Source organism: Sphingomonas bacterium (assembly GCF_028292945.1).
In the GTDB taxonomy this organism is placed as follows: Bacteria; Pseudomonadota; Alphaproteobacteria; order Sphingomonadales; family Sphingomonadaceae; genus Sphingomonas.
Genome location: NZ_JAQGLJ010000076.1, coordinates 1 through 41958, shown reverse-complemented (window position 1 = coordinate 41958; position 41958 = coordinate 1). Strand labels below are relative to the sequence as shown.

At 68.1% G+C, this 41958-nt stretch carries 42 protein-coding genes; 22 read left to right on the top strand and 20 right to left on the bottom strand.

The features are described from left to right. Positions 1-372 precede the first annotated feature (372 nt). From JWN21_RS09325 to JWN21_RS09305, 5 genes are read left to right on the top strand one after another with little or no spacing between them, the layout of a single operon-like run. Positions 373-1407 carry a fatty acid desaturase gene (locus tag JWN21_RS09325; protein WP_299648845.1) on the top strand — a complete coding sequence of 345 codons (1035 nt, stop codon included), beginning with the start codon at positions 373-375 and terminating at the stop codon, positions 1405-1407. 33 nt (positions 1408-1440) lie between these two features. Further along, positions 1441-3015, top strand: coding sequence for a lysine--tRNA ligase (locus JWN21_RS09320; protein WP_299648843.1), 1575 nt, complete (start codon positions 1441-1443; stop codon positions 3013-3015). Continuing rightward, positions 3008-3598: an SOS response-associated peptidase family protein gene (locus tag JWN21_RS09315; RefSeq protein ID WP_299648840.1), complete on the top strand. Its 591-nt coding sequence runs from the start codon at positions 3008-3010 to the stop codon at positions 3596-3598. Before JWN21_RS09320 ends, JWN21_RS09315 begins: the two co-directional genes overlap by 8 nt. Next, complete coding sequence (locus JWN21_RS09310; protein ID WP_299648837.1) at positions 3595-4599, top strand: histone deacetylase family protein; 1005 nt, start codon at positions 3595-3597, stop codon at positions 4597-4599. The genes JWN21_RS09315 and JWN21_RS09310 overlap by 4 nt, the downstream gene beginning before the upstream one ends. Next, positions 4589-5746 carry an MFS transporter gene (locus JWN21_RS09305; RefSeq protein WP_299648835.1) on the top strand — a complete coding sequence of 386 codons (1158 nt, stop codon included), beginning with the start codon at positions 4589-4591 and terminating at the stop codon, positions 5744-5746. Before JWN21_RS09310 ends, JWN21_RS09305 begins: the two co-directional genes overlap by 11 nt. Here JWN21_RS09305 and JWN21_RS09300 read toward each other — a convergent pair. Genes JWN21_RS09300 through glyA form a run of 4 tightly spaced genes read right to left on the bottom strand, consistent with a single transcriptional unit; the run spans position 5743 to position 8508 of the window. Then, the gene (locus tag JWN21_RS09300) at positions 5743-6489 is read right to left on the bottom strand and encodes an RNA methyltransferase (protein ID WP_299648832.1); all 747 of its coding nucleotides are present in this window, start codon (positions 6487-6489) and stop codon (positions 5743-5745) included. The genes JWN21_RS09305 and JWN21_RS09300 overlap by 4 nt on opposite strands. 1 nt (position 6490) lies before the next feature. Next, on the bottom strand, positions 6491-6964 hold the full coding sequence (nrdR, locus tag JWN21_RS09295; RefSeq protein WP_299648829.1) for a transcriptional regulator NrdR: 474 nt from the start codon (positions 6962-6964) through the stop codon (positions 6491-6493). Between the two features lie 52 nt (positions 6965-7016). Beyond that, positions 7017-7193: a hypothetical protein gene (locus JWN21_RS09290; protein ID WP_299648826.1), complete on the bottom strand. Its 177-nt coding sequence runs from the start codon at positions 7191-7193 to the stop codon at positions 7017-7019. 4 nt (positions 7194-7197) lie between these two features. Next, positions 7198-8508: a serine hydroxymethyltransferase gene (gene glyA, locus JWN21_RS09285; RefSeq protein WP_299648823.1), complete on the bottom strand. Its 1311-nt coding sequence runs from the start codon at positions 8506-8508 to the stop codon at positions 7198-7200. Positions 8509-8722: 214 nt separating this feature from the next. Between glyA and JWN21_RS09280 the strand changes: the two genes are divergently transcribed. After that, a complete protein-coding gene (locus JWN21_RS09280) occupies positions 8723-9184 on the top strand; it encodes a hypothetical protein (protein WP_299648821.1) in 462 nt (153 codons plus the stop codon). Here the strand turns inward: JWN21_RS09280 and hemA are convergent. Then, a complete protein-coding gene (hemA, locus tag JWN21_RS09275) occupies positions 9181-10437 on the bottom strand; it encodes a 5-aminolevulinate synthase (protein ID WP_299648818.1) in 1257 nt (418 codons plus the stop codon). The genes JWN21_RS09280 and hemA overlap by 4 nt on opposite strands. A 44-nt stretch (positions 10438-10481) precedes the next feature. Next, positions 10482-11276, bottom strand: coding sequence for a glutamate racemase (murI, locus tag JWN21_RS09270; RefSeq protein ID WP_299648815.1), 795 nt, complete (start codon positions 11274-11276; stop codon positions 10482-10484). A gap of 98 nt (positions 11277-11374) precedes the next feature. Between murI and plsY the strand changes: the two genes are divergently transcribed. Further along, positions 11375-11980: a glycerol-3-phosphate 1-O-acyltransferase PlsY gene (gene plsY, locus JWN21_RS09265; protein ID WP_299648812.1), complete on the top strand. Its 606-nt coding sequence runs from the start codon at positions 11375-11377 to the stop codon at positions 11978-11980. Positions 11981-11987: 7 nt separating this feature from the next. Then, positions 11988-13061 carry a DNA-processing protein DprA gene (gene dprA / locus JWN21_RS09260; RefSeq protein ID WP_299648809.1) on the top strand — a complete coding sequence of 358 codons (1074 nt, stop codon included), beginning with the start codon at positions 11988-11990 and terminating at the stop codon, positions 13059-13061. A 42-nt stretch (positions 13062-13103) separates the two neighbouring features. Here dprA and JWN21_RS09255 read toward each other — a convergent pair whose 3' ends face one another. Both JWN21_RS09255 and JWN21_RS09250 read right to left on the bottom strand, forming a co-directional pair. Further along, complete coding sequence (locus JWN21_RS09255; protein ID WP_299648806.1) at positions 13104-13748, bottom strand: hypothetical protein; 645 nt, start codon at positions 13746-13748, stop codon at positions 13104-13106. A gap of 1 nt (position 13749) precedes the next feature. After that, positions 13750-14100 carry a hypothetical protein gene (locus JWN21_RS09250; protein ID WP_299648803.1) on the bottom strand — a complete coding sequence of 117 codons (351 nt, stop codon included), beginning with the start codon at positions 14098-14100 and terminating at the stop codon, positions 13750-13752. A 203-nt stretch (positions 14101-14303) separates the two neighbouring features. Here JWN21_RS09250 and topA point away from each other — a divergent pair, with 203 nt between their 5' ends. After that, the gene (topA, locus tag JWN21_RS09245) at positions 14304-16856 is read left to right on the top strand and encodes a type I DNA topoisomerase (protein ID WP_299648800.1); all 2553 of its coding nucleotides are present in this window, start codon (positions 14304-14306) and stop codon (positions 16854-16856) included. On the opposite strand, the gene JWN21_RS09240 is transcribed toward topA, so the two are convergent. Together JWN21_RS09240 and panC are read right to left on the bottom strand one after the other, a co-directional pair. Next, positions 16853-17149, bottom strand: a complete 297-nt coding sequence (locus tag JWN21_RS09240; protein WP_299648797.1) for an SEL1-like repeat protein — start codon at positions 17147-17149, stop codon at positions 16853-16855. The two genes, topA and JWN21_RS09240, sit on opposite strands and share 4 nt — an antisense overlap. A gap of 71 nt (positions 17150-17220) precedes the next feature. Next, positions 17221-18063 (bottom strand): pantoate--beta-alanine ligase, encoded by an 843-nt coding sequence (gene panC, locus JWN21_RS09235; protein WP_299648794.1) that lies wholly within the window; start codon positions 18061-18063, stop codon positions 17221-17223. A gap of 96 nt (positions 18064-18159) precedes the next feature. Here panC and JWN21_RS09230 point away from each other — a divergent pair, with 96 nt between their 5' ends. The 6 genes from JWN21_RS09230 to JWN21_RS09205 all read left to right on the top strand — a co-directional run bounded on the left by JWN21_RS09230 (position 18160) and on the right by JWN21_RS09205 (position 22621). Beyond that, positions 18160-18975 (top strand): division plane positioning ATPase MipZ, encoded by an 816-nt coding sequence (locus JWN21_RS09230; protein ID WP_299648791.1) that lies wholly within the window; start codon positions 18160-18162, stop codon positions 18973-18975. Next, entirely contained in the window at positions 18972-19259 is a 288-nt protein-coding gene (locus JWN21_RS09225) for a J domain-containing protein (RefSeq protein ID WP_299648788.1), read from the top strand. The genes JWN21_RS09230 and JWN21_RS09225 overlap by 4 nt, the downstream gene beginning before the upstream one ends. A 107-nt stretch (positions 19260-19366) precedes the next feature. After that, a complete protein-coding gene (gene pgmG / locus JWN21_RS09220; protein WP_299648851.1) occupies positions 19367-20749 on the top strand; it encodes a phosphoglucomutase/phosphomannomutase PgmG in 1383 nt (460 codons plus the stop codon). Between the two features lie 173 nt (positions 20750-20922). Beyond that, on the top strand, positions 20923-21435 hold the full coding sequence (locus JWN21_RS09215; protein WP_299648785.1) for a PH domain-containing protein: 513 nt from the start codon (positions 20923-20925) through the stop codon (positions 21433-21435). A 30-nt stretch (positions 21436-21465) separates the two neighbouring features. Then, positions 21466-22227, top strand: a complete 762-nt coding sequence (locus JWN21_RS09210) for an exonuclease domain-containing protein (RefSeq protein WP_299648783.1) — start codon at positions 21466-21468, stop codon at positions 22225-22227. Positions 22228-22480: 253 nt separating this feature from the next. Next, on the top strand, positions 22481-22621 hold the full coding sequence (locus JWN21_RS09205) for a hypothetical protein (RefSeq protein ID WP_299648780.1): 141 nt from the start codon (positions 22481-22483) through the stop codon (positions 22619-22621). Here JWN21_RS09205 and gyrB read toward each other — a convergent pair. From gyrB to JWN21_RS09175, 6 genes are all read right to left on the bottom strand, one after another. Beyond that, the gene (gene gyrB, locus JWN21_RS09200; protein WP_299648777.1) at positions 22618-25167 is read right to left on the bottom strand and encodes a DNA topoisomerase (ATP-hydrolyzing) subunit B; all 2550 of its coding nucleotides are present in this window, start codon (positions 25165-25167) and stop codon (positions 22618-22620) included. The genes JWN21_RS09205 and gyrB overlap by 4 nt on opposite strands. A gap of 40 nt (positions 25168-25207) precedes the next feature. Continuing rightward, the gene (locus JWN21_RS09195; protein WP_299648774.1) at positions 25208-26440 is read right to left on the bottom strand and encodes an MFS transporter; all 1233 of its coding nucleotides are present in this window, start codon (positions 26438-26440) and stop codon (positions 25208-25210) included. A gap of 143 nt (positions 26441-26583) precedes the next feature. Beyond that, positions 26584-27330, bottom strand: coding sequence for an OmpA family protein (locus tag JWN21_RS09190; RefSeq protein ID WP_299648772.1), 747 nt, complete (start codon positions 27328-27330; stop codon positions 26584-26586). Positions 27331-27413: 83 nt separating this feature from the next. Beyond that, complete coding sequence (recF, locus tag JWN21_RS09185; RefSeq protein ID WP_299648769.1) at positions 27414-28457, bottom strand: DNA replication/repair protein RecF; 1044 nt, start codon at positions 28455-28457, stop codon at positions 27414-27416. A 299-nt stretch (positions 28458-28756) separates the two neighbouring features. Continuing rightward, positions 28757-29548 carry a Coq4 family protein gene (locus JWN21_RS09180; RefSeq protein WP_299648766.1) on the bottom strand — a complete coding sequence of 264 codons (792 nt, stop codon included), beginning with the start codon at positions 29546-29548 and terminating at the stop codon, positions 28757-28759. Positions 29549-29623: 75 nt separating this feature from the next. Beyond that, positions 29624-30217, bottom strand: a complete 594-nt coding sequence (locus JWN21_RS09175) for a methylamine utilization protein (RefSeq protein ID WP_299648763.1) — start codon at positions 30215-30217, stop codon at positions 29624-29626. Positions 30218-30303: 86 nt separating this feature from the next. On the opposite strand from JWN21_RS09175, the gene JWN21_RS09170 reads away from it, so the two are divergent. From JWN21_RS09170 to JWN21_RS09160, 3 genes are read left to right on the top strand one after another with little or no spacing between them, the layout of a single operon-like run. Continuing rightward, positions 30304-31164, top strand: coding sequence for a DUF3034 family protein (locus tag JWN21_RS09170; protein ID WP_299648761.1), 861 nt, complete (start codon positions 30304-30306; stop codon positions 31162-31164). A gap of 2 nt (positions 31165-31166) precedes the next feature. After that, on the top strand, positions 31167-31631 hold the full coding sequence (locus JWN21_RS09165; protein ID WP_299648758.1) for a group 1 truncated hemoglobin: 465 nt from the start codon (positions 31167-31169) through the stop codon (positions 31629-31631). Positions 31632-31668: 37 nt separating this feature from the next. Continuing rightward, complete coding sequence (locus tag JWN21_RS09160; protein WP_299648755.1) at positions 31669-33981, top strand: EAL domain-containing protein; 2313 nt, start codon at positions 31669-31671, stop codon at positions 33979-33981. 10 nt (positions 33982-33991) lie between these two features. Here the strand turns inward: JWN21_RS09160 and JWN21_RS09155 are convergent, their stop codons facing one another. Continuing rightward, on the bottom strand, positions 33992-34345 hold the full coding sequence (locus JWN21_RS09155) for a hypothetical protein (protein ID WP_299648752.1): 354 nt from the start codon (positions 34343-34345) through the stop codon (positions 33992-33994). Positions 34346-34379: 34 nt separating this feature from the next. Beyond that, positions 34380-35495 (bottom strand): DNA polymerase III subunit beta, encoded by a 1116-nt coding sequence (gene dnaN, locus JWN21_RS09150; RefSeq protein ID WP_299648749.1) that lies wholly within the window; start codon positions 35493-35495, stop codon positions 34380-34382. Between the two features lie 132 nt (positions 35496-35627). Between dnaN and JWN21_RS09145 the strand changes: the two genes are divergently transcribed. The 3 genes from JWN21_RS09145 to JWN21_RS09135 all read left to right on the top strand — a co-directional run bounded on the left by JWN21_RS09145 (position 35628) and on the right by JWN21_RS09135 (position 38032). Continuing rightward, positions 35628-36263, top strand: coding sequence for a histidine phosphatase family protein (locus JWN21_RS09145; RefSeq protein WP_299648746.1), 636 nt, complete (start codon positions 35628-35630; stop codon positions 36261-36263). After that, positions 36263-36721 (top strand): invasion associated locus B family protein, encoded by a 459-nt coding sequence (locus tag JWN21_RS09140; RefSeq protein WP_299648848.1) that lies wholly within the window; start codon positions 36263-36265, stop codon positions 36719-36721. Before JWN21_RS09145 ends, JWN21_RS09140 begins: the two co-directional genes overlap by 1 nt. 138 nt (positions 36722-36859) lie before the next feature. Beyond that, entirely contained in the window at positions 36860-38032 is a 1173-nt protein-coding gene (locus JWN21_RS09135; protein ID WP_299648743.1) for an NAD(P)/FAD-dependent oxidoreductase, read from the top strand. A gap of 1 nt (position 38033) precedes the next feature. Here the strand turns inward: JWN21_RS09135 and JWN21_RS09130 are convergent, their stop codons facing one another. Then, positions 38034-39710 carry a hypothetical protein gene (locus JWN21_RS09130; RefSeq protein ID WP_299648740.1) on the bottom strand — a complete coding sequence of 559 codons (1677 nt, stop codon included), beginning with the start codon at positions 39708-39710 and terminating at the stop codon, positions 38034-38036. Between the two features lie 38 nt (positions 39711-39748). Between JWN21_RS09130 and rlmN the strand changes: the two genes are divergently transcribed. Beyond that, the gene (rlmN, locus tag JWN21_RS09125; RefSeq protein ID WP_299648737.1) at positions 39749-40957 is read left to right on the top strand and encodes a 23S rRNA (adenine(2503)-C(2))-methyltransferase RlmN; all 1209 of its coding nucleotides are present in this window, start codon (positions 39749-39751) and stop codon (positions 40955-40957) included. On the opposite strand, the gene JWN21_RS09120 is transcribed toward rlmN, so the two are convergent. Next, complete coding sequence (locus JWN21_RS09120; protein ID WP_299648734.1) at positions 40949-41776, bottom strand: hypothetical protein; 828 nt, start codon at positions 41774-41776, stop codon at positions 40949-40951. The two genes, rlmN and JWN21_RS09120, sit on opposite strands and share 9 nt — an antisense overlap. Positions 41777-41958: the final 182 nt, after the last annotated feature.

The following is a 41958-nucleotide window of genomic DNA, read 5'->3' as shown; positions in this document are numbered from 1 at the left end:
GCCACGGCAGCCCATCGCGCGCCATGGTGACGTCGAGCGCCTGCGCGTCGCGATAATGCTTCACCATGTCCGCCTCGGGCATATGCCGCGTCTCGTGCAAAAGATCCTGCCCGCACCAGCCGAGATGGCCACATTCGAAGCCGGCCCGGAGCGGCGGACGAGGGTGGTAGTTGGACATCGGCGAGAGAGACAGCTGTTCGATCTATGTTCTTTAGCGGTCCTGTCCAGAGTCGCAATGTAGACATCGCACGCGTTGGAAGTCGCCTTGTTTGCGGCCTTTCGCGGTCGCAGCGCGTTGATTAATCGGTCGCCATGCACCAACTTGGCGTCACTGCGCCGCAGCTCCCCTTCACGACAGGCTCTCTTCCGCGCATGACCCTTCCCTACTCCCGACCGAACAGCCGTGCCGAGACGCTCGACCTGCGCGTGGTCGCCCGGCGGCTTGCGCAGCATCGCAGTACCGACACGGCGCGCGGTGTGGTGGAATTGGCGATCACGGTCGCGCCGTTCGTCGTCACTTGGCTGTTGATGTGGCTGGTGATCGATATCAGCTATCTGCTGACGCTGGCACTAGCGGTACCGGCGGCGGGCTTTCTGCTGCGATTGTTCCTGATCCAGCATGATTGCGGACACGGCGCGTTCTTCCGCCACCGACATGCGAACGATTGGGTCGGCCGGTGCATTGGCGTGCTGACGCTGAGCCCCTACGACTTTTGGCGGCGCACCCATGCGATGCATCATGCCGGCACGGGTAATCTCGACAAACGCGGTATCGGCGACGTCGATACGTTGACGGTGGCCGAGTACGCCGCACTGCCCTGGGCGGGGCGCGCACGATACTGGCTGTACCGCCATCCGCTTGTCCTCTTCGGACTTGGACCCGCCTATCTCTTCTTCTTGCGCTACCGCCTGCCTCTAGGTCTGGCGAAGGAAGGATGGCGCCCTTGGCTCAGCACCATGGGGACCAATCTGGGCATCGTGGCGCTGAGTGTCGGCCTGATCCTGCTGGTCGGGTGGAAGACGTTCCTGCTGATCCAGCTGCCGGTCACGTTGATGGCCGCATCTGCAGGTGTCTGGCTGTTCTATGTCCAGCATCAATTCGAACACACGCACTGGGCGCCCAAGCAGGACTGGACGTATCACGAGGCGGCGGTGTTCGGCAGCTCGCATCTGGTGATGCCGGCGGTGCTGCGTTGGTTCACCGCCAACATCGGCATGCACCATCTGCACCACCTGTGCAGCACCGTGCCCTTCTACCGTCTGCCCGCCGCGCTGAAGGCGCTGCCGGAACTGGCGCAGGTCAACCGGCTGACGCTGCTGGACAGCGTGCGCTCGGCGCGGCTGGTGCTGTGGGACGAGCGGGCAAAGCGGCTGGTCTCGTTCCGCGAGGCGCGGGCGGCAGCCTAGCGTCGGTTGTCAGGGGGCGCTAACCGCGCGCCTATGACAGATCTTCGCACCGCCGCGCTCGAGTCCAAGGCCTGGCCCTTCGAAGAAGCGCGCAAGCTGCTCGCACGCTGGCCGGAGGGCAAGCCCGGCGGTGCGCCGATACTGTTCGAGACCGGCTACGGTCCCTCGGGCCTGCCGCATATCGGCACTTTCATGGAAGTAATGCGCACGACGCTGGTGCGGCGCGCGTTCGCGACGCTGTCGGATGCGCCGACGCGGCTGGTGGCGTTCTCCGACGACATGGACGGCATGCGCAAGGTGCCGGATAACGTTCCGAACGGCGCAATGCTTGCCGAACATCTGGGCAAACCGCTCAGCCGCGTGCCAGACCCGTTCGGGACGCACGACAGCTTCGCCGCGCACAACAACGCGCGGCTGCGGGCCTTTCTTGATCGATTCGAATTCGAATACGAGTTCGTCTCGGCGGCAGATCAGTACAGCGGCGGCCGGTTCGACGACGCGCTGAAAGTCGTCTTGCGCAACTTCGACGCGATCCAGGGCGTGATGCTGCCGACGCTGCGGGCGGAACGGCGCGCCACCTATTCGCCGGTGCTGCCGATCTCGCCTACCACCGGCGTCGTGCTGCAGGTGCCGGTCGAGGTGGTCGATGCTGATGCCGGAAGGATCGCGTTCGTCGACGAGAGCGGCGAGCGCGTGGTGCAATCGGCGCTGGGCGGGCTCGCCAAGCTGCAGTGGAAGGTCGACTGGGCGATGCGCTGGGTGGCGCTGGGCGTCGATTACGAGATGTACGGCAAGGATCTGATCGACTCAGGCGTCCAGAGCGGCCGCATCGCGCGGATACTCGGCGGCCGGCCACCCGAGGCGCTGATCTACGAGATGTTCCTCGACGAGCGCGGTGAGAAGATCTCCAAGTCCAAGGGCAACGGGCTGTCGATCGACGAATGGCTGACTTACGGCCCCGACGAGAGCCTGGGGTTCTACATCTACCGCGAGCCGCGCAAGGCGAAGTCGCTGCATCTCGGCCTGATCCCGCGCGCGATCGACGACTATTGGCAGTTCCGCGCCGCCTGGCCGACGCAGGAACCCAAGGAGCGGCTCGGCAACCCTGTCCACCACATTCACGACGGGCACGTACCCACGGAGACGCTGCCGGTCTCGTTCGGGCTGCTGCTCAACCTGGTCGGCGTGCTGGGCAATGCGAGCCGCGAGCAGGTCTGGGGTTACCTCGCCAACTATGTCCCCGACGCGACCGCCGCGAGCCATCCCGAACTGGACCGGCTGATCGGCTATGCGCTTGCCTATGCCCGCGATTTCGTCGCGCCGACGCTCAGCAGGCGCGCGCCCGACGAACGGGAGGCGGACGCGCTGCGGCAATTCGACGACGAACTCGCGGCGTTGCCGGCGGATGCATCGGCGGAGGACATCCAGAACCTGGTCTACGAGACCGGTAAGGCCGTGTTCGGCAAGGAGGCGCTGCGCGACTGGTTCCGCGCACTGTACGAGACGCTGCTCGGCACCTCGCAGGGGCCGCGGATGGGGAGCTTCGTTGCGTTGTACGGGGTCGAGAACACGCGCGCGCTGATCGCGGAAGCGTTGGGACGTGTGTAACGAGGCCGCCCGTCGCATCGCGCTGGGGCAGCTGCGCGAGGATTGGGGGCAGACGCGCATCCCGCTCAGCTTTCCCGAAGGTCTGCCCAACATGGCGCCGCTCGACGGGTTCAGGATCACCGATCACACGGTCATCATCCGCGCCGCCGGAGCAAGTGTGGAGGGGGGCGCGGAGCTGGTGACGCGGCGGTGGAGCTGGCCGGGTGCGGGCGGCAAACCGGTGTACAATTTCCGCTCGGACGGACGCACGCTCGACAAGGGCCGCTGTCTGATCCCGGTCGACCAATTTTACGAATTCACCGCGCCTGAGGACCCGAAGATCAAGCGCAAGACCAAGTGGGCGTTCCGGCTGGTCGGGCATGACTGGTTCTGCATTGCGGGGCTTTGGCGCTCTGAGGCCAGCGTAGGAGAGGCGTTCACGATGCTGACCTGTCCGCCTGGCGCGGACATGGAGCCATATCATTCGCGACAGGTCGTGGTGCTTGGGCGTGACGACTGGGGCCGCTGGCTCGACCCCGCCGTGCCGAGTGCCCAGCTGTGCCGCCCGCTGCCCGCCGGCAGCCTGACCGCCGCCCGCGCGTGAGGCGCTTCTTCTCGCCCCGGCAGCTCGCCCACGCGCCGACGCAGGAGCTGCACAACGGCGCCTTCAACGCCTACGCGGAGACGCCGGATCGGGCACGAGCGATCCTGACGATGATCGGCGGGGCCGAGGAGCCGGCAGACCACGGCCTCGTCGGGATCGAGGCGGTGCACACGCCCGATTACCTCGCCTTCCTGCGCGACGCCCCGGTGCTGTGGCGCGCGGCGGGGCGTCCAGGCGACGCCATCCCGTATGTGTTTCCGATTGTCGGCCGCCGGCCGCTGCGGCTCGACCGGGTCGATGCGCTGATGGGCCGGTACAGCTTCGATGCCACGACGCCGATTACGCTCGACACCTGGGACGCCGCCTACTGGAATGCGCAGACCGCACTGACGGCGGTCCGAACCGTGCTCGGTGGCGAGCGCGCGGCGTTCGCGCTGTGCCGACCTCCCGGGCATCATGCCGGCGCGGATTATTGCGGCGGCTATTGCCATCTGAACGTCGCCGCCATCGCTGCCCAAGCGGCGCGCGATGCGGGCGTCGAGCGCGTGGCGGTGCTCGACATCGACTATCACCACGGCAACGGCACGCAGGACATCTTCTGGGCACGAGCCGACGTGTTCTACGCCAGTATCCACGCCGACCCGGCGACCGACTACCCCTTCTACTGGGGCCATGCCGACGAGACCGGCGAGGGCGCGGGTGAAGGCACGACGCTGAACCTGCCGCTGCCGCATGGGACGACGTTAGGCACCTTCCGGCAAGCGCAGGCCGCCGCACTCGGCGCGATCACGAGGTTCGGGCCGGGGCTGCTGGTCGTCAGCTTCGGCGCGGATACCTGGGAGGGCGATCCGATCAGCCACTTCGCGTTGCGCACGCCCGATTATGCGCTGCTCGCGCGCGACATCGCCGGGTGCGGCTGGCCGACCGTCATCGTCATGGAGGGCGGCTATGCCGTCGACGCGCTGGGGGCGAACGTCGCCGGCTTCCTGAGTGGCTTCTGAGGGCCACGCGCGCGGGTCCCCGGCCTATCGCCGGCTGACGCTGGCGATGCTGTTCGCCGGTTTCGCCACCTTCTCGCTGCTTTACGCCACGCAGCCGCTGCTGCCGCTGTTCGCGGCCGAGTTCGGATTGAGCGCGGAGGCGTCCTCGCTGGCCGTGTCGGCGGCGACGGGACCGCTGGCGATCGGCATCCTGATCGCCGGGATCGTGTCGGACCGGCTCGGTCGAAGGCCGCTGTTGGTCGTCGGGATGATGGCGGCCGCGGCGCTGACGCTGCTCGCCGCCGTCGTGCCGGGCTGGTGGTCGCTGCTCGCGCTGCGCGTGCTGACGGGACTGGCGCTGGCGGGCGTACCGGCGGTGGCGATGGCGTATGTCGGGGAGGAAGTTGAAGGGGCGTCGGTCGGTGCCGCGATGGGGCTGTACATCGCCGGCTCCGCGCTCGGCGGCATGGGCGGGCGGCTGATCGCGAGCGTGCTCGCCGATGTCGGCGACTGGCGATGGGCGCTCGCCGGCGTGGGTGCCATCGGCCTGGCGATGGCGGAGGCTTTTCGCCGCCTTGCGCCCGCCTCGCGCCGCTTCGTCGCTTCGACCAGCCGAGCCTCGATGACCGCGCCATTGCGCGATCCGGCGCTGTTGCTCCTTTATGGCGAGGCGTTCGTGCTGATGGGAGCGTTCGTCACCCTGTACAATTACGCCGGCTTCCGGCTGCTCGCACCGCCCTACTCGCTAGGCCAGGCGGAGGTCGGGTCGGTGTTCCTGCTCTACCTGCTCGGTTCGGCCAGCTCGGCGTGGTTCGGCGCGGCGGCGGCGCGGGCGGGGCTTGCCTGGCCGATCGCGTTGCTGATCGGCGGCATCGCCCTGACCGCCGCGCAGCCGTTGCCGCTTGTCATCGTTGGCGTCGGAGTGGCGACGATCGGCTTTTTCGGTGCGCATGCGATCGCCAGCGCGCGCGTCGGACAGCGCGCGGCGCAGGCTCGCGGTCAAGCGGCGGCGTGGTATCTGTTCTTCTATTATGCGGGGTCCAGCGTGCTCGGCTCGGCGGGCGGGGTGGCGTGGAGCTGGGCGGGGTGGCCCGGCGTGACCGGGTTCTGCCTCGTCCTCGGGCTGCTGGCGCTGCTCGGCGCGGCCTTGCTGGCGCGGGTGCGTTAGTCGGGCGCCCGCCTGCGCTTCTTCCCCGACAGCGCCGACAGCACACCGCGCATCGTGCGCACCTCCTGGGCTGACCAGCCCGGCTTGGTCAGCAGCGTCTGCAGCGTGCGGCGCACCGTCGGCGTGCGATCGGGCGGGTGGAAGAAACCCGCGGTCACCAGCATCGCGTCGAGCTGCGCGATCATCCCGTCCAGCTCTTCCTGTGCCGCTGGTGGGTCGAGCTCCACCTCCGGCGGCTGCACGAGCGCTTTGCCCCCCTCGGCTCCGCTCGGGGCGTGCTTTGACCATTCATACGCGACCAGGATCACCGCCTGCGCGAGGTTCAGCGAGCCGAAGTCGGGATTGATCGGCACCGTCAGGATGCTGCGCGCCAGCGCCACATCCTCCATGTCGAGGCCCGACCGCTCCGGCCCGAACAGCACGGCGGTTCGACCCGGTGCGGCGCGGATCGCCTGCGCGGCCGCCTCCGGTGTCACCACCGGCTTGGTCACACCGCGTTTGCGCACCGTGGTGGCATAGACGTGCGCGCAATCCGCCACCGCCGCCGCCGTGGTGGCGAAGACCTGGGCATCCGCGATCACCTGGTCGGCCCCTGACGCCGCCGGCCCCGCGAGCGGATTCGGCCAGCCGTCGCGCGGGGCCACGAGGCGCAGTTCGGTCAGCCCGAAATTGAGCATCGCGCGCGCGGCCTTGCCGATGTTCTCGGCGAGTTGCGGGCGGACGAGGACGATGATTGGCGGCAAATCAGTCCTGCCTTGGGGAAGCCCCCACCTCTTGCACCGACCCCGCGAACGCCTCGAAATCACGGGCCTCGCTGAAGTCGCGATAGACGCTGGCGAAGCGGATGTAGGCGACCGTGTCGAGCGCCTTCAGCCCGTCCATCACCAGCTCGCCGATCCGCTTGGAGGTGATCTCGCTCTCGCCGCCGGTTTCGAGCTGGCGCTGAATGCCGGAGACCAGCTTCTCCAGCCGCACCGGCTCGATCGGGCGCTTGCGCGCTGCGATCGCCAGCGAGCGGAGCAACTTGTCACGATCGAACGGTTCGCGCCGATCTTCCGACTTCAACACCGTCAGTTCACGCAGCTGGATCCGCTCAAAAGTCGTGAAGCGCGCCGCGCATCCCTCGCATTGCCGCCGCCGCCGGATTGCCGCCCCGTCTTCCGTGGGGCGGCTGTCCTTTACCTGGCTGTCCTCATGCGCGCAGAACGGGCAGCGCATTATCGGACGACCTCACGGCCCGGTGCGGCCTCGGCGCGCGAGCGCCGCAAGATCACGCCTTGTTGCGCTTCGTATAGGCATAGATCGCACCGGCGATGGCGCCCAGCGGCGGACCGATGAACGGCACCGGGATCGCGACCACCGCGCCCAGCGCACCCCATTTGGCCATGCTCTTGCCCAGGCCCGGCGTGTTCTTGATCGTGCTCTGCACTTCGTCGATCTGCGACATGCGATTATCCTTCGTAGATGGGGAACCGGGCACACAACGCCCGCACACGCTCACGGACAGCATGTTCGACGTGCGCATCACCGGCTTCACCGTTCTTGGCCAGACCGTCGAGCACGTCGGCAACCATGTGGCCGATCTCCCGGAACTCGGCCGGACCGAAGCCGCGCGTCGTGCCGGCGGGCGAGCCGATGCGAATGCCGCTGGTCTTGACCGGCGGCAACGGATCGTTGGGGATGCCGTTCTTGTTGCAGGTGATGCCGGCGCGCTCCAGCGCCTCGTCGGCATCCCGACCGGTGACGCCAAGCGGGGTCAGGTCGACCAGCGCCAGATGCGTGTCGGTGCCGCCCGACACCAGATCCGCGCCGCGCTCCTTCAGCGTCGCGGCGAGCACTTTTGCGTTCTCCACGACCGCAGCGATATAGCCCTTGAAGTCCGGCCGCAGTGCCTCGCCGAACGCCACCGCCTTGGCGGCGATGACGTGCATCAGCGGCCCGCCCTGCAGGCCGGGAAACACCGCCGAGTTGATCTTCTTCGCCAGCGCCTCGTCATTCGTCATGATCATGCCGCCGCGCGGGCCACGCAGCGTCTTGTGCGTGGTCGTGGTGACGACGTGCGCGTGGCCGAACGGCGTCGGGTGCAGCCCCGCCGCGACGATGCCCGCGAAATGCGCCATGTCGACCATGAAATACGCGCCGACCTTGTCCGCGATGGCGCGGAACTTCGCGAAGTCGATGACGCGCGGATAGGCGGAGCCGCCGGCGATGATCAGCTTCGGCTGGTGCTCGACCGCCAGCGCCTCGACCTGTGCGTAGTCGATCAGGTGCGTGACCGGATCGACGCCATACTGGACCGCGTTGAACCACTTGCCGCTCATCGCCGCGCGTGCGCCGTGCGTCAGGTGGCCGCCGGCATCCAGGCTCATGCCCAGGATAGTGTCGCCGGGCTTGACCAACGCCAGCATCACCGCGCCGTTCGCCTGCGCGCCCGAATGCGGCTGGACGTTGGCAAAGCCGCAGCCGAACAGCTGCTTCGCCCGGTCGATCGCGAGCTGCTCAACCTCGTCCGAGGGCGCGCAGCCCTGGTAATAGCGCTTGCCCGGATAACCCTCGGCGTATTTGTTGGTGAAAACCGACCCCTGCGCCTCCAGCACGGCGCGGCTGACGATGTTCTCGGACGCGATCAGCTCGATCTGCGTCTGCTCCCGGTCGAGTTCGTGCGCGATCCCGTCGGCAATCGCGGGATCCGCGTCGGCGAGTGAGCGGGTGAAGAAGCCGGTCGGCTGGGGATCGTGGATGTTGGCGGGCTGGGTGCTCATGGGCGAGCTCCTTGGCGAATGGCGGGGTCGGTCGGGCCATAGCTGTTGGCGGACGTGCGCGCCACAGCCGACTCGCAAGGAAATCGAGCGGATGGTACAGCGATGCGCATCATCGGATTACCCGCGTCTTCGCGGCTTCCGACAGCGTCGAGGCTGCCTGTGCGCACACGGTGCGTTTTGGCGAGGGCTGCTGTTGGTGCCGTAGGAGAATGAAATGCGCGTCATTGCCGTATGCGCGGTGCTTTTGGTCGCCGCATGTGCGCCGCAGGCGCGGTCTTCGGCCGACGACACGCAGATCGTCGAGCGCGATTCGCCCGCGGCCGAGTCGGCCAAGATCCCCGCTCCTGGAAACGCAGCCACTCCGATAACGGCCAATCAGTTCGTTGAAGAGGACTACCTCGGCCGCTGGCGCGGTGTGGAGGGCATGTACCTTGTCGTCGCCAAAGCAGACGTACCGGGCCAGTTCCGGCTCGAGATGCAATGGGACCTCGATCGTCGCGCCATTTTCATTGCCGACGCGACGGATGAGCCGGCCACCGCCGGGCTGTCGTTCACGCGCGACGGCGAGGAGTTGCTGCTGCGCCGCACCGATGGGGACGCGACGGGACTGAAATACCTGGCGGGGAAGCGCGAGTGCCTCACCGTGAGGCCTGGCGAAGGCTATTGCCGCGGCTAGGCCGCCTGCCTGAGCTCCAACCGACCCCAGATCTCCACCAGCGCGCCTGTCAGCTCGCGCATCATGGCCTCGTCATGTGCGGGGCCCGGTGTGAACCGCAGCCGCTCGGTACCGCGCGGAACGGTGGGATAGTTGATCGGCTGCACGTAGATGCCGTACTCGGCCAGCAGCACGTCGCTGATGCGTTTCGCCTTGACCGGGTCGCCGACCATCAGCGGCACGATGTGCGTTTCGCCCGCCATCACCGGCAGGCCGGCATCCGCCAGCATCGCCTTCAGCATCGCCGCCGCCGCCTGCTGCGCGTCGCGCTCGACCGAAGACGCCTTGAGGTGACGCACGCTCGCCAGCACGCCGGCGACCAGCACCGGTGATAGCGACGTCGTGAAGATGAACCCCGGCGCATAGCTGCGGATCACGTCGACGATCGTGCGATCGGCGGCGATGTAGCCGCCCATCACGCCGAACGCCTTGCCCAGCGTGCCCTCGACAACCGTGATACGATCGGCGACGCCATCACGCTCGGAGATGCCGCCGCCGCGCGGGCCGTACATGCCGACCGCGTGGACCTCGTCGCAATAGGTGAGCGCGTTGTAACGGTCGGCGAGGTCGCAGATCGCCGCGATCGGCGCGACGTCGCCCTCCATCGAATACACGCTCTCGAACGCGATCAGCTTGGGCACGGCGGGATCTTCGGCGGCCAGCAGCTGCTCGAGATGCGCGAGGTCATTGTGCCGGAAGATCCGCTTCTCGCAGCCGGCGCTGCGGATGCCGGCGATCATCGACGCGTGGTTGAGCTCGTCGGAGAAGATGACGATGCCCGGCAGCACGCGCGCCAATGTCGACAGCGTCGCCTCGTTGGAGACATAGCCGCTGGTGAACAGCAGTGCTGCTTCCTTGCCGTGCAGATCGGCGAGCTCGCCTTCGAGATCGACATGGTAGTGCGTGTTGCCGCCGATATTGCGCGTGCCGCCCGAGCCGGCGCCGACGTCGTGCAGCGCTTCCTCCATCGCGGCGATCACCTTGGGGTGCTGACCCATGGCGAGGTAGTCGTTGGAGCACCACACGGTGATCGGCTTGGGACCATTGTGCCCCGCGAAGCAGCGCGCATTCGGGAACGCGCCCTTGTTGCGCAGAATGTCGATAAACACGCGGTAGCGACCTTCGGCATGCAGCCGGTCGATCGCTTGCGAAAAGACACGCGAATAGTCGATCGCGGCGGGAGCGCTTGTCCCGGAAGCAATGGGCGAGATCATCGTGCAAGAGCTCCTAGCGGCTTCCCCGCGGCTTTTCCAGCCGGTCAGAGGTTTTCGGGTGCGGCGAAGCCCTGTGTTGCCAGCGCGGCCGCTATCCGATGCTCGCGATCGCCCAGTCGCGTGAAGACGAGTCGATGCTTCGGCATGGTCGCAGGCCAGTTCTGGTCTCGCGTGAGGTGCGCGACTCGACGCGCGATGCCTTCGCCACCATCGACGAACTGCACGCCGTCCGGCGCGACGGCGATCAGGTCATCTTCAAGCAGCGGGAAGTGCGTGCAGGCGTTGACGATCACATCGATGCGGTTGCCCCCCGGCTGATCGAACAGGCCGGCCAGCTCAGCCGCGATCAGTCTGCGCGACGGCGACATGCCCGCGAGCTTCTCCTCTGCCAACTCGACCAGCGCCGACGAGCCGTGGCGCAGCACCAGACAGTCGCTCGCGAATCGGGCGGCGAGGTCGTCGACATAGGGCTGGCGTACCGTCGCCGCCGTCCCCAGCACGCCGATCGCCCGCGTCCGGCTGAGTTCGGCGGCGGGCTTGATCGCCGGCACCGTGCCGACCACCGGCACGTCCAGCGCGGCGCGTACCACCGGGAGCGCGATCGTCGACGCCGTATTGCACGCGATCACCACCAACCTAGGGCGATACCGCTCAACCAGACGCCCAAGCAACGCCGGTACGCGCGCGGCGATCTCCGCCTCGCTGCGCGTCCCGTATGGAAAGCCCGCCGAGTCGGCGACGTAGACGATCGGCGCGGACGGCAGCAGCGCGCACGTCGGCGCGACCACCGACAGGCCGCCGACGCCGGAGTCGAAGAACAGCAGCGGCGCGTCGCTCATGACCGCGTCCTACGGCAAGGGGCCCGTGCAACCAAGCTGAGCGAGGTTGTTTGGCGGTCGTGCGCAACCTCGCTATACTCCGAACTAAAGGGGACGGGGTGGACACGCAGATCATCTGGCTCGCGCCTGCAGGGGCGCTGTTGATCGGCTATCTGCTGGGTTCTATTCCGTTCGGCGTGCTGCTGACGCGCTGGGGCGGTGCCGGCGATGTCCGGCAGATCGGCTCGGGCAACATCGGCGCCACCAACGTGCTGCGCACCGGGCGCAAGGGACTCGCTGCGGCGACGCTGATCCTGGACGCGTTGAAGGGCGTCGCGGCGGTGCTGATCGTGCGGCACTTCTCGCCCGGCGACGAGCCGCTGGCGGCGGCTGGTGCGTTCCTTGGCCATTGTTATCCCGTCTGGCTGCGCTTCAAGGGCGGCAAGGGGGTTGCGACGTTGCTCGGCCTGACGCTGGCGCTGCATTGGCCGGTGGGGCTGGTTTATGCGGGCGTCTGGCTCGCGAGCTTGGCGCTGCTGCGCGTGTCTTCGCTGGCGGGCATGCTCGCGGCGTTGTCCGCGCCGGTATCGGCGGCGCTGTTCGATCGCTTCGATCTGGTGTTGTTGTTCCTGTCGCTGGCGCTGGTTCTGCTGTGGAAGCATAGCGAGAATATCGAGCGCCTGCTCGCCGGCACCGAACCGCGCCTGGGCGCCTCACCGGATTGACGGGCGCGTGACCGACACCACCGCGCGGCTGCGGCTGCTGCGCACCCCCAGCGTCGGCCCGGTCACCTTTCGCCAGTTGATCGCTCGCTTCGGCACGGCGACGGCGGCACTCGAGGCGCTGCCGCAGTTGGCGCGGCGTGGCGGTGGCGAAGTGCCGCGCGTGCCCGATCGCGCAGTCGCCGAACGCGAGCAGGCGACCGTTGAGCGGCTGGGTGCGCGCTATTTGTTCCTCGGCGAGCCCGAGTATCCGCCGCTGCTGGGAGAGCTCGATAACGCGCCGCCCGTGCTGGTGGTGCGCGGGGACGTGCAGCTCGCGCATCGCATGGCCGTCGCCGTGGTCGGCGCACGCAATGCATCCGCCGCCGCGTGCCGGTTCGCGCGTCAGCTCGCGCACGATCTGGCCGGAGATGCCACTGTCGTGTCGGGCCTGGCGCGCGGCATCGATACCGCCGCCCATGTCGGCAGCCTGTCGGGCGGCACGGTAGCGGTGATCGCCGGCGGCATCGATGTCGTGTTCCCACCCGAGAATGCCGAGCTGCAGGAGCGGATCGCCAACGAGGGTTTGCTGGTGGCCGAGATGCCGCCCGGCACCGAGCCGCGCGCGCGCCACTTCCCGTATCGCAATCGTATCATCGCCGGGATCGCGGGCGGCACGGTGGTGGTGGAAGCGGCACCGAAGTCCGGCTCGCTGATCACCGCGCGGCTGGCGGCGGAAGCAGGCCGTGAGGTGATGGCGGTGCCCGGCTCGCCGCTCGATCCCCGTGCGCAGGGGTGCAATCTGCTGATCCGCGAGGGCGCAACGCTGGTGCAGAGCGCATCCGACGTGCTCGAGCAGCTCCGCCCCCTCGACCCCCGCAGCGTGCGGTCGCCGGCCGATCCGTTTTCGCCCGCGCCGCTCGAGGATGCGAGCGACGCCGATCGCCGCCGCCTCACCGATCTGCTGGGTCCGGTGCCCGTCGGGGTCGACGAGATCATCCGTCAGGCCCGCCTGCCGCCCCCCGTGGTGCAGACCGTGCTGCTGGAGCTGGAGCTTGCCGGACGGCTGGAGCGCCATGCTGGGGGCCGGGTGAGCTTGCGGTAGCGACCGACCAGTGGGCGGTAGCGCCGGCTTGAACGCGGGGACCTAGTCGACCGCGCTCATCATGTCGCTGAACGCCGCTTCCATCTCGCGGCGCGCCGTCGCCAGTGCATTACCGGCAGTGTGGGGGCTGGCGCGCATTGCCTGATAGGCGTTGTTGAACTTCTGCTGCGCTCGGAGCAGCCGGTTGTAGGCGGAGTTGAACTTCAGCTGGTTGGTGACCTTGTCCAGCAGCTTCTTGTCGCGTCGATAGCGCTCCGCGTGCGCGACCGCGTCCTTGAAGTCGGCGCGGAGCTCGTCCAGTTCCTTGAGCGCCTTGGCGGCCGCCTGGGCGAGCGGCCCTTGTCCGGCCGCCGGTCTGGCGCCTTGGGGAGCGGCGGGCTTGGCAGGTGCGCCGGGCCTCGGCGGGGCGGGCTTGCCCTTCGGCGGTGCGGCCTGTCCGATCGGCGAGTGGCCTCTGCTCGGCGGCAGACTCAACTTCGAGGTGCCCCCGCCTCCGGCGAGCTTCAGCTCATCCTTGGCAATTTTGACCGCGCTTTTGGACTCCTGCTCCGCCACTCGGGCGAGCAGGCGTGCCTCGGCCTTGAGTGTCTCGATCGATCGGATGATCGCCATGGTCCGCTTGGACATGGTGACCACTCTGGCCGCGTTCTGGAACTTGTTGAACGGGTGAGGCAGGCGGATGCTCATGTCAGTTCGCCGCTTCCTGCACGTCCATCCAGATGCTGACGCCGTCGCTGATCGGCGTCGGGTCGATGACGCTCAGTGCATCGACCACCATGTGCCATTTCAGCATCTCCAGCTTCTGGTGCAGCACCTCAGCGTCCGCTTGCGCCTTTCCGGCCATCGCCTGAAGGATTGACGCGACCCGCCGCCGATCGCCTTTCGCCTTGGCGTCGTGCAGCACCTTTTCGATCCGGGCGCGCGCCCTCGCTTCGCCCTCCTGCTCCCATTGCCTGTGCTCTTGCGCCCAGCCGCCCGACGACATCTTGAGCTCCTGCGCATAGCGCTTGAGGTCGTCACGTTCCTTCTTGGAAGGCATCGACCCCCCGGTCCGACCCCCTTCGTCCAACTGTATCGCCACCTCAGCCCCCTCCGGCCCCGTTGTCGCACGGAATTCGCCTATTTCAGAACCGACCTGTCAAGAGGCGTTTGCTACAACTATGCGTCCAACCGCACCGGGGTTGACGCCATCGCGTCCGGCCACCCACCCTCGCGCGTACACGTAAGGACCCGTTTCACCCCATGCAGCTCGTCATCGTCGAATCGCCGGCCAAGGCCAAGACCATCGAGAAGTATCTCGGGTCGGAGTATCGCGTGCTCGCCTCCTATGGTCACGTCCGCGACCTGCCGCCCAAGGACGGCTCGGTCGATCCGGACGACGGGTTCGCGATGCAGTGGGAGAATTACGCGGACAAGGCCAAGCAGCTCAAGGCGATCGCCGACCTGTCCAAGACCGCCGACCGGCTGATCCTCGCGACCGATCCCGATCGCGAGGGCGAGGCGATCTCGTGGCACGTGCAAGAGGTGCTGCGCGGCCGCAAGGCGCTGCCCAAGGAGGTCGAGCGCGTCACCTTCAACGCGATCACCAAACAGGCGGTGACGGACGCAATGAAGCGACCGCGCGAGCTCGATACCGACCTGATCGACGCCTACAAGGCACGCCGCGCGCTCGATTACCTGGTCGGCTTCACGCTGTCGCCGGTGCTGTGGCGCAAGCTGCCCGGCGCCAAGTCCGCAGGGCGCGTACAGTCGGTGTCGCTGCGCCTGATCGTCGAGCGCGAGCGCGAGATCGAGGCCTTCCGGGCGCAGGAATATTGGTCGGTCACCGCAAGCCTTGAGCAGGACGGCACGCCGTTCACCGCGCGCCTGATCCAGTGGGAGGGCAAGAAGCTCGATCGGCTGGCGATCGGCAACGAGGGCGATGCCTCACGGGCCAGGGCCGACGTCGAGGCTGGGCAGTTCAAGGTCGAGCGCGTCGAGACCAAGCCGCTCACCCGCAACCCGCCGCCGCCCTTCACTACTTCGACGCTGCAGCAGGAAGCGTCGCGCAAGCTCGGTTTTTCCGCCGATCACACGATGCGGATCGCGCAGCAGCTCTACGAGGATGGCGCGATCACCTACATGCGCACCGACGGCGTGCAGATGGATCATTCCGCGATCTCGGCCGCCCGCGCGGCGGTCGCGAGCCGCTATGACGCCGGCTATGTCCCCGACAAGCCGCGCCACTACACCGCCAAGGCCAAGAATGCGCAGGAAGCGCATGAGGCGATCCGGCCCACGGAGTTCGGCCGCGACAAGGTTGGCGCGGGCGATCATGCGCGGCTCTACGATCTGGTCTGGAAGCGCGCGCTTGCCAGCCAGATGGCGTCGGCGCGGCTGGAGCGGACGACGATCGACATGGCCGAGGGCACCGGCCGCCACGTCATCCGCGCGACCGGGCAGGTGGTGCTTTTTCCCGGCTATCTCGCGCTCTACGAGGAGGGTTCGGACGAGGAGGCAGAGGACGCCAAGCGCCTGCCGCGCCTCAAGGAAGGCGACGCGCCCGCCAAGACCGGCGTCGCCGCCGAGCAGCATTTCACCCAGCCGCCGCCGCGCTTTTCGGAAGCCTCGCTGGTCAAGCGGATGGAGGAGCTCGGCATCGGGCGGCCCTCCACCTATGCGTCTATCATCAAGACGCTGAAGGACCGCGAGTACGTCCGGGTCGAGAAGAACCGCTTCATCGCCGAGGAGAGCGGCCGACTGGTAACCGCCTTCCTCGAACGTTTCTTCGAGCAATATGTCGGCTATGACTACACCGCCGGGCTGGAGGAGCAGCTCGACGACGTGTCGGGCGGCCGCGCCGGGTGGCAGGCGGTGCTCGATCGGTTCTGGCACGATTTCAAGCCCAAGACCGCCGAGGTGATGGAGCAGCAGCCGTCGGCGATCACCGCCGAGCTCGACCTGTTCCTCGCGCCATATCTGTTCCCCGAGCGCGCCGACGGCGCCGACCCCCGGCTGTGTCCGAATTGCGGGGCGGGCAAGCTGGCGTTGCGCGGTGGCAAGTTCGGCGCGTTCGTCGCCTGCTCCAACTATCCCGAATGCAAGTTCACGCGCCGCTTCGGTCAGGGCGGCGAGGGCGCGGAGGGGGCGGACGCGACGCCCGAACAGCTGGGGCAGGATCCGGATACGGGGCTGCCGGTGGAGCGCAAGTCGGGGCGGTTTGGACCCTACATCCAGCTCGGCGAAGGCAAGGAGGCCAAGCGCGCGTCGATCCCCAAGGATGCCCTTGAATCAACAGGGGGCGAGCTGACGCTTGAGCTGGCGCTCAAGCTGTTGAGCCTGCCGCGCACCGTCGGCACGCATCCGGAAACGGGCGAGCCGATCACCGCCGCGATCGGGCGCTATGGCCCGTATCTGATGCACGCCGGAAAATATGCGCGGCTGCAATCGACCGCGGAGGTGTTCGAGACGGGGATGAACGCTGCCGTCGTCAAGCTCGCCGAAGCCGCGGCTGGCGGCGGACGTCCGCAGCGCGGGGCCGCGCAGGCACCATTGCGGGAGCTGGGCGAACATCCGCGAAACGGTGCCGCGATCAAGCTGATGGAGGGCCGCTACGGCGCGTACGTCACCGACGGGACGACCAACGCGACCCTGCCCAAGACGATCGATCAGTCCGCGCTGACCCTGGAGGAGGCCGCGCAACTGCTCGACGCCCGTGCGGCGGCGGCTCCCGCCAAGAAGGGCAAGAAGCCGGTGAAGAAAAAGGCTGCACCCAAGAAGCCCGCCGCCAAGAAGGCGGCGACGAAGAAGGCCTAGGCAGCCATCCGGCGCGAAGCGTTGAGCCACGCGCGGGCGGCCGCCTGCGCGCTGGCGATCTCGCGCGCGGTCATGTCCTCGGCGACTTCGCTGCGAGATTCCTGCGCCTCTACCGAGCCGGAGACCGCTGCCAGGTTGAACCACTTGTGCGCCTCGACCAGGTCGATGGCGACGCCGGCCGTGCCGGTCGAATAGCAGACACCCAGATCGTACAGCGCGTCCGCGTTGCCGCGCGCGGCGGCTGCCAGTCGGCTGTCGAGGAGGAATTGCGCGCTCTTGGCTGAGTTGCCCATGTAGAAAGCCCCGTTTGGTGGATCCTTGCCTGCAGGATGGAGCGATTCGTCTCACCAAATGGTTAACGCCGTTAACTCTGTCCAATAGCCAAATTATCGATCAGCCGCGTCCCGCCGAGCCGAGCGGCGGCGAGCAGGCGGCGGGGTCTCTCAACCGGGGGATCGGGAGCCAGGGATTCGGCGTCCGCCACGTCCACATAGTCGATGACGAAGCCCGCCTGTTCGAGCGTCGCGCGCGCCTGCGCGAGCGCGTCCGCCGTCGGTTCGCCGCGTTCGATCGCCCGCGCCGCGATCCCCAGCGCGCGCGGCAGGGCGACCGCGACGCTGCGTTCTTCGGGCGCCAGATAGATGTTGCGCGACGACAGCGCGACGCCGTCGTCGTCGCGCTGCGTCGGCACGCCGACGATCTCCACCGTCATGTCCAGATCGGCGACCAAGCGACGCACGACCGCCAGCTGCTGCCAGTCCTTCTCGCCGAAATAGGCGATGTCGGGTGCGACCTGGTTGAAGAGCTTGGCGACCACCGTCGCGACACCGTCGAAATGGCCCGGCCGGGTGGCGCCGTCCCAATGCTCGCTTACGCCCGAGACGCCGACGGTGGTCGCGAACCCCTCGGGATACATCGTCTCGACCGTCGGTGCCCACAGCAGGTCGCATCCGGCAGCGACAAGCGCGCGCGCGTCGCCCGCTTCGCGCCGAGGGTAGCGTGACAGATCCTCCGCCGGCCCGAACTGCTTGGGATTGACGAAGATCGACGCGATGACGCGCGTGCCCGGCCCACGCGCGGCGTCGATCAGCGCCATGTGACCGGCATGGAGCGCGCCCATGGTCGGTACCAGCGCGATGCGCTCGCCGGCCGCGCGGAACGCGGCGACGCAAGCGCGCAGGTCGCTCAGTTGTCGAACGGTCTGCACGCTTCCCCCTCAACAAACCGGTGCCAATCCTTTATAAAGGCTGGCGGCGACGATCAACCGACCTGATCAGGCCGCCGTACCATTAGGGGAAACGCCTTGCCCAGCGGGCCCGACAATACCCACGTCATCGTCTTCGCCAACGAAAAGGGTGGCACGGGCAAATCCACCACCGCCGTTCATGTCGCGATCGCGCTGGCGGCGAAGGGCGCGCGCGTCGCCTGCCTGGATCTGGACCACCGCCAGCGGACCGTCGGTCGGTATCTCGACAATCGTGCCGCAACCGTGAAGCGCACCGGCACCGACCTGCCGATGCCGGTCCATGCGACGGGTGACGGCAAGACGGACGCGAACTTCGAGGACCTGTACGCGCGGCTGCTGGTCGGCGCGGACTATCTCGTCATCGACACGCCAGGGCGCGACGATCCGTTCGCGCGCACGGCGGCGACGCGCGCGGACACGCTGGTGACGCCGATGAACGACAGTTTCGTCGATTTCGACCTGATCGGGCAGGTCGATCCGGAGACGTACAAGGTGACGCGCCCGTCCTTTTATTCCGAACTGATCTGGGATGCGCGCAAGAGTCGCGCTCGTACCGATGGCGCGACGATCGACTGGGTCGTGCTGCGCAATCGGCTCCAGCATATCGAGGCGCGCAACATGCGCCGGGTGCAGGAGGCGCTGACGCAGCTCGCCAAGCGCGTCGGCTTCCGTCTCATTCCGGGACTCGGCGAGCGCGTCATCTATCGCGAGCTGTTCCCCGCCGGGCTGACGATGATCGATTCCAAGGCGTTCGGACAGATGGGCCTGGCGCATGTCGCCGCGCGCCAGGAACTGCGCGAGATGATGGCGGCACTGTCGCTGCCCGATCGGCCGCTCGCGGAGGCGCAGCGCGGGGTGTTTGAGCCGGCATGATCAAGCTCATCCTGCTCGTCGCGGGTGCAGTGGCGCTGTTCCTGCTGCTGCGGTCGTTCATGACGCCAAAGCGGAAAGCGCCGCTGGCGCTGCCGAACGAACGCGAGGCGCGCGCGGTGCTGGGTGTGGGTCCTGATGCCGATGCCGACGAGATCCGCGCCGCGCACCGACGGCTCGCGTCCGGCGTCCACCCGGACAAGGGCGGTTCGGCCGAGCTGGCGCGGCGGGTAAACGCGGCGCGGGATGTATTGCTTGGGAACCAACCTCCGTCACCCCGGCCTTGAGCCGGGGTCCATGGTCGAGCGATCGATGCCGATGATGGCGAAGGTCTACGTCCGAACCGTGTTGGATGCCGGCTCAGGGCCGGCATGACGGACGAAGGGAAATGCTCGTGACACACCGCTTCGACCCTACCGCGCTGCGCGAATACGACGTGCGCGGCATCGTCGGGCGCACCCTCGGCCCCGCCGATGCGGTCGCACTGGGCCGCGGCTTCGCGACGCGCGTGCGGCGCGCGGGCGGCACGCGCGTGGCGACCGGCTATGACGGACGCGTGTCGTCGCCCGAGCTGGAGGCGGCGCTGGTGGAGGGCCTGACCGCCGGTGGCGTCGACGTCGTGCGCATCGGCCTCGGCCCGACGCCGATGCTCTACTACGCCGAAGCGACGCTCGAGGTGGATGCCGGCGTGCAGGTGACGGGCAGTCACAACCCGGCCGAGTATAACGGCTTCAAGATGGTGCTCGGACACCGCCCTTTCTACGGCGCGGACATTCAAAATCTTGCCGCGCTTGCGGAGGCTGGCGACTGGGAGGAGGGGGCGGGCGAAGTCTCGACCACCGACGTGTTCGAGAACTACGTCCAGCGCCTGTTCGCCGGCTATGCGGGCGGCAGCTATCGCATCGGCTGGGATCCCGGCAACGGTGCCGCGGGCCCGGTGATCGAGCGGCTGGTGCAGCTGCTGCCGGGCGAGCACCACGTCATTCATGCGCGCGTGGACGGCACTTTCCCCAACCACCATCCCGACCCCACCGTGGAGGCGAACCTCGCCGACCTGAAGCGGCTGGTGGCGGAGAAGCGGCTCGATTTCGGTCTCGCGTTCGACGGCGACGGCGACCGTATCGGCGCGATCGACGGCGAGGGGCGGGTGATCTGGGGCGACCAGCTGCTCTCGATCCTGGCCGAGCCGGTGCTGAAGGTGCGGCCCGGCGCAACGATCATCGCCGACGTCAAGGCCAGCGGGATGTTGTTCGACCGCATTGCCGCACTCGGCGGCAAGCCGGACATGTGGAAGACCGGCCACAGCCTGATCAAGACCAGGATGCGCGAGACCGACGCGCCGCTCGCGGGCGAGATGTCGGGGCACATCTTCTTCGCGCAAGGGTGGTACGGGTTCGACGATGCGCAGTTTGCCGCCGTTCGCCTGATCGGCGCGGTGCATCAGTCGGGTCGCTCGCTCACCGAACTGCGTGGGAGCATGCCAGTGCTGTTCACGACGCCCGAGATGCGGTTCCAGGTCGACGAGGCGCGCAAGTTCGCGGTGGTCGACGAGGTGCTGGAACGGCTCACCGCCGAGGGGGCGGACCTCAACGCGATCGACGGCGCGCGCGTCACGACCCCCGACGGCTGGTGGCTGCTGCGCGCATCGAACACGCAGGACGTGCTCGTCGCGCGCGCGGAGGCAAAGGACCAACCGGGGCTCGATCGGCTGATGACCGCGATCGACGACCAGCTCGCGCGATCCGGCCTCGTAAGAGGGGAGCAGGTAGCGCATTGAGTTGAGCCTTCGCCGCCTCGCTCCTTCTTTCGTCACCCTGAACTTGTTTCAGGGTCCATGCGATCACCTCGACGCAGGGAGTGATGCTTGCTTCGCGCGTGGATGCTGAAACAAGTTCAGCATGACGGTGCGGTGGGCTTCACCTCGCCTTCGTTCCGCATTAGCTTCCCCTCATGCCCGAGACCCCCGTCGACCAGTTCCGCACGTCCACCGGCCGCTGGCTGTACGGCAGCCTGGCCGGCCTCGGCACGGTGCTGCTGGCCCTCGCCGGCATCGGAGCGACGATCGCCACGTCGAACCCGCTGTTCCTCGCCGCCACGGGCGTTGCGCTGCTGGTCGTTCTGGTCCGTTGGCTGGGGACGCTCGCCACCTCCTACCAGGTCACCGACCAGCGGCTGATCGTCTGCCGCGGCCTTGTCATGAAGACGATCGATGAAATCGAGCTGTACCGGATCAAGGACGTCCGCCTCGACTTCTCCCTGCTCGGGCAAATGGCCGATATCGGTACGCTGACGCTGACCTCGACCGACCGGACGACGGGCGACACGCAATTCATCCTCGCCGACGTGCCGCATGCGCGCGCTCGGCGCGAGGGGCTGCGCGGGCTGGTCGAGCGCGCGCGACAGCGGCGTGGCGTGCGCGAGATCGACATGGATCATCAGGGTTTCGACCCCGCCGCTGGATAAAAGCGCCGCCTGCGCCCATTTGACGGGCACATGCCTTCGCCTCCTCCTCAGATCGTCCGCGTCATTGACCTAGAGACCACCGGCAACGCCCCGCCTGCGCACGGGGTGGTGGAGATCGGCTGGCAGGACGTGGCGCTCAAGGCTGACGGCCGCTGGGAGCTGGAAGGGCAGGGGGGTCACCGCCTCGTCAATCCCGGCCGCGCCATCCCGCCCGTCACCATGGCGGTGCATCACATCCGCGACGAGGATGTTGCCGACGCGCCGTGGTGGCATGACTGCGCACGCCCGATCCTGGATCCCTGGCCGCGCCGCGTCGCGCTGGCGGCGCATCGCGCGAGTTTCGAGCAGGGCTTCTGCACGTCCGCCCTGACCCGCGATGCCGACTGGATCTGCACCTGGAAATGCGCGCTGCGGCTGTGGCCCGACAGCCCGGCCTTTTCCAACCAGATCCTGCGCTACTGGCGCAACCCCGTGGGGCTCGACCACGAGCGCGGACTGCCCGCGCATCGCGCCTTTCCCGACGCCTATGTCACCGCGCACCACCTGCGCGACATGCTCAACGAGGCGAGCGTCGCGCAGCTGGTGGAATGGTCGCGCGGACCCGGCCTGCTGCCCCGCGTGCGATACGGCCCCGATCGCGGCAAGGAGTGGGGCGAGCTGAGCTACGACTCGCTGATGAGCTATCTTTCCGATCGCGATCCGGACGTGCGCTTCACCGCGCAGACCGAATTCGACCGACGCAGCGGCGGCGGCACGGTCGGCAAGGCGTCTGCGCAGGAGCTGTTGCTCTGAAGCATCGCGGGCCTGCGCAGGAGCTGTTGCTCTGAAGCATCGCGGGCCTGCGCAGGAGCTGTTGCTCTGAAGCATCGCGGGCCTGTGCAGGAGCTGTTGCTCTGAAGCATCGCGGGCTCAAGATGGAGCTGAAGCAGGGCATGACCAGGATCCGCGCCGCCGAGGGCGCCGCGCGTATCCTGTTCGATCTCCGCTGCTATGGCGACAGGCCGGCCAAGATCATCGAACGCATCCAGCGCGTGACGGCGAGTTCGTGCGGTCGGACGCAGACAGGTTCGCGCCGGTGCTGCGTGCCAGCCTGGACCAGGCCGCCGCGCGTAAGCTTCTCCACGGCGGCGAACGCTCGCAACTGTTCATCTCGCGCACCGCCGCCAACATGTGGCTGAGCGTCTAGACGTCCAGGTTCGCCACATTCAGCGCATTGTCCTGGATGAACTCACGGCGCGGCTCGACCACCTCGCCCATCAGCCGCGAGAACACGTCGTCCGCCGCCGCCGTATCTTCCGTCGTCACGCGCAGCATGGTGCGGTGGCCGGGGTCCAGCGTGGTCTCCCACAGCTGGTCGGCGTTCATCTCGCCCAGCCCCTTGTAGCGCTGGATCGCCAGCCCTTTGCGCCCCGCCGCCAGGATCGCGTCAAGCAGGTGCGATGGCCGCGACACGATCGCCGCGCCGCGTGTGGGCGCCATTGTGGTGCGGCCTTCCTCATCGGTCGGCGTATCGTCCTCGGCCGTCGTGGCCGACACCTCCGGATCGGGTTTCGCGGCAGCAGCAGCCGACTTCGAGGGCACGAGCTTGCCCGGGTGCGCATACGCCTCCGCCTGCTCGGCCGCGAGCGTGTGCAGCTTGCGCGCCTCGGTGGATTGCAGGAAGCTCGCCTCGACGATGTGGTGATCGGTGACGCCGCGCCACAGCCGCTCGAAATGGATGCCACCTTCCTCGGTCAGCGTCGCGGTCCAACGCGCGTCTTCGTCGCCCGCATCCAGCTGTCGTGTCACCGCCTGGACGCTTTGCACGCGTGCCTCGCGTTCCGCCGCCGGGTCGAGCGCACCGCCCAACGCCAGCGCCTCGACGATGCCCGCGTCATAGCGGCGCGGCACATAGCGCATCAGTGTCCGCATGCGCCGCGCATGCTCGACCAGATCGCGCAGGTCGCCGCCCGATCGCGGCCCCGTCGCGGCCTCCAGCACGGTGCCCGCGACGCCGCCGTCGACCAGATATTCGTCCAGCGCAGCGTCGTCCTTCAGATACACTTCCGACCGGCCCTTTGTCGCCTTGTACAGGGGCGGCTGCGCGATGAAGAGGTGCCCGCGCGTGATCAGCTCCGGCATCTGGCGATAGAAGAACGTCAGCAGCAGCGTGCGGATATGCGCGCCGTCGACATCGGCGTCCGTCATGATGACGATCTTGTGGTAGCGCAGCTTGTCGGCGTTGAAGTCGTCGCGCCCGATGCCTGTCCCCATTGCCTGGATCAGCGTGCCGATCTCCTTGGACGAGATCATCCGGTCGAACCGCGCGCGCTCGGTGTTGAGGATCTTGCCACGCAACGGCAGGATCGCCTGGAAATGCCGATCTCGGCCCTGCTTGGCGGAACCGCCGGCAGAGTCGCCCTCGACCAGGAACAGCTCGGACTTGGCGGGGTCGCGCTCCTGGCAGTCGGCGAGCTTGCCAGGCAGCGAGGCCACGCCCATCACCGATTTGCGGCTCGCCTCGCGCGCCTTTTTGGCGGCCTCGCGCGCCGCGGCGGCGTCGATCGTTTTCTGGATGATCTGACGCGCGTTCTGCGGGTTTTCCTCCAGCCATTCCGCAAGCTTGTCGGCGAGCAGCGCCTCCAGCGGCTGGCGCACCTCCGAGGATACCAGCTTGTCCTTGGTCTGTGACGAGAACTTCGGATCGGGCAGCTTGACCGAGACGATCGCCGTCAGGCCTTCGCGCATGTCCTCGCCGGTAAGCTGGATCTTCTCCTTCTTGAGGATGCCGGACCGCTCCGCATAGCCGTTCAGCGTCCGCGTCAGCGCCGATCGAAACGCAGCGATATGCGTGCCGCCGTCACGCTGGGGGATGTTGTTCGTGAACGCGAGGACGTTCTCGTAATAGCTGTCGTTCCACTCCAGGGCCACGTCGATGCCGATGTCGTCGCGCTGGCCGCTGATCGCGATCGGCTCGGGAAACAGCGGTGCCTTCGAGCGGTCGAGATACTTCACGAACGCGGCGATCCCGCCTTCGTAGTACAGCTCCACCGTCTTCGGCTCGTCGTGGCGCGCGTCCGTCAGGAACAGCCGCACGCCCGAGTTGAGGAACGCCAGCTCGCGGAAGCGGTGCTCCAGCTTTTCGAAGTCGAACTCAACGATCTTGAACGTCGCGGGCGAAGGCAGAAAGGTGACGCGCGTGCCCTTGCGGCCGTTCGACGGCCCGACGACCTTCAACGGCGCCACCGCGTCGCCAAACGCGAAGCGCATGTTATTCTCTTCGCCGTCGCGCCAGATCGTCAGGTCGAGCCATTCGCTCAACGCGTTGACCACCGACACGCCGACGCCGTGCAGCCCGCCGGAGACCTTGTAGGCATTATCGTCGTTGGTGTTGTCGAACTTTCCGCCGGCATGCAGCTGGGTCATGATGACCTCGGCCGCCGACACGCCTTCTTCCTCGTGGATGCCCGTCGGAATGCCCCGCCCGTTGTCGGTCACCGACACCGATCCATCGGGATTGAGCTGGATGTCGATGCGGTCGCAATGCCCCGCCAGCGCCTCGTCGATCGCGTTGTCGGAGACCTCGAAGACCATGTGGTGCAGGCCCGATCCGTCGTCGGTGTCGCCGATGTACATGCCCGGCCGCTTGCGTACCGCGTCCAGGCCCTTCAGCACCTTGATCGAGGACGCGCCATAGCTGTTGGCGTTGGGATTTTCGGCGGAGTCAGCAGGCGTATCGCTCATGCCCAGCATATAGGGACTCGGGGCTGCTTAGCCTAGCGAAATGCCCGTCTCAGTGCCGGGCGGGCGGCGTCCGCCCGAGTGTCAGGAACAGCAGCCCCGCGAGTACCAGCGCGACGGCCGCGACCGCCAGCGCGATGTCATAGCCGCCGGTCGCATCGTGCAGCCGCCCGAACCCGACGATGCCGGTGGCGGTTCCGATCAGCGCCAGGACCAGCAACGAGCCATAGACCTCGCCATAGGCCTTCAGCCCGAACAATCGGCTGGTCAGATACGGCAGCAGGTCATGCTCCGCACCGTTCATCAACCCGGCAGCGAAGATCAGCGCCATCATCGCCGCGAAGCCTGGCGACTGCCACTGCAAGCCGATGAACGCGACCGCGGAGATCGTCGCGGCGGCAGTCGCCAGCGGCGGGGCAGAATAGCGATCGACCAGGAAGCCCATCGCAAACCGCCCAACGATCTGAGACGCGCCGAAGCTCGCCAGCAGCAGCGCCGCCTGTGCCGCGGTCAGCCCGCGTTCGAGCCCGAACGGCACCATCTGCGTGACCAGCCCGTTGGTGGCGACGTTGATCAGCAGTGCGGCACCACCCAGCGCCCAGAACTTTCCGGAGCGCCGCGCCTCCGCGCCGGTCATGCCCGCGACCGGTGCCGCGTCCGGGTCGATCGCCGGATCGGGTTTCGCCAGCCTGGGTGCCTCGCGCAGCGCCAGCATGACCAGCGGCAGGGCGACCAGCGACACCGCCGCGCCCAACGCCCAGAACCCGCCACGCCAGCCATAGCCGGCAATCACGGCTGCGACGATCGACGGCAGCACCAGCGTCGTGATCGACAGGCCCGACGTCGCCACCGCCAGCGCCAGCCCTCGATGCGCGGCAAACCGCGCCGCCACCAGCTTGCCATAGACCAGCGATCCCGTCCCCGGCACGGTCAGCGCGAGGCAGAACACCGCGAACTGATATTGCCAGATGCGGCCGGTCATCACTGCCAGACCGGCATAGGCCGCGCCCAGCAACAACATCGCCGCGACGATCATCGCGCGCACGCCCACCCGGTCGGTGAAGCGGCCCAGGAACGGTGCCGCGAAGCCGCCCAACAGCCCGACGCCGGATGCCGTCGCGATCTGCCCGCGCGTCCAGCCGAACTCCGCGACCATGCCCGGCGTGAACAGGCTCGACAGGTTCTGGAACAGCCCCGGCCCCGTGCCGATGCCGATCATCGCGGCGGCGACCACCGGCCAGCCGAGGCGCCACTCGCTTTTGCCGGATGAGACGGGCTGGGCCATGAAGTCAGCGTAGCGGCGGTGGCCACCAGAGGCCAGCCGACAACCCAGGACCCTCCCCGGCTTCGCCGGGGAGGGTCTAAGCTAGTCAACGAACAATCAGGGACGGCGCGCTACAGCCAGCCGCGCGCCGCCCCTCCCACCACTCAGCGGCGCGCGAACTCACTCGCGCGGCGGCCGAGCAGGGTGACTTCGACCCGGCGGTTCTGCCGCTGGCCCGCCGTCGTCGCGTTGCTCGCGACCGGCTGCGCCTCGCCATGGCCGACCACCTGAAATCGGGCGCGCGTCACACCCATCGCGTCGAACGCCTCGCGGACGCTGGCGGCGCGACGCTCGGACAGGTCCTGGTTGTACGCATCGGACCCGCGCGCATCGGTGTGTCCGTCGATCGTGACGCGCACGCCGGGATTGTCGCGCAGATATTCAGCCAGCGGCCGCAGCCGGTCGATCGCGCCGGGGCGCAGCGTCGCGCTGGCGGTCGCGAACAGCACCTCCTCCGCCAGCGTCAGCGTCGCGCCGCGCTGGGTCTGGCGAAAGCCGTAATTCTGCATCGCGCCGCGATCCCAGGTGCGACGCTCCTCGACGACGACGACTTGGCCACGGCGATCCCAGTCGAAGCGGTCGCGTCGCGGCCCGGCCTCTTGTGCAAAAGCACGGTTGGCAGCCGACGCCTCGCGCGGCTGCACGCGGCCGTCACGGTTGAAGTCGAAGTTGCGCATCACGAATGCACGCCCGCGAACGGAGCCGCGCAGTTCGGGATACAGGTTCGGTACGCCCGCGCCGACCAACCGGTAATCGCCCGGCCGCCAGTCCCAGCGGTCCTGCGCCAGCGCCGGACCGGCGCCAAGGGTGGTCGCCAGCAGCGCGGCGGTCATAAGGATCTTGGTACGCATAAACACCTCCATGGCCCCCGCCATAGCGACGTGTTTGGACCGCGTGGCTTGAACGGCGTCTGAGCCGGGCCGACAGCAGGCGTTCAGCCGAGCCGCACCCGCGTGGCGTCCGCGCCGATGTCCGCGAACAGCGCATCCTCCGTCCCCGTCATCCAGGTCTGGCCGCCGTCCGAAAGCCGGTCGAACAGCGCCGCGCGACGCAGCGGATCGAGGTGCGCGGCGACCTCGTCCAGCAGCAGCACGGGCCTGGCGCCACGTCGCTCGGCGACCAGTTCGGCATGCGCGAGCACGATACCGAGCAGCAGCGCCTTCTGCTCGCCGGTCGAGGCGAGCGCCGCCGTCTGGTTCTTGTCGCGATGAATCACGTACAGATCGCTGCGATGAGGACCCGCCAATGTGCGACCGGCCGCGGCATCTCGCGCGCGGCCGCGGCGCAGCGCGTCGAGCAGCGGCGTGTCGTCGCCCGAGCCATTCAGCGCGACGCGCGCGCGCGCGAACGGGCCGGGTGGTGCAACCGCTAGGCGGTCGTCCAGCAACGCCACCGCATCGCGTCGCGCGCCGTCGATGACTTCGCCATGCTCCGCCATCTGTGTTTCCAGCGCGGTGAGCCACGCCGGGTCGGCACTTTTCGGATCGCCGAGCAGCCGGTTGCGCGCGCGCATCGCGGCGTCATAGCGCTGCGCATGACGCGCGTGCGCCGGGTCCAGGGCGAGCACCAGCCGGTCGAGGAAGCGCCGCCGCCCGCCCGCCGCCTCGACGAACAGCCGATCCATCGCCGGGGTCAGCCACAGCACCGCCAGCCATTCGGCGAGCGCGGTGGTCGCGGCCGGCGCGCCCTGAATCCGCAGCACGCGACGCTCGGGCGCATCGGCGCGCGTCCCAGTCGCCAGCTCCACACCGTCAACAATCGTCGCCGCGACCCCGAACCCACCCGGCCCGTCGCTCCGCGCGATCTGGCCCAGACTGGCGCGCCGCAGGCCGCGCCCGGGGGCGAGCAGCGACACCGCCTCCAGCACGTTGGTCTTGCCCGCGCCGTTCTCGCCCGTCAGCACGACCAGCCCGACGCCGGGCGTGAGGCTCAGCGTGGCGTGGTTGCGGTAATCGGTGAGCACGAGGCGCGACAGCATCGCAGTCGGCTTAGCGGTCTTGCATCCCTCCGTCATGCAGCGCCGGCATGCCTCTTTTCCCGGTGCGGCCCGGACCCCAACCGGCCGCGCCCGCGGCCCTGCCGGCCCGCCGGGGAGGGAATAGCTGCGGGTCAGCCGTATGTTAGAAACGGCGGCGCAAGTGGCAACGGATCAAAGGAGAGGTATTCCAATCGACCCAAATGCCTCCCCGGCGGAAGCCCGGGCCCAGTCGGCCGCGCCGGAGTGAACCGAACTTCGGGTCGATGCATGCGCTAAGGACGAGTCCTTTTCGCCGTAGCTTACGCCGCCAGCTTCTGCGGCTCGGTCGGCGCGGTCTCGTCCTTCCTCGTGCTCAGATACGACGCCAGCGGCCCCAGCTCACGCTGCGCGTGCTTGTACGCGACCGGCTCCAGGATGTTCAGCCGCTTGCGCGCCGCGTCGATCGGCTCAGCGAGCAGCGCCTCATAGTCCTCGCCGATCATCCACTTGGCCTTGCGCCCGTGGCGATAACCCTCGATCACCGCCTTGGCGAACAGGCGATTGCCCGTCACCTTCAGGCTCTTGAGCGCCGCGGCGGCGCCGATGAACGCCCAGCCGAGCCCGCCCAGCTGCGCATAGGAGAAAGCCACCAGCGCCGCCTCGCCCATGCTTTCATCGGCCTTGTACCCGGTCAGCACGTGCCAGATGTCGTGCACGTCGCGCGAACGGCGGCCATACCAGGCATAGGGGTGCTGCAGGTCCTCGATCGGATTGACGCGGCTGACCTCGACCAGCCCGTCGGCCGTATAGCCGGTGGTCTCCAGGAACTCGCGATAGGCGGCGCCGACCGTGCCGGGCGCGAACGATGCGATCCACGCCTTGTCGGTGAAGCGCTGCGCCAGCTCCACCTGCCTGCTCGCGATCCGCCCGCCCTCGGGCGTAGCGATCAGCCGCGCATATCCGCTCGGGCCCGAGCCGACGTTCAGCGCGCGCATGATGCGGAATACCTGCGTCGTGTCGTCGCCGTTCGCGAGCAGCTTCCTGATGGCGTCGAACGCCGTCTTCCAGTCGCGACGTCCGGTGGTGCCGGGAAAGGGGGGCATCTTTGTCATGCGGAAGCTCCTTACTGACACTGATGTCAATAGTGGGTGCGCCCGGCCATGTCAACTATGCGGCACCTTCGCCACTTAGCGGCGGATGGCGAACTGCGTCACCAGGCCAGCCGCAGCGATCGTCACTGGCTGCCGCAGCTCGTTGCCGCTCGCCCGGATCGTCGGGTGCCACACGCGCACCGTCGCCCTGCCCGCCGGCAGGCCGTCCAGCACCACCGCGCCCGCGGCGTCGGTCTGCGCCACGAACGGCGTCGCGGTGACGATCAGGAAGCCGCTCATCGCGTCGTGGATGTTGCAGCCGAGCGCGACAACCCCGGGCTTGTCGAAGGTGACAGAGCGGGCCTCCTCGCGACCATAGAGCTTGAGGTCGAAGCGTTTGGGTTGCGAGAAGGAATAGACATGATGCCGCACGCGGTCGCGGTTCGGAAACGCGACCGTGGCGCCGACCGGCACGATCAGCACGCGCGGCGCGAACTGGATGTCGCGCTGCTCGACCGCGTAGACTCCGCGTAGCCTGGCGGGCGCGACGCCAGCTATATCGATCGACACGACCGCGCCGCTCAGCGGCTTTCCGTCCGGTCCGCGCACGGTGATCGACGCGGGCGCTGCGAGTGCCGCCGTAGCAAACACCGTGGCGAAAAGTACGGCCGCAATGGCAAATCTAAACATGACCGCGGGTCTAGCGAGGCGAGGTTTCACATAGATTGATCCAGCCGAAACTAAATCTGAACCGCGGTGCGTCATCCTGGATGGCGATGAGGTTCCGCTACGCCACCCTGACCATGTTTGCGGCCGTGATCACCACGCCTGCGCTCGCCGACGACGGCCGCGCAGGTGGCAAGCTGGTACTCACCGATGGGATCACATCGGTTGAGGGCGCGGCCGGTGGCGGGTTGGCGACCTGGTCGCTGATCGCGGGCAACGAAACGGATCGCGGGATTGGCGGCACCGCGCACGTGACCACGGTGGTGCTGCCCGACTTTACGCTGACCGCAGTCGGCGGCGCGCTGGGCATCCGCGATCGGCTGGAACTGAGCTATATCCGTCAGTCGTTCGACACGCGCGGCGCCGGCGCGGCTTTAGGCCTGGGTCGCGGGTTCCGGTTCGAACAGGATATCTATGGCATCAAGGCGCGGGTCGTGGGTGACGCCATCTGGGATCAGGATCGGTGGCTACCGCAGATCGCGATCGGCATGCAGCACAAGGTGGCCAAAAAGGGCGCGGTCGTTCGCGCGATCGGAGCGACGCGGGCGAGCGGCACCGACTTCTATATGTCGGCGACCAAGCTGTTCCTGGCGCAGGGAATCATGGCGGGTGCGACGATTCGCGTCACCAAGGCCAACCAGTTCGGACTGCTGGGGCAGGGCGACCGCCGCAGCGTGCAGTTCGAAGGTTCGCTGGGCAAGCTGTTCGCCCACAATCTTTTGGTCGGCGGCGAATACAGAACCAAGCCCGACAATCTCGACTTCGCCCGCGAATCCGATGCTTTCGATGCCTTTGCGGCGTGGGGCATCCATCGCAACATCACGTTGACCGCGGCCTATGTCGACCTCGGCGACATCGCGACCGTCAAACGTCAGCGCGGTGCCTTTCTGCAACTCCAGGGGGGCTTTTAGACATGTCTTTGCTCCTGTCCCTCGCCGTCCTTGCCCAGGCCGTCCCCGCTGAAGAACCAGTCGCGCCGTATGCGCAAAGCAACGCGAATGCCGGCGCGACGTCGTTCGCCGGCGACGCGATGTGGCGCGCGTTCGGGGGAGCGGAAGGCGTCGATCGCCTGATCGCGGATTTCATGACGCGGACCCGTGCCGACCCGCGCATCGCCGACATCTTCAAGGGTCAGGACATGGTCCGCTTTCGCCGCGTCCTCACCGAGCAGTTCTGTTACATCCTGAACGGCGGCTGTGGCTATTCGGGGCGCGACATGCGTACCGCGCACAAGGACATGGGGCTGCAAACGGCGGACATGGGTGCGCTGGTCGAGAACCTGCAGGCCGCGATGCGCGCGGGCGGCATTCCATTCGCAGCGCAGAACCGGTTCCTGGCGAAGCTGGCGCCGATGAAACGCCGGATCGTCGAGCGATAAACAAATCTTAGCCAACCAAGACTATTACAACACGATGATGCGCAGGATCTCAGCGGCGTTGCAACGCTGGCCGGCGGTCGATCCGCTTCGCTCGGTTTCGCGAAAGCTGACGCTATTCTACGCCTCGTTGTTCGCCGTATCGGCAACGCTGATGGTCGGCGTCGCTCACGTGTCGATCGAGCGGTACGCCGAGCACATCGTTGGTTCCGAGATGGAGATGGGAGCGCGGGTGTTCGACCGCATCACCGCCATGCGCTATGCCCAGCTCGGCAATGCCGGGCAGGTGCTGGCGAGCGATTTCGGTTTCCGCAGCGCGGTCGCGACACGCGACGCACCCACCATCGCCTCTTCGCTGGACAGCCTGCGCCGCCGCCGTGACCTGGCGCAGGCGTTCGTGGTCGACCTCGACGGCGCGGTGATCGGCTTCGATGGCGCGCTGTCGGCCGCCGATCGCGCGACGGTTGCAAGGGCTGTAAGAAACGGCGCCACCCAGGGTCTGCTGCCGATCGGCGGACAAGTCTATGGCGCCACCGCTTCGCCGATCAGAGCGCCGATGACGATCGGTTGGGTGGTCTTCGCCAATCCCATCGACCGTGCGGAGCTTGCCCAGCTCTCCTCGCTGTCGGCGATCGCGCTTCAGCCCCGCGTGGTGCCGGCCGCCCGGCTCTCGGCGGATCTTCGGCGGCCGGGCGCACACGTCGAGTGCGTACGAGACGGTGAACGCCTGCTGGTGCAAGCCGCCGTCATTCCCTCTTTCGGCTCCAGTATCCCGCACGCGCTGGTGTTGGAATACAGCCTCACCGACGCGCTTGCCGCGTATCGGCCGATCTTCTGGCTGCTGCTGGCGGCGGGCCTGTTGGGCTTCATCGTCGCCATTTTCGGCAGCTGGCGGCTGGCGCAGCGGATCACGCGGCCGATCCGCTCGCTCGACGCGGCCGCGCGCGCCATCAGCGCCGGCGACTATACGCCGGTGGCGATCACTACCCGCGACGAGCTCGGCACATTGGCGGCGAGCTTCAACCGCATGGTCGAGGATATCGACAGCCGCGAAAAGCGCATCACACACATGGCGTTCCACGATTCGCTGACCGGCCTGGCCAATCGCGTGCTGTTGAAGGAACAGCTCGGCATCCTCCTCGCACGGCCTGCATCGGACCGTCGCCAGGCGCTGCTGTTTCTCGACCTGGACAATTTCAAGAGCGTCAACGACACGCTCGGCCACCCCACCGGCGACGCGCTGCTGTGCGAGATCGCCGCCCGCCTCAGCACTGCACCGGGTGACAAGTTCGTGGCACGGTTGGGCGGTGACGAGTTCGCGATCCTGTTGACGGAGGACGCCCGCACGCTGGACCGGGTCGCAAACGACCTGATCGCCGCGGTGGCCGAGCCTTGCATCGTCAACGGTCACCGCATCGTGCCCGGCACCAGCGTCGGGATCGCACTCGTCGGTCAGGACGGCACCGAGGTGACCACGCTGCTCAAGAACGCCGATCTGGCGCTCTACAAGGCAAAGTCGCAGGGCAAGGGTCGGCACTGCTACTTCGAGCCGGCGATGGACGCGGCCGCGCGGGCCCGCCGACAGATGGAACTGGACCTCCACGACGCGGTCGCGCGCGGCGAGCTGTTCCTGATGTTCCAGCCGCTCTTCAACCTGGCGGAGGCGCGTGTTTCCGCATTCGAGGCGCTACTGCGCTGGAACCACCCGACGCGCGGGCTGGTGAGCCCGCTCGACTTCATTCCGCTGGCTGAGGAGACCGGCCTGATCGTGCCGATCGGCGAGTGGGTGCTCCGCGAAGCGTGCCGACAGGCGGCCGCCTGGCCCCAGCCGTTGCGCGTCGCGGTCAATGTATCGGCCGTGCAGTTCCACGTTCCGGGGCTCAATGCGATAGTCCTGCGGGCGCTCGCCGACGCCGGCCTGCCGGCCGAACGGCTGGAGATCGAGATCACGGAGAGCTTCTTCATCGACAATGTCGAGGATACGCTGGCGGCGCTGCACTCGCTGCGCGCGATCGGCGTGCGTGTCGCGTTGGACGATTTCGGCACGGGCTATTCGTCGCTGAGCTATCTGCGCCGCTTTCCGTTCGACAAGATCAAGATCGATCGCAGCTTCATCCTCGACCTGATGACCGACAAGGACGCCAGCGCGATCATTCGCTCGATCACCTCGCTCGCCGATGCGCTCGGCATGGAGACAACGGCAGAGGGGGTCGAGACCGAGGACCAGATGGAGGCTTTGCGCGCGCAGGGCTGTTCGCAGATCCAGGGCTTCTACTTCAGTCGACCGCTACCCAGCAGCGAGGTGAGCGGCTTTCTGGAAGGAATGATGGAAGAGCAGCGGGCAGCGGCTTAGGCCGAAGGGGTCATGGCCGCCGCCGCGCCTCCTGCCGGCCGGCGACACAGTCCAGCCGCACCAGCCGCGCGACAATGGCGCCTTCGCTTCGGTCCAACGCTAGCGCCAGTGCCGCCAGCCCCTCGCCGCCGTACCAGCCGTGGCAAAGCGACTGGTCCTCCGCTGCGGTCCACGCCGAACGGCGGATCGTACCGGGTGCCACCGTCAGGCGCGGTGGTGCGGGCGGATGCAGCGCGGCAAGTGCGGCGGTGACACCCTGCCATTCGTGGAGCGTCAGCGACAGCCGGCCGTCGCTGGTCTCCAGCGCCAGCCGATCGCCGGATGCGGTAAACCGGAAAAGGCGACCATGGACGTCCCAGGCCACAGAGCGGCTGAGGGGGACGCCGGGTATGTACACCTCACACCCGCATTGGCATCAGTACGTACAGCGCCGACGCCTTGTCGTTCTCGCGGATCAGCGTCGGCGCGGCGGCGTCGGCGAGGTGGACCTCCACGATATCGCCGTCGATCTGGCCCAAAATGTCCATGAGATAGCGGCTGTTGAACCCGATCTCGAACCCTTGCGCGGCATATTCGCCGGGCACTTCCTCCGCGGCAGTGCCGTTCTCCGGGCTGGTGACCGACAGCGTGATCTTGTCGCGGTCGAGCGCCATCTTGACCGCACGCGTCTTCTCGGTGGCGATGGTGGAGACGCGATCGACGCCCTGCATGAAGCTCGACGGGTCGATCTTGAGGATCTTGTCGTTGCCGGTCGGGATGACGCGCGAATAGTCGGGGAACGTCCCGTCGATCAGCTTGGAGGTCAGGATCGCCTGCCCCAGGTCGAAGCGGATCTTGCTGCCCGACAGCGACACGCCGACCGAGCCGTCGACCTCGTCCAGCAGCTTGCGCAGCTCGCCCACACATTTGCGCGGCACGATGACGTCGGGCATCCCCTCCGCGCCCTCGGGGCGATCGACCGTGACGCGCGCCAGCCGATGCCCGTCGGTCGCCGCCGCCTTCAGCACCGCGCGGCCGTTGTCGTCGCTGGCGTGCAGGAAGATGCCGTTGAGGTAATAGCGCGTTTCCTCGGTCGAGATGGCAAAGCGCGTCTTGTCGATGATCTGCTTCAACGTCTCCGCCGGCAGCTCGAACCGCGTCGGCAGCTCGCCCTCGGCGATGATCGGAAAGTCGTCGCGCGGCAGCGTCGACAGACTGAACCGCGCGCGGCCGGCGACGATCGTCATCCGCCCCTCCGCCGCCGACAGCGAGACTTGCGAGCCATCCTGGAGCTTGCGCGCGATCTCGAACAACGTGTGCGCGGCGACGGTGATCGCGCCGGGCTGTTCCACGTCGGCCTTGATCTGCTCGTTGATCTGCAGGTCCAGATCGGTCGCCATCAGCCGCAGCGCGCCTTCGGCCGTCGCCTCCAGCAGCACGTTGGACAGGATGGGGATGGTGTTGCGCCGCTCCACCACCGACTGGACGTGGCTTAGCCCCTTCAGCAGCGTCGCGCGTTCGATCGTGGCCTTCATGGTCTTCCCCCGCCCCGCCGAATTGCGCGGGGTCACCTTGCCGAACAGCCTAGCGAAGGAGTCGCCGCCGGGGCAAGCGCCGCGCGCCGCTAAACCCGTGGACAACCGGTCGGGCGGGGCTAAGCAGCAAGCATGTCGACACCACGCAAGGGCCGCGACTTCATAGCGCGGCATGGAGAGACCGTCTTCAACGCAGCAGCCCGGTTGCAGGGCGACTTCCCGCACACGCCGCTGACCCGCGCCGGCTTCGCGCAGGCGGACGAGATCGGGCGCGCACTGCTCGACCTGCTCGGCGCGCGACCGGCGCTGACGCTGTGGTCGTCGTCATCGGGTCGGGCGCTGCAGACGCTCGCGGTGATCGCCGAGCATCTCCAGCTCGATTGGCACGCGGCTCGCACCGACGGCCGGCTGGTGGAGATCGGCATGGGAGCGTGGGGCGGGCGCTATTATGCCGACGTGATCGAGGATGTCGGCCCGGTCATCACCGCCGAAGGACTGCTCCGCCCCGCGCCCGACGGCGAGCTCTACGATGCCATCGCCCACCGCGTCGGCGGCTGGGCCAGCGACACGGCGGATGACGAGGGCGACCGGCTCGTCATCATGCATGGCATCTCCTCGCGCGTGCTGCGTGGGCTGCTGACGGGAGCCGCCGTGCATCCCGAGTTCGCCGCGCCGATCGCGCCCGGACTGCCGCAGGGCTCCGTGGTGCTGATCGAGCAGGGGCGTGAGACGATTCCCCATTTGGGCGCAGGGCACGCGCCGGCGTGATCCTGGCGCTTTTGCTGCTCGCCGCCGCATCCGGACGCGAAGCCATTGGCGTCTACGGCGGTTGGGGCGCCTTTCGTGACGCCAGCCCCCGCCGCTGCTTCGCCATCGCGCGGCCGATCGTGGGGCGCGGGCGCGCGACCGGATTCGCCAGCGTCGCGAACTGGCCCGGTCGTGGCCTGTCCAGCTCGTTGCACATCCGCTTGAGCCGCGCGCGCGATCGGTCTGCGGGTGTGACGCTCTCGGTCGGCGAACGCCGGTTTGCGCTCGTCGCCAACACCGCCGATGCCTGGGCCGCCGATGCACCCAGCGACCGCGCCATCGTCGCGGCGTTGCGGTCGGGGCGGTCGATGAGCGTCGAGGCGGTTGGGCTGGGCGGGCGTCCCTTCGCCGACACCTACGCGCTTGCCGGCGCCGCCACCGCCATCGACGCGGCGGCGCTCGCCTGCGCCGCGCGATAGCCGATGACCGGCTTTAGCTTGCCTTGCCCGGCGGAAGCCGGGGTCCAGTCGGCCGCGCCGGTTACCAATAGCCCGACCTCGTCGCTGACACCCCGGCCGGGCCCCGGCCTCCTGCCGGGTAGGGGATAAGGCTTGGCCATGACCAATTACGACGCGATCGTGCTCGGCGCGGGTGGGGCGGGGCTGATGTGCGCTGCGGTCGCCGGGCAGCGCGGCCGGCGCGTGCTGGTGATCGACCATGCGCCCGAACCGGGGCGCAAGATCGTCATCTCCGGCGGTGGCCGCTGCAATTTCACCAATCGCGACACTGCGCCCGATCGCTACCTGTCCGCCAACCCGCATTTCGCACGTTCGGCGCTGGGCCGTTACGCGCCGCAGGACTTCATCGACCTGGTCGAGCGGCACGGCATCGCCTGGCACGAGAAGACGCTGGGTCAACTGTTCTGCGACGGTTCCGCGCGGCAGATCGTGCGGCTGCTGCTCGACGAGTGCGATGCCGGCGGGGTGACGCTGCGACTGGGCGAGACAATCCGCGACGTGAACCATGCCGATGGCCGGTTCACCGTCGCGACCGACGCGGGCGACTATCAGGGGAGCGCGCTGGTGATCGCCACCGGCGGACCCTCGATCCCCAAGCTCGGCGCGACCGGCCTCGCGTACGATCTCGCCCGTCGCTTCGGCCTCAAGGTGGTCGAACCGCGCCCCGCGCTGGTGCCGCTGACGCTCCCGCCTGCCGAGGCGTTGTTCCGCGAGCTGGCGGGTGTCGCCGCCCCGGTCGTGGCGCGCTGCGGCACGGCGGCGTTCGCGGAAGCCGCGCTGTTCACGCATCGCGGGCTGTCGGGGCCGGCGATCCTACAGGCGTCCTCCTATTGGCGGCACGGACAGCCGGTTGCGATCGACTTCCTGCCAGACCAGGAGGCGGGCTGGCTCGTCGCCGCCAAACGCACACAGCCTCGCGCTTCGCTGCGCAAGCTGCTCGGCGGGATGATGCCCGACCGACTTGCCGCGACGCTGGCGGAACAGCTCGGCGCGGGCGATCGTCTCGCCGACACACGCGACACGGTGCTGGGCGAGTGGGAAGCCCGCCTGCGCGGCTGGACCTTCCGCCCCAACGGCAGCGAGGGCTTCGCAAAGGCGGAGGTCACCGTGGGCGGCGTCGCCACCGATGGCCTGTCGCAGCGCGACCTGTCCGCCAGGCACCTGCCGGGCCTGCACGTCATCGGCGAGGCGGTGGACGTCACCGGCTGGCTCGGCGGTTACAATTTCCAGTGGGCCTGGGCCAGCGGCTACGCGGCCGCGCAGGCGCTGTGAGCTAGGCCCGCAAGCTGTTGCCGGCGCCGAACGCGCCTGCCCCTTGCGGCTTCCCGTCGACGATCAGACGCACGCCGCCCCGCAGCGCGGCCGTGTCGATCGCCGCCACGTCCACCGTGCAGCGGGTCGCGACCCCTTTGATCTCGACCCCGGCGAGCACCTTGCCCGCTGCTCCTGATAAAGCGGGCGCCAGCACGCACGCGGTCGCCGACCCGGACAGCAGCGTGTGGTGCTGCAGCACGACCTGTTCGTTGACGGTGGCACCCCGATGGCGAAGGTCGGCGACGTTGGCGAAGTCGAACGCGCGGAAGCTGGGTTCCATCACCGTGATGCCGTCGCCGACCGACAGCCGCCGCGCATCGACGCCGAGCACGCCGCGACACTGCCGCCCGGCGGTCGACGCCATCGCCAGCTCCATCTCGCCGCCCAGCAACACCGCGCCCCGACAGCCGAGGACATAGATGCAGGCCGTCGCGTCGGCGAGCGGACCGAAATAGCCACCCGACACGCGCACGATGCCGAATTTATCGAGTCCCTCGACGCGCAAGCCGACCGAGGCGAACTGATCGATCCACGGCCGCACGATCTCGACGTTGGCGTTGCGGCGCAGCGACTGGTTGGTGCCGACGTCGGTCGCGCCGCCCGACCCGACCACATGGATGCCGACCGCCAGCTGCGCGGTCTCGAACTCGACGATCGAATGGTCGGTGAACCGGCCGTCCAGCAACAGGCCGGTGCTGTCGGGGACCGCCGTCGTGCAGGCGGCGATGCAGCGCACCAGCCGTGCAGAGGCGTTGCCGTTGATGTCTGTCAGCGCCCGGCGGCCCGTGACCGCGCGGTAGCCAATGTGGCGATCTGTGCCTTGCCCGCCGCCTCGCCTGGCGCGGGTCGCCCGACAGTCTTCCATCAACAGGTTGATCGTGCCTTCCCACGCGAAATCGACGATGCTGTCCTGCGACTTGGTGCGCCGCACGGTCGGATCCTGGCACCATTGCACGACGACCCCGCGGGCCTGCGCCTGCTTGTCGGGCGCGACGGTGCGGTTGAACTCGATGCCCTCGACCAGCATGTCGAGGTGCAGGGCATTGATCGCGACGCTGCCGTCGGCGGCCAGCGGCGGGCGATCCGGCCCCATGCGGAAAACGTCGTCGGTCGCGCTGCGCACAAGCACCTGCGTGACGAAACGCGCGTCCCCGGCGAAGTGGATGCCCGCGCCGATCAGTTTGCGACCCGGCAGTCGCGAGACGATCCCGGCGGTGCAATGGTAGGTGCCGGTATGGAGCTGGACCCGCACACAGGCGGCCAGCGCCGCTTCGATCGCCGGCCCGCAATCGGCGGCTGAGTCATCTGCGACCGCGCCGAACCATTCCGCCTGTCCCGTCACGCCGTCCCAATGCCGCGCCCAATGCCCCGCACCGCCTGACACGAACAGGCCCTGCAGGGGATCGGCGCTGGGCGGCGGGCCGGCGCGCCGCACGAACAGTCCCGATCGGCCGCCATCGTCGAGGAAGCGGACCTCACCCGGCTCGGCATCGGTGTTGGCGAGCGCTGCGCGCGATCGGATGGCCGTACCGGTCGTTGCCGCGCGCGCCTCACCCGCAAGTCCGGCGGCGGGCGAGACCGCGAGCAACGCCAACACGCCACGTCGAGAGGCTCGATCCTCGGCTTGCGTCGTCATTGCTGGATAACAGCGCCGCTTTCCGCTATGTTCCACCAATGCTGACAGCACCGGCCGCCCTCATGCCCATTGCCGGGCACATCGACCCCGTGACGGTGCCGCGCGCGCCATTCGTGCGGCCCGACGGCCGCGTCGATCTGATCGGCCTGACCAAGGACCAGCTGCGCACGACCCTGGGCGACGCGGGGCTCGACGAACGTCAGGCCAAGCTGCGCGCCAAGCAGATCTGGCATTGGCTGTACAATCGCGGCGCCACCGACTTTGCGCAGATGACCGACATCAGCAAAACACAGCACCCGTGGCTGGCCGAGCGGTTCGCGATCGGCCGCCCGGAGGTCGTGGAGGCGCAGGTATCGACCGACGGCACGCGCAAATGGCTGCTGCGTTCGCCCGACGGGCAGGATTACGAGGCGGTGTTCATCCCCGACGCCGATCGCGGCACGCTGTGCGTCTCGTCGCAGGTCGGCTGCACGCTCAACTGCCGCTTCTGCCACACCGGCACCATGCGGCTGGTCCGCAACCTGACCGCGGGCGAGATCGTCGGCCAGGTGATGCTCGCGCGCGACGCGCTGGGCGAATGGCCGTCGCAGCCAGAGGGGCGGATGCTCACCAACATCGTCATGATGGGCATGGGCGAGCCGCTGTATAATTTCGACGCGGTGCGCGACGCGCTCAAGCTCGTCATGGACGGCGACGGGCTAGCGCTTTCGAAGCGGCGGATCACCTTGTCGACGTCGGGCGTGGTGCCGATGATGGCGCGCGCCGGCGCGGAGATCGGGGTCAACCTCGCCGTGTCGCTGCACGCCGTGACCAAGGAGGTGCGCGACGAGATCGTGCCACTCAACCGCAAATACGGCATCGAGGAACTGCTGCAGGCGTGCGCCGATTACCCCGGTGCCAACAACGCGCGCCGCATCACGTTCGAGTACGTGATGCTGCGCGACAAGAACGATTCGGACGCCGACGCGCGCGAACTCGTCCGCCTGCTGCGTCACTATCAGCTACCGGCCAAGGTCAATCTGATCCCCTTCAATCCGTGGCCCGGCGCGCCCTATGAATGCTCGACGCCCGAGCGGATCAAGGCGTTCTCGAACATCGTCTTCGCCGCCGGCATCAGCGCGCCGACCCGCACCCCGCGCGGCCGCGACATCGATGCGGCGTGCGGTCAGTTGAAGACGGCGGCGGAGAAGAAGAGCCGCGCCGAGCTGGACCGGCAGGCGGAGGAGAAGATGGCGGCGCTAGCCTGAGGCGCGCAGCGCCTCCAGGCGGGGCAGCAGGTCGTCGGTATAGTCGCCCACCACCCAGATGAAGCTTTGTACGTCGGTGCGGTCCTCCGGCTGAAGCGCGTCGATGGCGGTTTCGGTGTCGGCGATCAGGTCCAGCAGCGAACGGTACACGTCCGCACTCGGCGTGGCGGAATAGTCATACTGGAACCGGTGGCCGATGCGCTGCGCGAAGTCGACGGTCGCCACCGGTTTGAGGAACATGTGGTCGCGCGGGCGCCAGAGGTTCGGCAAATAGGTGAGCAGCGGCCATGATGGCCGCCCGTGCGGCGCGATTGCCTGTACCATGCCGCGCAGACCCTCCTCCAGATCGCCCGATGCGAACCGGGCCGCGGATCGGACATAGGCGGCCCCGTTCGGACCGCCGAGAAGTTCATGCGCTCGCGCCAGTTCGGTGGAATGCAGGATGTTCGTGGCGAAGGCGCGCCTCACGGCAATCGCCTCGTCGGTCGTCGCCTCCAGCGCGTTGTCGAGTGGCAGGGCGTCGTCCAGTCTGGCCTTGGCCTTGGCCTTGTACTCGCGCTCGTCCTTGACATAGGCCCTATCGGTGAACCCGCCGGGAAAGAAGCGGAGGAACCGGACGATCGCGCCGTCGATCCCGATGTAATCGGGATGGAGCTTGCCGGCCTCGTTGCGCAGTCGCGTCTGCAACGCCCGCAGGTCGGCGTCGCGGTGCTCCTCCACGGGCGTGCCCTTGCGGATAACGGCACCGCGCCAGCCCCCCGGTGCGGATCTGATCCGGATAATCGCAGCACCGATCTTCTCGTCCTTGGGCTCGCGCATCCGATCAGGATGGCGATCGTTTGGCTCCCCCGACAGTTACAACGCTGCAATGTTTCGGCTCACCCGCCGACGCTGACCCCAAGCAACGTCCGCACCCGCGCCTTGAAGCGGCGGAACTCGTCGCCCGACAGCCGCGCGACCGAGGTGAACGAGATCGATTTAGGATTGATCGCCCGCCCGTT

Excerpts from the sequence above, each read along its gene's own strand:
- JWN21_RS09175 (WP_299648763.1), bottom strand. The coding sequence starts at position 30,217 with ATGTTTAGATTTGCCATTGCGGCCGTACTTTTCGCCACGGTGTTTGCT.
- murI (WP_299648815.1), bottom strand. The coding sequence starts at position 11,276 with ATGAGCGACGCGCCGCTGCTGTTCTTCGACTCCGGCGTCGGCGGCCTG.
- rlmN (WP_299648737.1), top strand. The coding sequence starts at position 39,749 with ATGCTGACAGCACCGGCCGCCCTCATGCCCATTGCCGGGCACATCGAC.
- JWN21_RS09240 (WP_299648797.1), bottom strand. The coding sequence starts at position 17,149 with ATGGGCAACTCAGCCAAGAGCGCGCAATTCCTCCTCGACAGCCGACTG.
- JWN21_RS09255 (WP_299648806.1), bottom strand. The coding sequence starts at position 13,748 with ATGAGCATCCGCCTGCCTCACCCGTTCAACAAGTTCCAGAACGCGGCC.
- JWN21_RS09190 (WP_299648772.1), bottom strand. The coding sequence starts at position 27,330 with ATGCGTACCAAGATCCTTATGACCGCCGCGCTGCTGGCGACCACCCTT.
- dnaN (WP_299648749.1), bottom strand. The coding sequence starts at position 35,495 with ATGAAGGCCACGATCGAACGCGCGACGCTGCTGAAGGGGCTAAGCCAC.
- JWN21_RS09280 (WP_299648821.1), top strand. The coding sequence starts at position 8,723 with ATGCGCGTCATTGCCGTATGCGCGGTGCTTTTGGTCGCCGCATGTGCG.
- glyA (WP_299648823.1), bottom strand. The coding sequence starts at position 8,508 with ATGAGCACCCAGCCCGCCAACATCCACGATCCCCAGCCGACCGGCTTC.
- topA (WP_299648800.1), top strand. The coding sequence starts at position 14,304 with ATGCAGCTCGTCATCGTCGAATCGCCGGCCAAGGCCAAGACCATCGAG.
- JWN21_RS09250 (WP_299648803.1), bottom strand. The coding sequence starts at position 14,100 with ATGCCTTCCAAGAAGGAACGTGACGACCTCAAGCGCTATGCGCAGGAG.
- JWN21_RS09210 (WP_299648783.1), top strand. The coding sequence starts at position 21,466 with ATGCCTTCGCCTCCTCCTCAGATCGTCCGCGTCATTGACCTAGAGACC.
- nrdR (WP_299648829.1), bottom strand. The coding sequence starts at position 6,964 with ATGCGCTGCCCGTTCTGCGCGCATGAGGACAGCCAGGTAAAGGACAGC.
- JWN21_RS09120 (WP_299648734.1), bottom strand. The coding sequence starts at position 41,776 with ATGCGCGAGCCCAAGGACGAGAAGATCGGTGCTGCGATTATCCGGATC.
- gyrB (WP_299648777.1), bottom strand. The coding sequence starts at position 25,167 with ATGCTGGGCATGAGCGATACGCCTGCTGACTCCGCCGAAAATCCCAAC.
- recF (WP_299648769.1), bottom strand. The coding sequence starts at position 28,457 with ATGCTGTCGCGCCTCGTGCTCACCGATTACCGCAACCACGCCACGCTG.
- JWN21_RS09225 (WP_299648788.1), top strand. The coding sequence starts at position 18,972 with ATGATCAAGCTCATCCTGCTCGTCGCGGGTGCAGTGGCGCTGTTCCTG.
- JWN21_RS09170 (WP_299648761.1), top strand. The coding sequence starts at position 30,304 with ATGAGGTTCCGCTACGCCACCCTGACCATGTTTGCGGCCGTGATCACC.
- JWN21_RS09145 (WP_299648746.1), top strand. The coding sequence starts at position 35,628 with ATGTCGACACCACGCAAGGGCCGCGACTTCATAGCGCGGCATGGAGAG.
- JWN21_RS09165 (WP_299648758.1), top strand. The coding sequence starts at position 31,167 with ATGTCTTTGCTCCTGTCCCTCGCCGTCCTTGCCCAGGCCGTCCCCGCT.
- hemA (WP_299648818.1), bottom strand. The coding sequence starts at position 10,437 with ATGATCTCGCCCATTGCTTCCGGGACAAGCGCTCCCGCCGCGATCGAC.
- JWN21_RS09290 (WP_299648826.1), bottom strand. The coding sequence starts at position 7,193 with ATGTCGCAGATCGACGAAGTGCAGAGCACGATCAAGAACACGCCGGGC.
- JWN21_RS09195 (WP_299648774.1), bottom strand. The coding sequence starts at position 26,440 with ATGGCCCAGCCCGTCTCATCCGGCAAAAGCGAGTGGCGCCTCGGCTGG.
- JWN21_RS09325 (WP_299648845.1), top strand. The coding sequence starts at position 373 with ATGACCCTTCCCTACTCCCGACCGAACAGCCGTGCCGAGACGCTCGAC.
- JWN21_RS09180 (WP_299648766.1), bottom strand. The coding sequence starts at position 29,548 with ATGACAAAGATGCCCCCCTTTCCCGGCACCACCGGACGTCGCGACTGG.
- JWN21_RS09135 (WP_299648743.1), top strand. The coding sequence starts at position 36,860 with ATGACCAATTACGACGCGATCGTGCTCGGCGCGGGTGGGGCGGGGCTG.
- JWN21_RS09160 (WP_299648755.1), top strand. The coding sequence starts at position 31,669 with ATGCGCAGGATCTCAGCGGCGTTGCAACGCTGGCCGGCGGTCGATCCG.
- JWN21_RS09215 (WP_299648785.1), top strand. The coding sequence starts at position 20,923 with ATGCCCGAGACCCCCGTCGACCAGTTCCGCACGTCCACCGGCCGCTGG.
- JWN21_RS09320 (WP_299648843.1), top strand. The coding sequence starts at position 1,441 with ATGACAGATCTTCGCACCGCCGCGCTCGAGTCCAAGGCCTGGCCCTTC.
- JWN21_RS09130 (WP_299648740.1), bottom strand. The coding sequence starts at position 39,710 with ATGACGACGCAAGCCGAGGATCGAGCCTCTCGACGTGGCGTGTTGGCG.